Consider the following 57,671-nt stretch of genomic DNA (forward strand, 5'->3'; position numbering starts at 1 on the left):
CGGGTGCTGGACAGCCATCGCGTGCTGGCCCATGTGCGGTCGAGCAAGTCGCCCAAGCCCGGTTCGTCGATCTTGATCGACGGCGGCGGTGAGGCGCGGATGGTGGCGCGGCATGATGCGTTGTTCGAGCTGGAATTTGCCGAAGAGGTGTTGCCGCTGCTCGACCGTGTCGGGCACATGCCGTTGCCTCCTTATATAGACCGCCCGGACGAAGGTTCGGACCGCGAGCGGTATCAGACCGTGTACGCCGAGCGCCTGGGGGCGGTGGCGGCGCCGACGGCGGGGCTGCATTTTGATCAGCCGTTGCTGGAGGCGATTGCTGCCAAGGGCGTGGAGACCGCGTTCGTGACGCTGCACGTCGGCGCAGGCACGTTCCAGCCGGTGCGCGTGGAGCGCATCGAAGACCACCACATGCACAACGAATGGCTGGAAGTGAGCCAGGAAGTGGTCGATGCCGTGGCGGCCTGTCGCGCCCGCGCTGGGCGGGTGGTGGCGGTAGGGACCACCAGCGTGCGCTCCCTGGAAAGCGCCGCGCGCGATGGCGTGCTCAAGCCGTTCAGTGGCGACACCGATATCTTTATCTACCCGGGCCGGCCGTTTCATGTGGTCGATGCCCTGGTCACCAATTTTCATTTGCCCGAATCCACGCTGTTGATGCTGGTTTCGGCGTTCGCCGGTTATCCCGAAGCCATGGCCGCCTACAAGGCCGCCGTCGAGCATGGATACCGCTTTTTCAGCTACGGTGATGCGATGTTCATCACCCGTAACCCCGCGCCACGCGGACCCGAGGAAACAGTATGAGTCGCACCTGTCGCATGTCCTTCGAGTTGCTCGCCACCGATGGCAAGGCTCGTCGCGGTCGTCTGACCTTCCCCCGCGGTACCGTGGAAACCCCGGCGTTCATGCCGGTGGGCACCTATGGCACGGTCAAGGGCATGCTGCCGCGGGACATCGAGGCGATTGGCGCGGAAATCATCCTGGGCAATACCTTCCACCTGTGGCTGCGCCCGGGCATGGAAGTGATCAAGGCTCACGGCGACTTGCACGATTTCATGCAGTGGAAAGGCCCGATCCTGACCGACTCCGGCGGCTTCCAGGTGTTCAGCCTGGGCGCGATGCGCAAGATCAAGGAGGAGGGCGTGACCTTCGCTTCTCCGGTCGATGGCTCCAAGGTGTTCATGGGGCCGGAAGAGTCGATGCAGGTGCAACGCGACCTGGGCTCCGACATTGTGATGATCTTCGACGAATGCACGCCGTACCCGGCCGATGAGGACGTGGCGCGGGTGTCCATGGAGCTGTCGTTGCGCTGGGCCCAGCGGTCGAAGAACGCCCATGGCGACAACACCGCGGCGCTGTTCGGCATCGTTCAGGGCGGCATGCACCGTGACTTGCGCATGCGCTCGCTCGAAGGCCTGGACAAGATCGGCTTCGACGGCCTGGCCATTGGCGGCCTGTCGGTGGGCGAGCCCAAGCACGAGATGATCAAGGTGCTCGATTACCTGCCGGGCGAGATGCCGGCTGACAAACCTCGTTACCTTATGGGCGTTGGCAAACCGGAAGATCTGGTTGAGGGTGTGCGCCGCGGGGTGGACATGTTCGATTGCGTGATGCCAACCCGTAATGCCCGCAATGGGCATCTGTTCATCGACACCGGTGTGCTGAAGATCCGTAACGCGTTTCATCGCCATGATAATTCGCCGCTGGATCCGACGTGCGATTGCTACACCTGCCAGAACTTCTCCCGCGCTTATCTGCATCATTTGGACAAGTGCGGCGAAATGCTCGGCAGTATGCTCAATACCATCCACAATTTGCGCCATTATCAGGTGCTTATGGCTGGTTTGCGCGAGGCTATCCAACAGGGTACATTGGCCGCCTTTGTCGAGGCCTTCTATGCCAAGCGCGGGTTGCCTGTACCGCCTTTGGACTGAGTTTTCCGATCCCTAGATTCAATACTTGCAACTGGAGTGCTAAATGAGCTTTTTTATCTCTAATGCCATGGCTGACGCGGCTGCACCGGCTGCCGGCCCTATGGGCGGTGGTTTCGAGTGGATTTTCCTGGTCGGCTTCCTGGTCATCTTCTACCTGATGATCTGGCGTCCACAGGCCAAGCGCGCCAAAGAGCAGAAGAACCTGCTCAGCAGCCTGGCGAAGGGCGACGAAGTGGTCACCACCGGCGGCATCGCTGGCAAGATCACCAAAGTGGCTGACGACTTCGTGGTACTGGAAGTGTCCGACACTGTTGAAATGAAGTTCCAGAAGGGCGCTATCGCGGCCACGCTGCCAAAAGGCACGCTGAAAGCGATCTAAGTAACAACTTCTATTCAATCGACGGGGCGCGCAAGGCGCCCCGCGTCATAAGCGGGCGGCGTGATGCTGAACAAATACCCTCTGTGGAAATATGTACTGATCCTGGCGGTGCTGGCGGTCGGTCTGATTTATTCCGCTCCCAATCTTTACCCGGATGACCCGGCCATTCAGGTCAGTGGCGCAAGCACTGCGCTGCAGGTCACCCAGGCCGATCTGGACCGTGCGAGCGCTGCGCTCAAGGCGTCCAACATCGAGGTCAAGGCTGCGTCCATCGCCGAAAACGGCAAGGGCGGCCTGTTGCGCCTGGTCAAGGCTGAAGACCAGTTGCCAGCCAAGGATGTGGTGCGCAAGGCGTTGGGCGACGATTACGTCGTAGCCCTGAACCTGGCCCAAACCACGCCGCAATGGCTGCGCAATCTCGGCGCCCACCCAATGAAGCTGGGCCTGGACTTGTCCGGTGGTGTGCACTTCCTGCTGGAAGTGGACATGGACAAAGCCCTCGACGCGCGCCTGAAAGTCTATGAAGGCGACGTCAAGAGCTTGCTGCGCAAAGAGCGTGTGCGTTATCGCAGCCTGCCGCAAATCGATGGTGCCATTCAGCTGGGCTTCAGCGATGAAGATACCCGCGAAAAGGCCCGTGCGCTGGTCCGCAAGAACTTCAATGATTTCGACATTGTGCCGGCCGACCTCAATGGTCAGGCGGTGCTGCGTCTGGCGATGACCCCGGCCAAGCTGGCGGAAATCCGCGAATACTCCATCAAGCAGAACTTGACCACGGTACGTAACCGCGTCAACGAGCTGGGTGTGGCCGAGCCGATCGTGCAGCGCCAGGGCGCCAACCGCATCGTAGTTGAGCTGCCAGGCGTGCAGGACACCGCCGAAGCCAAGCGTATCCTCGGCAAGACCGCCAACCTGGAGTTCCGCCTGGCCGCTGAGCCGGGTGCTTCCAGGGCTACTTCCGAGAGCTTCGAGTTCCGTGAGGGCAATCGTCCGGCGGCGCAGATCGAGCGTGGCTTGATCATCACCGGTGACCAGGTAACCGACGCCCAGGCGGGCTTCGACGAGCAGGGCCGCCCCCAGGTGAACATTCGCCTGGACGGCCATGGCGGCGAACTGATGAACCGCGCCACGCGCAGCAACGTCGGTCGCAGCATGGCGGTGATCTTCATCGAGCAGAAGCCGACCACCACCTACACCAAGCAAGTGGTCAACGGCGTCGAGAAAGACGTACCGGTGCAGACCTTCAAGGAAGAGAAGAAGATCATCAGCCTGGCGACCATCCAGTCGCCGCTGGGCAGCCAGTTCCGCATCACCGGCCTGAATGGCCAGGGTGAATCCTCGGAGCTGGCCCTGCTGCTGCGTGCCGGTGGCCTGGCCGCGCCGATGTACTTCGCCGAAGAGCGCACCATTGGCCCGAGCCTGGGTGCCGACAACATCACCAAGGGTATCGATGCTTCGCTGTGGGGCATGTTGTTCGTGTCGCTGTTCATCATCGCCATCTACCGCTTCTTCGGCATCATCGCAACCGTCGCCCTGGGGGTGAACATGGTGTTGCTGCTGGCGCTGATGTCGATGCTGGGGGCCACGCTGACCCTGCCGGGTATCGCCGGTATCGTGCTGACCATGGGCATGGCGGTGGACGCCAACGTGCTGATCTTCTCGCGGATACGTGAAGAGATCGCCGCGGGCATGTCGGTCCAGCGGGCAATCAATGAAGGCTTCGGCCGGGCATTTACCGCGATTATCGATGCCAACCTGACCACGTTGCTGGTCGGCGGGATTCTCTTCGCCATGGGCACCGGCCCGGTCAAGGGCTTCGCAGTGACCATGTCCCTCGGGATCTTTACCTCGATGTTCACAGCCATTCTGGTGACCCGTGCAATGGTCAACCTGATTTATGGTGGCCGTGACTTCAAGAAGTTGTGGATTTAAGGGGCTGCCATGTTACGTACAATCAACTTCATGGGCGTTCGCAACGTTGCGTTCGGCGTCACATTGTTCCTTACCGTCCTGGCGTTGTTCAGCTGGGCCACCAAGGGCCTGAACTACGGCCTGGACTTCACCGGCGGTACGCTCATCGAGCTGACCTACGAGCGTCCGGCCGACGTCACCAAGGTGCGCGAGCAACTGGCGTCGTCGGGCTACAGCGATGCCATCGTGCAGAGCTTTGGTGCGACCACCGACCTGCTGGTGCGCATGCCGGGTGAAGACCCGCAGTTGGGCCACCAGGTGGCCGAAGCCTTGCAGAAGGCCGGCGGCGACAACCCGGCCCAGGTCAAGCGCGTCGAGTTCGTCGGCCCGCAAGTGGGTGAAGAGCTGCGCGACCAGGGCGGCCTCGGCATGCTGATGGCGCTGGGCGGCCTCCTGATCTACCTGGCCTTCCGCTTTCAGTGGAAGTTCGCGGTGGGCGCGATTGTCTCGCTGATCCACGACGTGATCGTGACCGTGGGCATCCTGTCGTTCTTCCAGGTCACCTTCGACCTGACGGTGCTGGCGGCGGTGCTGGCGATCATCGGTTACTCGCTCAACGACACCATCGTGGTGTTCGACCGGGTGCGTGAGAACTTCCGTGTGCTGCGCAAGGCGTCTTTGATCGAGAACATCAACATCTCGACCACCCAGACCCTGCTGCGGACCATGGCGACGTCGATCTCCACCTTGCTGGCGATTGCCGCGCTGCTGTTCTTTGGTGGCGACAACCTGTTCGGTTTCTCCATCGCGCTTTTCATCGGTGTGTTGGCGGGTACTTACTCGTCGATCTACATCGCCAACGTGGTGTTGATCTGGCTGAACCTGAGCACCGAGGACCTGATTCCTCCTGCGGCCACCGAAACGGAAGTGGACGACCGCCCGTAAGGCTCCGGTCTCCAACCGTCACCGCTGAAAAGGCGCGAGTTGAACTCGCGCCTTTTTTTGTGCTCCAAGGCTGGGAGAAGCGCGGATTAGTCCGCTTGTGATGGTCAGGAGGTTCAAGTGAATAAATCGATGCTGGTTGGTGCGGTATTGGGTGCTGTCGGTGTAACAGCCGGTGGTGCGGTCGCCACCTACAGCTTGGTAAAAAGTGGCCCTGAGTATGCGCAAGTTCTGGCCGTGGAGCCGGTCAAGACCCAAATCAAGACCCCGCGTGAAGTGTGCAAGGACGTCACCGTGACTCGGCAGAAGCCGGTCCAGGACCAACACCAGATCGCCGGTACCGTGCTGGGCGCCGTAGCCGGTGGCCTGCTGGGTAACCAGATCGGTGGTGGCACCGGCAAGAAAATCGCCACCGTGGCGGGTGCGGCCGGTGGTGGTTATGCCGGTAACAAGATCCAGGAAGGCATGCAGGAGCGCGACACCTACACCACCACCCAGACTCGCTGCAACACGGTCAATGACATCAGCGACAAGGTTGTAGGCTACGACGTTCGCTACATGCTCGACGGCAAAGAAGGCAAAGTCCGCATGGATCGCGACCCGGGCAACCAGATTCCGGTGAACAAGGAAGGCCAGCTGATCCTGGGGCAGAACGAACCGGCTCAGTGACCCAACCGCTATGAAAGAAGCACCCTTCGGGGTGCTTTTTTTCGCCCGCATTTTATGCCCGCAGGGGATCTGCGGTAGGCTTCGATTTCCCGGGTACACAAGTCTCCTCTGTGGGAGCAAGCTTTGCTCCCACAGGTTTTGCTCTTGCATGCTCTTGCATGCTCTTGCAAATAGTTGGAGGTATGTCGAAATCCGGGCATAAAAAAAGCACCCCTAAGGGTGCTTTTCTGTAGCCGGTTGCTTAGCGCTTCAGCGAAGCCGGCAAGTGTGGCTGGATGGCGGTAAGCACAGCCTTGAAGCATTTGGTGTTGCCGGCAACGATGTGGCCTTTTTCGAGGAAGTCGTGGCCGCCGGTGAAGTCGCTCACCAAGCCGCCGGCTTCCTGGATCAGCAGGGCGCCAGCAGCCATGTCCCATTCGGACAGGCCCGATTCCCAGAACGCATCGAAACGGCCTGCAGCCACATAAGCCAGGTCCAGGCTCGCAGCGCCGGCGCGGCGAATGCCGGCGGTCTGGCCGACCAGGGCGCGGAACATGCCCAGGTAGTTATCCAGGTTGTCCATCTGGTCGTCACGGAACGGGAAGCCGGTACCCAGCAGGGCGCCGTCCAGGCTGGTGCGGCCGCTGACGCGCAGGCGACGACCGTTCAGTTGGGCGCCACGACCACGGCTGGCGGTGAATTCTTCCTGGCGAACCGGGTCCAGCACAACGGCGTGTTCCAGGCGGCCACGGTATTTGCAGGCGATGCTGACAGCGAAGTGAGGAATGCCGCGCAAGAAGTTAGTAGTGCCGTCCAGCGGATCGATGATCCACAGGTACTCTTCGCCTTCGATGCCAGTACCGGCGTGCATGCCGGTCTCTTCACCGAGGATCGAGTGGTTCGGGTAAGCCTTGCGCAGGGCGTCGACGATTTTTTGCTCGGCGGCGCGATCAACCTCGGACACGTAGTCCTTGGCGTCTTTTTCATCGACCTTGATGGTATCCAGGCGCTCGATGGAGCGGAAGATCAGTTCACTGGCGCTGCGGGCGGCGCGCAGCGCGATATTCAGCATGGGCTGCATGGATGTGTCACCTAAGGTTGTTAAAGAAAGCCGCGCATTCTATCAGAAAGTTTTCCAAGGAGAAGGTTGGTGTTCGCTTTCATAGCTTAACGGTAGGTGCTTATGTAAGATTTGCTCCCTTTATCGTGTTCGAGAGCGCCTCCCTTGTTGCAGAACATTCGTGTCGTCCTGGTCAATACCAGCCATCCGGGTAACATCGGCGGAGCTGCGCGGGCCATGAAGAACATGGGCCTGTCGCGCCTGGTGCTGGTCGAGCCGCGCTTGTTTCCCCATCACGAAGCCGACGCCCGGGCTTCCGGTGCCGGCGACGTGCTGGCCAATGCCCAGGTCGTCGCCACACTGGAAGACGCCCTGGTGGGGTGCAACCTGGTGCTCGGCACCAGCGCCCGCGACCGGCGTATCCCCTGGCCGTTGCTCGACCCCCGCGAATGCGGCACCAAAGTGGTCGAGCAAGCCACGCAAGGCTTTGAGATTGCCCTGGTGTTCGGTCGTGAAGACTCCGGCCTGACCAACGACGAGCTGCAGCGATGTCACTTTCACGTGCATATCCCTTCCGACCCCGAATTCAGTTCCTTGAACCTGGGGGCGGCGGTGCAGGTGTTGAGTTATGAAGTGCGCATGGCTTGGCTGGCAGCCGAAGGCAAACCCAGCAAAGTCGAAAAAACCGAGGTCACGTCGCCGCGCAGTGAGACACTGGCGACCATGGACGAGCTGGAACGATTCTATGAGCACCTGGAGCAGAGCCTGGTGGACATCGAGTTTCTCGATCCGGAAAAGCCGCGACACTTGATGGCGCGCCTGCGTCGGTTGTACGGACGAAGCTCGGTCAGCCGGGCGGAGATGAATATATTGCGCGGCATCCTCACGGAAACCCAGAAGGCGGCCCGTGGCGAGCTGATTAAGCGGAAGAAATAAAATGTTCGAACGTTTGCGTGAAGATATCCAAAGTGTTTTCCATCGTGACCCAGCGGCGCGCAATGCCTTTGAAGTGCTGACCTGCTACCCGGGGATGCACGCGATCTGGATCCATCGCCTGTCCGGTGCTTTGTGGAACATGGGCTGGAAGTGGCTGGCGCGGCTGGTTTCGAACTTCGGGCGCTGGCTGACCGGGATCGAGATCCATCCGGGCGCCAAGGTTGGCCGTCGGTTCTTCATCGACCATGGCATGGGCATTGTCATCGGCGAAACCGCCGAGATCGGCGACGATGTGACGCTGTACCAAGGTGTGACTCTCGGCGGCACCAGTTGGAACAAGGGCAAGCGCCACCCAACCCTGGAAGACGGCGTGGTGGTGGGCGCCGGTGCCAAGGTGCTCGGGCCGTTCACGGTGGGGGCGGGGGCGAAAGTCGGCTCCAATGCCGTGGTGACCAAGGCCGTGCCGCCCGGCGCGACCGTGGTGGGTATTCCGGGGCGGATCATCGTCAAGTCCGATGACGAGCAGAGCGCGCGCCGCAAGGCCATGGCCGAGAAAATCGGCTTCGATGCCTACGGTGTCGGCGAAGACATGCCCGACCCGGTCGCCCGCGCCATCAACCAGTTGCTCGATCACCTGCAGGCCGTCGACGGACGCCTGGAGGGGATGTGCGGGGCTCTGAAGGAGCTGGGCAGTAATTACTGTGCCAAGGACCTGCCTGAACTGCGCGAAGAAGACTTTGCGTGTGTGAAGGACAAGGATGAGACTCAGGCCAGCTAAACCGAGGTGCCTGCATCGCGGGCAAGCCTTGCTCCCACAGGGGTTCTGGTTGTTACAGGGCCCCTGGTTTTACAGGCGTCCTGGTTTTTGAAAGAGCCCTCCGTGGGAATGGGGGGTCCTGTGGGAGCAAAGCTTGCTCGCGATAAACGATAACGCGGTATCACTGGTCGCCGCCGACCAGCCTTTGCTATCATGCGCGCGCTCTTTCGCGGGTAAACCTGAGTAAAGTACTAGGTCTTATACTTGACTTAAACACTCGGGAATTGCATACTCGCCCCCATTCCGAACTCCGTGGTAATTGTCCATGCGACTGACTACAAAAGGCCGATACGCCGTGACCGCAATGCTGGATCTGGCATTGCATGCGCAGCACGGGCCGGTGTCTCTGGCCGATATCTCCGAGCGCCAGGGCATTTCCTTGTCCTACCTTGAACAGCTGTTCGCCAAGCTGCGCCGTAGCAACCTGGTTTCCAGCGTTCGCGGCCCGGGCGGCGGCTACCAGTTGTCGCGCGACATGCAGGGCATCCAGGTCGCCCAGGTGATCGATGCGGTGAATGAATCGGTCGATGCGACCAAATGCCAGGGCCTTGGCGACTGCCATGGCGGCGATACTTGCCTGACCCACCACTTGTGGTGCGACCTCAGCCTGCAGATCCACGAATTTCTAAGCGGTATCAGCTTGGCTGACCTTGTAACTCGCCGTGAGGTGCAAGAAGTAGCCCAGCGTCAGGACCAGCGCCGTTGCAATGGCAAGGCGCCGCACCTGGACAAGATTGAAGCGTCCGCCGTCGAATGACCGCCGCAGAGCACGCGGAACGCCAGCCAGCCTGATTTAGGAGAGAGTCCATGAAATTGCCGATTTACCTTGATTACTCTGCGACCACCCCGGTTGATCCGCGTGTTGCGCAAAAAATGAGTGAATGCCTGCTGGTCGACGGAAACTTCGGTAACCCGGCGTCCCGTTCCCACGTGTTCGGCTGGAAGGCCGAAGAGTCGGTCGAAAACGCCCGCCGCCAGGTCGCGGACCTGGTCAACGCCGACCCGCGTGAAATCGTCTGGACTTCCGGTGCCACCGAGTCCGACAACCTGGCAATCAAGGGTGTCGCGCACTTCTATCACACCAAGGGCAAGCACCTGATCACCTCCAAGATCGAGCACAAGGCTGTCCTGGACACCATGCGCCAACTGGAGCGTGAAGGTTTCGAAGTCACCTACATCGAACCGGGTGAAGACGGCATCATCACGCCAGCCATGGTCGAAGCCGCCCTGCGCGACGACACCATCCTGGTTTCGATCATGCACGTGAACAACGAAATCGGCACCATCAACGACATCGCCGCCATCGGCGAGCTGACCCGTTCCAAGGGCATCCTGTTCCACGTCGACGCGGCCCAGTCAACCGGCAAGGTCGACATCGACCTGTCCAAGCTGAAAGTCGACCTGATGTCGTTCTCGGCCCACAAGACCTACGGCCCTAAAGGCATCGGCGCGCTGTACGTCAGCCGCAAGCCGCGTGTTCGCCTCGAAGCGACCATGCACGGCGGCGGTCACGAACGTGGCATGCGTTCCGGCACCCTGGCGACCCACCAGATCGTCGGCATGGGCGAAGCCTTCCGTGTAGCCAAGGAAGACATGGCTGCCGAGAACGTGCGTATCAAGGCCCTGAGCGACCGCTTCTTCAAGCAGGTCGAGCACCTGGAAGAGCTCTACGTCAACGGCAGCATGACCGCCCGCGTACCGCACAACCTGAACCTGAGCTTCAACTATGTTGAAGGCGAGTCGCTGATCATGGCGCTCAAGGATCTGGCCGTGTCGTCTGGTTCGGCCTGCACCTCGGCATCGCTGGAGCCTTCGTACGTCCTGCGCGCCCTGGGCCGCAACGACGAACTGGCCCACAGCTCGATCCGCTTCACCTTCGGCCGTTTCACCACCGAAGAAGAAATCGATTACGCCGCGCAGAAAGTTTGCGAGGCCGTTACCAAGCTGCGCGCTCTGTCGCCGCTGTGGGACATGTACAAAGACGGCGTCGACATTTCGAAAATCGAGTGGGCGGCGCACTGAAGAAGTCGCCACCAGAGCGACTCACTGATGAGGATTAAAGCAAATGGCATATAGCGAAAAGGTCATCGACCACTACGAGAACCCGCGCAACGTCGGCAAGATGGACGCGCAGGATCCTGATGTGGGCACCGGCATGGTCGGCGCCCCAGCATGCGGCGACGTGATGCGCCTGCAGATCAAGGTCAACGAGCAAGGCATCATCGAAGATGCCAAGTTCAAGACCTACGGCTGCGGTTCCGCTATCGCGTCCAGCTCCCTGGCCACCGAGTGGATGAAGGGCAAGACTCTCGACGAAGCCGAAACCATCAAGAACACCCAGCTGGCCGAAGAACTGGCCCTGCCGCCAGTGAAGATCCACTGCTCGGTACTCGCCGAAGACGCCATCAAGGCCGCCGTTCGCGATTACAAGCAGAAGAAAGGCTTGATCTGATCCGCGTTACGGTAAGGAGTTTTCCATGGCTATCCAGATGACAGAAGCGGCAGCTAAGCATGTGCAGCGCTCCCTTGCAGGGCGCGGCAAGGGCGAGGGTATCCGCCTGGGTGTTCGCACCACGGGCTGTTCCGGCCTCGCCTATGTACTGGAATTCGTCGACGAAGTCGGTGAAGACGACCAGGTGTTCGAGAGTCATGGTCAGAAAGTGATCATCGACCCGAAAAGCCTGACGTACCTGGACGGCACCGAACTGGATTTCGTCAAGGAAGGGTTGAACGAAGGCTTCAAGTTCAACAACCCCAACGTGCGCGGTGAATGTGGCTGCGGCGAAAGCTTCAACATCTGAGGCGGCTTGTGGGTACTCCTTGTCATTTTGCGTTGTTCCAGATGCAGCCCGCGTTCCAACTGGATCTCGATCAGTTGTCCGCGCGTTACCTTGAATTGGCCCGTGGCGTCCATCCCGACCGCTTTGCCGATGCTTCCGAGGCGGAGCAGCGGCGTGCGCTCGAGCAGTCGGCGAACCTCAACGAGGCGTACCAGACGCTCAAGAGTCCTGCCAAGCGCGCGCGTTATCTGCTCGCCATCAGCGGCCATGAGTTGCCGCTGGAGGTCACGGTCCACGATCCCGAGTTTCTTTTGCAGCAGATGCAATGGCGCGAAGAGCTCGAAGACCTGCAGGACAGCGCCGACCTGGCCGGTGTCGCGGTATTCAAGCGTCGCTTGAAAGACGCCCAGCTAGAACTGAACGAAAGCTTCGCAGCCTGCTGGAACGATGCCGCGCAACGCGAACAGGCCGAACGCCTGATGCGGCGCATGCAGTTCCTCGACAAGCTCACCTACGAAGTGCGCCAGCTCGAAGAGCGCCTCGACGATTAACCCAGTGCCGCTCCGGTCGCACGCCTGATTACAGATAAGTCCTGATTACGATGGCCCTACTGCAGATCGCCGAACCCGGCCAAAGTCCACAACCGCACCAGCGTCGCCTGGCTGTCGGGATCGACTTGGGTACCACCAATTCCCTGGTCGCTGCCTTGCGCAGCGGTCTTTCCGAACCGCTGGCCGACGAGCAGGGGCGGGTGATCCTGCCGTCCGCCGTACGCTATCACGCCGATCGCGTTGAAGTGGGCGAGTCGGCCAAGCTGGCCGCCGCCACCGACCCGTTGAACACCATCGTGTCGGTCAAGCGCTTGATGGGTCGTGGTCTGTCCGACGTCAAGCAATTGGGCGACCAACTGCCGTACCGCTTCGTCGGTGGCCAATCCCACATGCCGTTCATCGAAACCGTACAAGGCCCGAAAAGCCCGGTAGAGGTTTCCGCCGACATCCTCAAGGTGTTGCGCCAGCGCGCCGAAGCGGCGTTAGGTGGTGAATTGGTGGGCGCGGTCATCACCGTCCCGGCTTATTTCGATGACGCCCAGCGCCAAGCCACCAAGGATGCGGCCAAGCTCGCCGGCCTGAACGTGCTGCGCCTGCTCAACGAACCGACCGCCGCTGCGGTGGCGTATGGCCTGGACCAGCATGCCGAAGGCCTGGTCGCCATCTACGACCTGGGCGGCGGCACTTTCGATATCTCCATCCTGCGCCTGACTGGCGGTGTTTTCGAAGTCCTGGCCACCGGCGGCGACAGCGCCCTGGGCGGCGATGATTTCGACCACGCCATCGCGGGCTGGATCATCGAGCAAGCCGGCTTGTCCGCTGATCTCGACCCGGGTGCGCAGCGTCAGTTGCTGCAAACCGCCTGCGCCGCCAAGGAAGCCTTGACCAACGCCGCCACGGTTGAAGTCGCTTATGGCGACTGGAAAGCCGCGCTGACCCGCGAAGCCTTCGATGCCCTGATCGAGCCCATGGTCGCCCGCAGCCTCAAGGCCTGCCGCCGTGCCGTGCGTGATTCCGGTGTGGAGCTCGAAGACGTCAAGGCCGTGGTCATGGTCGGTGGTTCGACTCGCGTACCTCGGGTTCGCGAAGCCGTTGCCGAGGCCTTTGGCCGCCAGCCGCTGACTGAAATCGACCCGGACCAGGTGGTTGCCATCGGCGCCGCGATCCAGGCCGATACCCTGGCCGGCAACAAGCGCGATGGCGGCGAACTGCTGTTGCTCGACGTGATCCCGTTGTCCCTGGGGCTGGAAACCATGGGCGGCCTGATGGAGAAGGTGATTCCGCGTAACACCACCATCCCGGTCGCTCGTGCCCAGGACTTCACCACCTATAAAGACGGCCAGTCGGCCATGATGATCCACGTGCTGCAAGGCGAGCGTGAGCTGATCAGCGACTGCCGCTCCCTGGCCCGCTTCGAATTGCGCGGCATCCCGGCCATGGTCGCCGGTGCGGCGAAGATCCGGGTGACCTTCCAGGTCGATGCCGACGGCTTGCTCAACGTTTCCGCCCGCGAACTGGGTTCGGGCGTCGAGGCCAGCATCCAGGTCAAGCCGTCCTATGGCCTGACCGACGGCGAAATCGCCAAGATGCTCAAGGATTCCTTCCAGCACGCCAGCGACGACAAGGTCGCCCGCGTATTGCGCGAGCAACAGGTCGACGCCCAGCGCCTGATCGAAGCCGTGCAAGGTGCCCTGGAGGCTGATGGCGAGCGCTTGTTGGACGCTGAAGAGCGCATGGTCATCGAACTGCAAATGCAGGAACTGTCCGAATTGATCAAGGGCACCGATGGTTATGCCATCGAGCAACAGACCAAGCGTCTGTCGCACGTCACCGATGCCTTTGCTGCCCGCCGCCTGGACTCGACGGTGAAAGCCGCCCTGGCGGGGCGCAACCTGAATGAAATCGAGGAATAACTGATGCCGCAGGTGATTTTTCTGCCCCACGAGAAGTTCTGTCCGGAGGGCATGGTCGTGGAGGCTGAGCCCGGAATCTCGATTCTCGAGCTGGCCCATGAGCACCATATCGAGATGGAAAGTGCCTGTGGCGGCGTTTGTGCTTGCACGACGTGCCATTGCATCATTCGTGAAGGCTTCGATTCGCTGGAAGAGGCTGACGAGCTGGAAGAGGATTTTCTTGACCGTGCCTGGGGGCTTGAGCCGCAGTCGCGCCTGGGTTGCCAGGCCATCGTCGGCACCGAAGACCTGACCGTCGAGATCCCGAGATATTCGCTTAACCATGCGGCCGAAGCGCCGCACTGATGGTGACACTGTCATGAGCTATGGTTGGAATGATGTACAACGCATCGCAGAAGAACTGGCCGAAGCCAAGCCGGACGTGGATCCGCTGAAGGTCAATTTCGTCGATCTGCAGCACTGGATCATGGAGCTTCCCGGTTTCGACAGTACCTCTGGCCGTTGTGGCGAGAAGGTCTTGGAAGCGGTCCAGACGCTCTGGATCGAAGAAATCGACTGATCGACCCGGCAGGTTAGGCAATACCCCTGAACCCGCGTATAATTCGCGGGTTTAATTTTTCGCAAATTACCGTTTCTGGAGTTACACCATGGCTGTTCAACGTACTTTCTCCATCATCAAGCCTGACGCCGTTGCTAAAAACGTGATCGGCAAGATCGTTACCCGTTTCGAAGACGCTGGCCTGCGCGTTGTAGCTTCGAAAATGAAGCAACTGTCCAAAGCCGAAGCCGAAGGCTTCTACGCTGAGCACAGCGAGCGCGGTTTCTTCGGTGAGCTGGTTGCTTTCATGACTTCCGGTCCGGTTGTCGTTCAGGTGCTGGAAGGTGAAAACGCTATCGCTCGCAACCGTGAGCTGATGGGCGCTACCAACCCTAAAGAAGCCGCTGCCGGCACCATCCGTGCTGACTTCGCTGAGTCCATCGACGCCAACGCCGTTCACGGTTCGGACTCCGAAGCCGCTGCTGCTCGCGAAATCGCTTACTTTTTCTCCGCTACTGAAGTAACCACTCGCTAAGCCCAGGCTTTTGAGTGAAGGTGAATCCATGACTACATCGAACGGCAAAACCAACCTGTTGGGCCTGACCCAGCCGGAAATGGAGAAATTCTTCGACTCGATCGGGGAGAAGCGTTTCCGTGCCGGCCAGGTGATGAAATGGATTCACCACTTTGGCGTCGACGACTTCGACGCCATGACGAATGTCGGCAAGGCCCTGCGCGAAAAGCTCAAGGCTGTTGCCGAGATTCGTGGCCCCGAAGTGGTCAGCCAGGACATTTCCAGCGACGGCACCCGCAAGTGGGTGGTGCGCGTGGCGTCCGGCAGCTGCGTCGAGACCGTGTACATTCCCCAGGGCAAACGCGGCACCTTGTGCGTTTCGTCCCAGGCAGGCTGTGCCCTGGATTGCAGTTTCTGCTCCACCGGCAAGCAAGGCTTCAATAGCAACCTCACCGCCGCCGAAGTGATCGGCCAGGTGTGGATTGCCAACAAATCCTTTGGCAGCGTCCCGGCGACCGTCGACCGTGCCATCACCAACGTGGTGATGATGGGCATGGGTGAGCCGCTGCTGAACTTCGACAACGTCGTTTCCGCCATGCACCTGATGATGGACGACCTGGGCTACGGCATCTCCAAGCGCCGCGTGACCCTGTCCACCTCCGGCGTGGTGCCGATGATCGATGAGCTGGCCAAGCACATCGACGTCTCCCTGGCGTTGTCGCTGCACGCACCCAATGACGCATTGCGTAACCAATTGGTGCCGATCAACAAGAAGTATCCGCTTAAGATGCTGCTCGAGTCGTGCCAGCGCTACATGTCGTCCCTGGGCGAAAAGCGCGTGCTGACCATCGAGTACACACTGCTCAAGGATGTGAACGACAAGGTCGAGCACGCGGTCGAGATGATCGAGCTGCTCAAGAACATCCCGTGCAAGATCAACCTGATCCCGTTCAACCCGTTCCCGCATTCCGGTTACGAGCGTCCGAGCAACAACGCGATTCGTCGCTTCCAGGATCAGCTGCACCACGCCGGCTTCAACGTCACCGTGCGTACCACCCGCGGCGAAGACATCGACGCCGCCTGTGGCCAATTGGTAGGACAGGTGCTGGATCGCACCCGTCGCAGCGAGCGCTACATTGCCGTGCGTGAGTTGACCGCCGCGGACGATGCAGTGCAAAACGCTGCGAACAGTCACTAAGAGAGGAACTCTATGTCCCTGCGCTTCGCGCTCGTTTTGCTGTTGGCCGGCCTTTGTTCCGGTTGTGTCCTGTCGGGTGACTACAACCCCATGAGGACCAGCAAAGGGCGCGACGAGGCCCGTGTGGCCTACGTGCAGCTGGGCATCGGCTACCTGCAGCAGGGCATGACCGAGCGGGCCAAGGTGCCGCTCAAGAAAGCCCTGGAACTGGACGACTCCGACGCCGATGCCAATGCGGCCCTGGCCCTGGTGTTCCAGGCCGAGATGGAGCCGGGGCTGGCCGATGAGCATTTTCGCAAGGCGCTCTCGGCTCGCCCGCAAGACGCACGGATCCTGAACAACTACGGCAGCTTTCTTTTCGAGCAGAAACGCTACAAGGACGCCTACGAGCGCTTCGAGCAGGCTGCCGCCGACACCCTTTACCCTGAGCGTTCGCGGGTTTTCGAAAACCTCGGCATGACAGCCTCGCAGTTGGGCTGGCGTGACCTGGCCCGCCAGCATCTGGAAAAGGCGTTGCGGCTCAACCGCCAGCAGCCGCGGGCGCTGTTGGAAATGGCTGAGTTGTCTTACGAAGACAGGCATTATGTGCCCGCGCGCGACTACTACGAACGTTTTAGCCTGCTGAGCGAGCAAAATGCACGTAGTCTATTGCTCGGCGTTCGGCTGGCACATGTGTTTGAAGATCGCGACAAGGCTGCAAGTTACGCCTTGCAACTCAAAAGACTCTATCCCGGTACGCCGGAATATCAGCAATACCTGTCGGAGCAATGATGAAAGCGGCGCATCCCGAAGTTGTAGCAGCGACTCGCGTAAATCCCGGTGAGACCCTGCGTCAAGCCCGCGAAAACAATGGCTGGTCGCTGGCCGAAGTGGCCCTCAAGCTCAATCTCACCGTGGCTTCCTTGGGCAATCTGGAAGCGGGCGCGTTCGACAAGCTGCCTGGGCATACCTTTGCCCGGGGCTATATCCGCGCCTATGCCAAGTTGCTCGGCATGGACCAGACCTTGCTGGTCCAGCAATTCGATCAGTACACCGGTTCCGATGCCCAGGGCAGCAGCGTGCACAGCCTGGGACACATCGAGGAGCCGGTTCGTGTTTCCCACACCATTTTGCGAATCGTCAGCCTGTTGCTGCTGATCGCGGTGATTGGTGGCGGTTTTGTCTGGTGGCAGGAGCAGGCGTCCTTGCGCAACAAGGAGCCAGTCGTCATGAACCCTGAGCATGTTGAGGTCGAGGGTGCCGACGGCACTACGCAGATCCATCCGCTGGACGAGCCGGAAGACCAGGCTGTCGTCGAAGGGCAGGCCGCTGGCGAAACCACCCTGGCGTTGCCACAAAGCCAGGACGCCGCCGATGCCCAGGCGGGTGCCGAGCCACCTGTGCCAGCGCCAGACGCACCAACAACGCCGGCTGCACCGATCACCGGCAGTGCTCCGGTTGCCACGGCGCCAGCCGCACCGAGCGTACCAGCGCCAACCGTGGCTGCGCCTGCGGCCCACGCCGCTCCAGCCGTCCCGGCGGCGCCAGTGGCTCCGGCCGCTCCAGCCGCCCCGGTCTCGGGTGAAGGCCAGGTACAGATTCAATTTGTCGCCGACTGCTGGACGCAGATCACCGATGGTAACGGCAAGGTGCTGTTCAGTGGCCTCAAGCGCAAGGGCGACAGCACCTCCGTCAACGGCAAGCCACCCTTTGCCGTACGCCTGGGTTATGCCCGTGGCGCGCAGGTCAGCTACAACGGCCAGCCGGTCGACATCGCTCCGTTCACCAGTGGCGAGACCGCTCGCCTGAAGTTGGGTCAATAAGTCATGCACGGCGAATCTCCAATCAAGCGTCGCGAATCCCGAAAGATCTGGGTCGGCAACGTGCCCGTGGGCGGCGATGCGCCTATCGCTGTGCAGAGCATGACCAACAGCGACACCAATGACGTGGCCGCCACGGTCGCGCAAATCAACCGCCTGGAAGCCGCCGGTGTCGACATCGTGCGCGTATCCGTGCCGGACATGGACGCCGCCGAGGCGTTCGGCAAGATCAAGCAATTGGTCAAGGTCCCCTTGGTGGCCGACATCCACTTCGACTACCGCATCGCCTTGCGCGTGGCCGAGTTGGGCGTCGACTGCCTGCGCATCAACCCGGGCAACATCGGTCGCGAAGACCGGGTACGTGCCGTGGTGGATGCCGCCCGCGACCGGGGCATCCCGATCCGCATCGGCGTGAACGCCGGTTCCCTGGAAAAAGACCTGCAAAAGAAATACGGCGAACCGACCCCGGCGGCACTGGTGGAGTCGGCCCTGCGCCACGTCGAGCACCTCGAGCGCCTGAATTTCCAGGACTTCAAGGTCAGCGTGAAGGCCTCCGACGTGTTCATGGCCGTCGAAGCGTACCGTCTGCTGGCCAAGGAAATCGTCCAGCCGCTGCACCTGGGCATCACCGAAGCCGGTGGGTTGCGTTCGGGCACGGTGAAATCCGCCGTCGGCCTCGGTATGCTGCTCGCCGAAGGGATTGGCGATACCATCCGTATCTCGTTGGCGGCCGACCCGGTCGAGGAAGTGAAAGTCGGCTACGACATTCTCAAGTCCCTGCACCTGCGTTCCCGTGGCATCAACTTCATCGCCTGCCCGAGCTGCTCGCGGCAGAACTTCGATGTGGTCAAGACCATGAACGAGCTGGAAGGGCGCCTCGAAGACCTGCTGGTGCCGCTGGATGTCGCGGTCATCGGTTGCGTGGTCAACGGGCCGGGCGAAGCCAAGGAGGCCCACATCGGCCTGACTGGCGGTACACCGAACCTGATTTACATCGACGGCAAGCCGTCGCAGAAACTGACGAATGACAATCTGGTGGATGAGCTGGAACGGCTGATCCGCCAGAAAGCGGCCGAAAAGGTCGAAGCCGACGCAGCGGTCATCGCGCGCGGTTAAGTCGAAAGATTAAGGAATACACGTGAGCAAGTCCCTGCAAGCCATTCGTGGCATGAACGACATCCTGCCCGAGCAGACGCCCCTGTGGCGTTATTTCGAGGGCACCGTGGCGCGCCTGCTGGATAACTACGGCTACCGACAGATCCGCATGCCGATCGTCGAGTTCACCGAGCTGTTCAAGCGCTCCATCGGTGAAGTGACCGACATCGTCGAAAAAGAGATGTACACCTTCGACGACCGCAACGGCGACTCCCTGACCCTGCGCCCAGAAGGCACGGCGGCCTGCGTGCGTGCGGTGCTCGAACACGGCATCACCGGCGGCGGCCAGGTGCAGAAACTCTGGTACATCGGCCCGATGTTCCGTCACGAGCGCCCGCAGAAAGGCCGTTATCGCCAGTTCCACCAGATTGGTTGCGAGGTGTTCAACCTTGACGGTCCGGACATCGACGCCGAACTGATCGTGCTGACCTGGCGCCTGTGGGGCGAGCTGGGCATCCGTGATGCGGTCAAGCTTGAGCTCAACAGCCTGGGCACCAGCGAGTCCCGTGGCCGCTACCGTGAAGCCTTGGTGGAGTTTCTTAGCGCCCACCTGGACAAGCTGGACGAAGACAGCCAGCGTCGCTTGAAGACCAACCCTCTGCGGGTACTGGACACCAAGAACCCGGACACCCAGGCCGTACTGGTGGGTGCGCCAAAAATGGCCGACTACCTGGACGAAGAGTCCCGCGTGCATTTCGAGGGGCTCAAGGCCCGTCTGGACGCCGCCGGCATTCCCTATGTGATCAACCCGAAACTGGTCCGTGGCCTGGATTACTACAGCAAGACCGTATTCGAATGGGTCACCGACAAGCTCGGCGCCCAGGGCACCGTGTGTGCCGGTGGCCGTTACGACGGGCTGGTAGAACAGATGGGCGGCAAGCCGACGTCGGGCGTGGGCTTTGCCATGGGCATCGAGCGCCTGGTGCTGATGCTTGAGGCCCTGGACAAGGTGCCAGAGGAACTGGCCCGTCAGGTCGACGTTTACCTGTGCGCCTTCGGTGAAGCAGCCGAACTGGCGGCCCTGACGTTGAGCGAGCGGGTCCGCGACCAGTTGCCCAACCTGCGCCTGCAGATCAACGCCGGCGCCGGCAGCTTCAAGAGCCAGTTCAAGAAGGCCGACAAGAGCGGTGCGCTGTATGCACTGATCCTCGGTGACGACGAACTGGCCCAACAAGTGGTAGGTTTCAAACCCCTGCGTGGCCAGGGCGAACAACAAAGCATTGCCTGGGATGCGCTTGCTGCACACCTGGCCACCTGCGTCGTGCAGGGTTGAAGCTGTCAAACAGCCGATTTAGCGATTAAGGAGTATTGGGGTGTCGAGTACCGAAGATGAACAGCTGGCGGATTTGAAGGACTGGTGGACGCGCAACGGCAAGCCGCTGGTTACTGGCGGCCTGTTGGCGCTGGTCATCGTGTTCGGCTGGCAGGCCTACCAGAAATACCAGAGCAACCAGTCGCAAGGCGCCTCGGTGCTCTACCAGCAATTGCTGGAAACCACCCTGACCCCGGACGGCAAGCCTGATGCTGCCCGCGTGGTGGACCTGGCCGGCAAGCTGGACAAGGAATTCGGCGGCACCGCCTATGCGCAGTTCGGTCGCCTGTTCGTGGCCAAGGTAGCGGTGGACAGCGGCAAGCTGGACGACGCGGCCACCGAGCTCAAAGGTATCGTCGACAAACCGGCCAACCCGACCCTGGGCGAAGTGGCGCGTCAGCGCCTGGCGCAGGTGCTGGCGGCACAGAACAAGGCCGAAGACGCCTTGAAGCTGCTCGACGGTGATGCCGACAAGGCATTCCTGGCGACCCGCGAGGAACTCAAGGGCGACCTGCTGGTACAGCTGGGCCGTGCCGATGAGGCCCATGCGGCCTACCAAAAAGCCAAGGCTGCGCTGTCGGATGAAGCCGCAGTCGGTGGCCTGCAAATCAAGCTGGACGACCTGGCCAAAGGGGATGCGTGACGTGATCCGTTGGAAACATGCAGCATTGCTGGCTCTGGCCATTCTGGCCGCGGGTTGCAGCAGCAACAGCAAGAAAGAACTGCCTCCGGCCGAACTGACCGATTTCAAAGAAGAAGTCGTGCTGCAGAAGCAGTGGAGCCGTTCCATCGGCGATGGCCAGGGTGAAACCTACAACATGCTGGTGCCAGCCATTGATGGCGACACCCTCTATGCCGGCGACGTCACGGGCGTCGTCATGGCCATGGATCGCATGAACGGCGACGTCAAATGGAAGAAAGATCTTGAACTGCCTGTTTCCGGCGCCGTTGGCGTGGGTTATGGCCTGGTCATGATCGGCACGCTCAAGGGCGAGATCGTCGCCCTGGACGCGAGCAGCGGTGAAGAGAAATGGCGCGCCCGCGTCAGCAGTGAAGTGCTCGCACCGCCGGCCACCAATGGTGACGTGGTGGTGGTCCAGACCCAGGATGATCGCTTGATCGGCCTGGATGCTGCCACCGGCAACCAACGCTGGTTGTACGACAGCACCCCGGCGGTACTGACCCTGCGCGGCACCAGCGCGCCGATCGTCACCAACCGCCTGGCGGTGGCTGGCTTGTCGACCGGTAAAGTGGTGGCCCTGGATATCTCCAACGGCGTGCCGGTCTGGGAGCAGCGCGTAGCGATCCCGCAAGGTCGTTCGGAACTGGAGCGCGTGGTCGACATCGACGGCGGCCTGCTGCTGTCCGGCGGTACGTTGTACGTCGCCAGCTACCAGGGCCGCGTTGCAGCACTGGACCTGGAAAGCGGTCGTGCGCTGTGGCAGCGCGATGCGTCCAGCTACGCCGGTGTCGCCCAAGGTTTTGGCAGCGTCTACGTGAGCCTGTCCTCGGGCACCGTCGAAGGCGTCGACGAGCGTTCCACCACCGCATTGTGGAGCAACGACTCCCTGGCCCGTCGTCAACTGTCGGCCCCGGAAGTGTTCTCCAGCTACGTCGCAGTGGGTGACATGGAAGGTTACCTGCACCTGCTCAGCCAGGTGGACGGTCGTTTCGTCGGCCGTGAGCGCATCGACAGCGACGGCCTGCGTGCCCGTCCGCTGGTGGTGGGCGACATGATCTATGTGTATGGCAACAGCGGCAAACTGGAAGCCCTGACCATCAAGTAAGACTATGCTTGGGGCTAATCCCCCCAAGCGGCCTTGTTCACAAGGTTTGCAGGGCTTGCACAGACTGCCCCGAGCACCAGCCGCTGCCTCGCAGCGGCTTTTGTATTTTCTGAAATAACGAAGTGGAGAGCCGCATGGTTCCCGTAATCGCCCTGGTGGGCCGACCGAACGTCGGCAAGTCCACCTTGTTCAACCGCCTGACCAGGACTCGCGACGCCATTGTCGGCGACTTGTCCGGTCTGACCCGTGATCGCCAATACGGTGAGGCCAAGTGGCAAGGGCGTACCTATATTCTGGTCGACACCGGCGGCATCTCCGGTGATGAACACGGCATGGACGAAAAAATGGCCGAGCAGTCGCTGCTCGCCATTGAAGAAGCCGATGTGGTGCTGTTCCTGGTAGACGCCAAGGCCGGTTTTACAGCCGCCGACCAGATGATCGCCGAGCATTTGCGCAAGCGTAACAAGCGTTCCTACGTGGTCGCCAACAAGGTCGACAACATCGACCCGGACATGGCACGCGCCGAATTCGCACCGTTGGGCATGGGCCAGGCGATCCCGATCGCCGGCGCCCACGGTCGTGGCATCACCCAGATGCTGGAAATCGCCCTGGAGAGTTTCCCCAAGGACGACGAGGAAGAACCGGAAGAGGGCGAGGAAGAGATCGTTGCCGAAGGCGAGGAAGCCAAGCGCATTCCGGGCCCAAGCGAAAAAGACGGGATCAAGATCGCCATCATCGGCCGGCCGAACGTGGGCAAGTCGACGCTGGTCAACCGCATGCTCGGTGAAGACCGGGTCATCGTCTACGACCAGCCCGGCACCACCCGCGACAGCATCTACATTCCCTTCGAGCGTAACGAAGAGAAGTACACGCTGATCGACACCGCCGGTGTGCGCAAGCGCGGCAAGATCCATGAAGAAGTTGAAAAGTTCTCCGTGGTCAAGACCCTGCAGGCGATCAAAGACGCCAACGTGGTGATCTTCGTGATGGACGCCCGCGAAGGCGTGGTCGATCACGACCTGAACCTGCTGGGCTTTGCCCTGGAAGCCGGTCGTGCGTTGGTCATCGCGATCAACAAGTGGGACGGCATGACGCCGAGCGAACGGGATTTCGTCAAGGTCGAATTGCAGCGCCGCCTGTTCTTCGTCGACTTCGCCGACATCCACTTCATCTCGGCCTTGCACGGCACGGGCGTGGGCAACCTCTACGCTTCGGTGCAGAACTCGTTCAAGTCGGCGGTGACCCGCTGGCCGACCAACCGCCTCACCCAGATCCTCGAAGATGCGGTAGGCGAGCACGCGCCACCGATGGTCAACAACCGTCGGATCAAGCTGCGCTATGCCCACTTGGGCGGTGCCAACCCGCCGATTATCGTGATCCACGGTAACCAGATCGAGAAGGTGCCCAAGTCGTACGTTCGTTACCTGGAGAACACCTATCGTCGCGTCCTGAAGCTGGTCGGCACGCCGATCCGCATCGAGTTCAAGGGCGGCGAAAACCCGTACGAAGGCAACAAGAACACGCTCACCGACCGCCAGGTCAACAAGAAGCGCCGCTTGATGTCGCACCACAAGAAGGCCGACAAGAAGCGCCGCGACAAGCGCTGACCCAGGCTTCTCCCGGGACCGCTTTTGTGGCGAGGGAGCAAGCTCCCTCGCCACAGAGTTTTCCTGCGATTCGGTGACAAGAAAAGGGTGCCCTGGGTGGCACCCTTTTTCATGCCCTGCGATTGGGCTATCCTCGATCTCTCCCGCGCCGCACCTGAGCCGGGTGCAGAGCAGGGACCCTTCATGATCACCAGCAAGTTGCCGAATGTCGGCATCACGATTTTCACCCAGATGTCCCAGCTCGCCGCGCAGACGGGCGCGCTGAACCTGTCCCAGGGGTTTCCTGATTTCGATGGCCCGCAGGCCCTGCGCGATGCGGTCGGCCGGCACATTGCCCAAGGTCATAACCAATACTCACCCATGACCGGCCTGCCTGCGCTGCGCCAGCAGATCGCGGCGAAGATCGCCCGCTGCTACGGCGCCAGTGTCGATGCCGATCAGGAAGTCACCGTGACCCCCGGCGCGACCCAGGCGATTTTCTGTGCCATCGCGGCGGTGGTCCACAGCGGCGACGAAGTGATCGTCTTCGACCCCAGCTACGACAGCTACGAGCCTGCCGTGCAACTGGCCGGCGGGCATTGCGTGCACGTGCCATTGGGCCTGGATGACTTCGCCATCGACTTCGAGAAGCTCGGCCAAGCCCTGAGCCCGCATACGCGCATGATCATCCTCAATTCGCCGCACAACCCCAGTGGCGCCTTGATCAGTCACGCCGAGCTGGATCAATTGGCCACGCTGATTCGTGACCGTGATATCTACCTGGTCAGCGACGAGGTCTACGAGCACCTGGTGTTCGACGGCGTCGCCCACGCCAGTGTCCTGGCCCATGAAGAGCTGTACCGCCGCGCCTTCGTGGTCAGTTCGTTCGGCAAGACCTACCACGTCACCGGCTGGAAAACCGGCTACGTGGTGGCGCCAGCGGCCCTGACGGCGGAGCTGCGCAAGGTGCACCAGTACGTCAGCTTCTGCGGCGTGACGCCGTTGCAGTACGCCTTGGCTGACTATATGGCCGAGCATCCGGAACACGTCGATGAATTGCCGGACTTCTACCAGACCAAGCGCGACCTGTTCTGCGATCTGCTGGCGCCGTCGCGGTTCAGCTTCAAGCGCGTGACCGGCACTTATTTCCAGTTGGTGGACTATTCGCAGATTCGCCCGGACCTGAATGACGTCGAGATGGCGGTATGGATGACCCGTGAGCATGGCGTGGCGACGATTCCGATCTCGGTGTTTTACCAGCACCCACCACAAGGCCAGCGCCTGGTGCGCCTGTGCTTTGCCAAACGCGAGGAGACGCTGCGCGAAGCGGCGCAAAAGCTATGCGTGATTTGAGTACATTGCCAGACCTCGACATTGCCCTGGTCCAGACCACCCTGGCCTGGCACGACCGCCGGGCCAACCTGGAACATTTCCAAGCGCTGCTCGAGCAGGCGCGCGGGGTTGACCTGATCATCCTCCCAGAGATGTTCACCACTGGTTTCTCCATGGAGTCCGAGACCCTGGCGGAGCCGGAGAGCGGCCCGACGCGCCAATGGCTCAAGGCCCAGGCGGCGAAGCTGGACGCGGTGATCACTGGCAGTGTGATCATCCAGGCCGCTGACGGCAGCCATCGCAATCGCCTGCTTTGGGCGCGCCCGGACGGAGAAGTGCTGCATTACGACAAGCGCCACCTGTTTCGCATGGCGGGGGAGCACAACCACTACACCCCGGGTGAGCGACAAGTGCTGTTCGAGCTCAAGGGCTGGCGGATTCGTCCGCTGATTTGCTACGACCTGCGCTTTCCAGTCTGGAGCCGCGACGCCGAGGACACCGACCTGCTGCTGTACACCGCCAACTGGCCCGGAGCGCGGCGTCTGCACTGGAACCGGCTGTTGCCGGCCCGGGCGATCGAGAACCTGTGCTACGTGGCGGCGGTGAACCGAGTCGGTACTGACGGCAAGGGCTTTGCCTACACCGGTGACAGCCAGGTGCTGGATTTCCAGGGCGAAACCCTGCTCAGCACTGGCGAAGCGGATGGTGTGTTCAAGGTGTGTTTGAGCGCGACGGACCTGGCGGCCTACCGCACGCGGTTTCCGGCGAACCTGGATGCCGATCGGTTCGAATTCATCTGATTGAAACGATTCAGCCCTTCAGGAACGGGGTTGCGTGCCGATAACCGGTCAGCCAAGGAGAAGTCCCTATGACCAGTATCAGCGCAACCACCGTCAATCCTTATCCATCGTCAGCTCCCAAAGTCTCCATTCGCGGGGCTGAAGAAGAGAAAGCGGCCAGTCCAGTGGCATCGACTGATAGCAGTGAAGACAAAGACAAGAAACTGGAAGTCGACACCAGTGGCGCGAATATCGCAGGTGCGGGTGGCAGCAGCGGCAGCAGCGATGTCATCGAACAACTGAAGAAGCAGATCGAACAGACCGAGAAGTTGCTGGCCGAACAGCAAGCCCAGTTGGCACGGGTGCAAAAAAGCCGCGCCGATGAGGAGCAAAAAGCTCAGGAAACCATGGCGATCCAGACTCAGATCATGGCGACCCAAGCCACATTGCAGACCCTGCAGGCCGCGCTGTTGCAGGCGATGACTGTTTCGATTGATACCCATGCCTGACATCCCTGCCGTCTGGTAGGGCCGCTTCGCGAGCAAGCCCGCTCCCACAGTGGACCTGCGGCGGACACAAATTTTGTGCCCGGCAGGAAACGCCTGTGGGAGCGGGCTTGCTCGCGAAGGCGTCGGAACAGCCCGCCCAAAATCAAGCCAGACAAAAAGGCCCCGGGGTTCTCACCCCAGGGCCTTTTTGCATTTCAGCCGAACGATCAGGCCGCTTTGGCTTCCGGCTGGCTCAGGGAACGGTTCAGTGCACTGAACAGCGCCTTGAAGCTGGCAGTGGTGATGTTTTCATCGATGCCCACGCCGTGCACTGCACGCTCGCCGTTGACCCGCAGTTCGATGTACGCCGCCGCCTTGGCATTGGTGCCGGCGCCGATGGCGTGTTCGTTGTAGTCCATGATCTCCACCGGAATTGGCAGGCCGGCCACCAGCGCTTCCAGCGCGCCGTTGCCCTTGCCGCGCCAGTGCAGGTTGGTCTCGCCCTGACCCTTGCTCGCCACTTCCACTTCCACGGCGCTGTTGCCGTTTTCTTCCTGCAGGCGATGGCTGACAAGCGCGTACGGGGTGTTGGCTTGCAGGTATTCACGCTGCAGCAAGGCGTGGATCTGCTGGGCGGTCATTTCCAGGCCCAGGCGATCGGTTTCGCGCTGTACCACCTGGCTGAACTCGATCTGCATGCGACGCGGCAGGCTGATGCCGTATTCCTGTTCCAGCAGGTAGGCGATACCGCCCTTGCCCGACTGGCTGTTGACGCGAATCACCGCCTCGTAGCTGCGGCCGATGTCGGCCGGGTCGATCGGCAGGTACGGCACTTCCCACAGGGCGTCCGATTTCTGCTGGGCGAAGCCCTTGCGGATGGCATCCTGGTGCGAGCCGGAGAATGCAGTGTGGACCAGGTCGCCAACGTACGGATGACGCGGGTGCACCGGGATCTGGTTGCATTCCTCGACCACTTTGCGCACGCCGTCGATGTCGGAGAAGTCCAGCTCAGGGTTGATGCCCTGGGTGTAGAGGTTCAGCGCCACGGTCACCAGGTCGACGTTACCGGTGCGCTCGCCGTTGCCGAACAGGCAGCCTTCGACGCGGTCGGCACCGGCCATCAGGCCCAGTTCGGTAGCGGCCACGCCGGTGCCACGGTCGTTGTGGGTGTGCAGGCTGATGAGCACGCTGTCACGACGGGTAATGTTGCGGTGGAACCACTCGATCTGGTCGGCATAGATGTTCGGGGTGGCGACTTCCACGGTAGCGGGCAGGTTGAGGATCACCTTGCGCTCGGGCGTCGGGTTCCAGACTTCGATCACCGCATCACAGACTTCCTTGGCGAACTCAAGCTCAGTGGCGCTGAAAGTCTCTGGCGAGTACTCGAACTGCCACTGGGTTTCCGGCTGCTGTGCAGCATATTTGACGAACAGTTTGGCCGCGTTCACCGCGATTTCCTTCACGCCTTCCTTGTCCTGGTTGAACACGATGCGGCGGAACGACGGGCAGGTGGCGTTGTACAGGTGGACGATGGCCTTTTTGGCGCCGCGCAGGGATTCGAACGTGCGGGCGATCAGGTCTTCACGGGCCTGGGTCAGCACCTGGATGGTGGTGTCGTCCGGGATGTGGCCTTCTTCGATGAGGGTGCGCACGAAGTCGAAGTCGGTCTGCGAAGCGGCCGGGAACGATGCTTCGATTTCCTTCACGCCCACCGCGACGAGGGTTTTCCAGAAGCGCAGCTTCTTGACCGCGTCCATTGGCTCGATCAGCGACTGGTTGCCGTCGCGCAGGTCGGAGCTGCACCAGATCGGCGCGGCGGTGATGGTCTTCGACGGCCAGGTGCGATCCGGCAGGTTGATGGTCGGGAAGGCACGGTATTTGGAAGACGGGTCTTTGAGCATGCTCATGGGAAAGTCCTTTATTGTCGTGGCCGGAAAAAGGCGGCCTGCCGGTGGTTCGAATGGGGGTGGCTTCACAGCCGGGACGAGGTGCCGCGATTCAGCCCGGCAGTCGTGCGCTGACGAGGCACAGGCTGCGGTGCTGGCGAAGCTGAATGAGGGTGTGAGAGGTTTTCATGCCCTCAACCCTAACCGCGCGGAAGGCGGATCGCAAGCAGTCGGAAAAAATTGAGATAAGTTCTGTTTTTAGGCGGGTTTGCGAGATTTAATCGCGTGAATATGAGGTATTTGTAGTTTTATTGCGTCGATGCTTGTCACTCGGCAATCCATGACGACGAGTTGCGATGCCGCTGGCCCGTTCGCGAGCAAGCCCGCTCCCACAGGGGAATGTTGGCGATTTCAAAATCAACGCTGTACCTGTGGGAGCGGGCTTGCTCGCGAAGAGGCCAGTAGCCTCACCGCAAAAACTCAGGGCTGGAAAGCGCCGATAAAGATCGCCGGATCCACCCGCGCATCGTTCAGGCTGATGTTCCAGTGCATGTGCGGGCCGGTTGCGCGGCCGGTGGCACCGACCTTGCCCACCACGGTGCCCCGGGCCAGTTGCTGGCCGACCTTCACGTCGATCTTCGACATGTGGCAGAACATGCTGATGAAGCCTTGGCCATGGTCGACGAACACGGTGTTGCCATTGAAGAAGTAATTGCCGATGAGGATCACCTTGCCGGCGGCCGGGGTCTTGATCGGCGTGCCAGCGGGGACGGCGAAGTCCAGGCCGGCGTGGGGGTTGCGTTCTTCGCCGTTGAAGAAGCGTCGCACGCCGAACTTGCTCGACATCGGACCATTGACCGGTTTGTCCAGCAGCAGGTTGCTGGGGATGTTCGGACTGAAGCGGCGGTAGGCCTTCAGTTGCACCGCCAGTTCGGCGTTGATGCGTTTGAGGTCCGCCGGGTTCGGATTGACCTGGCGCTTGTTCTTCAGGGTGATGTGTTGCTCGGGGTACTTTTTATAGCCGACCACGAACGGATGGGTGCCGCCGCCGCTGCTGATCCGCTGGGTGCCGGGCTGGACCGTCAGCGGTATACCGACAATCGCCAGCCAGTTGTCCTGTTCCTTGACCACCAGCACTGGCTTGCCCTGGTAACTGGCTTTCGGTGCCTTGGCCGCGCTGCCCAGGTCCACCACGGCCACGCCACCGGGCACCGGCTTGTTCAGCAGGCGGGTGATGTAACTGTCGGCGTGGGCGTTGAAGGTCAGGCACAGCAAGAGCAAGGGGGCGAGATATCGCGGCATGAATCAATCCAGTAAAGAAAGGGTGACCGGCGTCAGGTGATTGTCTTCGACCCGTACCAGCAATTGGCCTTCGCCGAGCTTGGCGGTCAGGCGCTGGCCGGTCTGGGTTTGTCCGGCACTGCGGATCGCATGGCCGCGCTCGTCCAGCAAAATGCTGTAGCCCCGGCCGAGGGTCGCCAGGGGGCTGACGATGTGCAGCGTCTGCATCTGGTTGTGCAATTGCACGCGGCGTGTTTTCAGGCCTTCGCGCATGGCCCGGGGCAGGCGTTCGGCCAGGCTGTCCAGGCGCTGGCGCAGCAACGCCAATTGCCGGCCGGGGTGTTGTCCGGCCAAGCGGGTTTCCAGGCGGATCAGGCGTTCGCGGCGGGTATTGAGGCTGCGTTCGAACGCCCGGCGCATGCGCATATCCAGGTCGTCGAGGCGCTGGGCTTGCTGGCGCAGGCGTTCACCGGGGTGGCGCAGGCGCCGGGTGAGGCCTTCGAGGCGCAGTTGATCGCGCATCAGCCGGTCACGCATGCGCATCACCAGCCGCCGGTGCAGGCTTTCGACCCGGCGCACCAGATCACCGGCATCCGGTGCGAGCAGTTCGGCGGCGGCGGACGGGGTCGGGGCACGTACGTCAGCGACGAAATCGCTGATGGATACGTCGGTTTCATGGCCCACGGCGCTGACGATCGGCGTGACGCAGGCATCCACCGCCCGGGCCACGGCTTCTTCGTTGAAGCACCACAAGTCTTCCAGCGAACCGCCGCCCCGGGCCAGGATCAGCGCATCGAAACCACGGGCGTCGGCCAGCTTCAGGGCTCGGACGATTTGCGCGGTGGCTTCGCGGCCTTGCACGGCGGTGGGGATCAGCGTCAGGGCGATCTGCGGCGCGCGGCGGCGGAACACGCTGATGATGTCGCGGATCACCGCGCCCGTGGGTGAACTGATGATGCCGATGCGTTGTGGATGGGCCGGCAACGGCACCTTGCGCTCGGCACTGAACAGACCCTCGGCGCCGAGCTTTTCCTTCAAGGCATCGAAGGCCAGGCGCAGCGCACCATCGCCGGCCGGCTCGACGGTGTCGAGGATCAGTTGATAGTCGCCACGGCCTTCGAACAGCGAGACCTTGCCGCGCACTTTCACCGCCAGCCCGTCCTTCAAGGCCTGGCGCACCCGCGCGGCATTCTGCCGGAACAGCGCGCAACGCACCTGGGCGCCACTGTCCTTGAGGGTGAAGTACACATGGCCGGAGGCCGGACGGGCGAGGTTGGAGATTTCGCCCTCGACCCAGATGTTGCTGAACACGTCTTCGAGCAACACCCGCGCACGGCCGTTGAGCTGGCTGACAGTCAGGACCTCGCGGTCCAGGCCCAGTCGGGCAAAGGGATCTTTAATCATGGGCGGCATGATAAGGGTATTCGCCGCTCAATCTCCATGCTCACCGAAAAACCTTCCGAGAGCCGGCCCTGTACAATGCTCCATTCCCTTGGTTTCGATGTGGGCGCCGGCTTGCTCGTCGCCACCAATAGATTCACCGCAGGATGTTCCATGAACTCGCAAAGCATCATCGTCCCGAAAATTTCCACCCTGCCGGTCCACGAGCCTCGGGCCCGGGCGATTGTGCGCTGGCTGGTGCGCAAGAATATCGTCGAAGAACAACTGACCACCTGTGGGCGCACCGGCAATCGCATGGCCCACGCGATCGCTCCCGGTGCTCGCGAGGTGGTCTTGCACCCCGAAGCCTTGCCATTCGGTGAACCAGTCAATGGCCTGGAGATCATCACCAAGCGCTGCATCTATACGCCGGCCAAGGGCTTTCTCGAAGAAGCCGGTTGCGCTGAGTGCCGCAAGGAGGTCGGCGAAGCGCTGTTCGAAAGCCTGGAAGACTGGATGCCGGCGCGCACCGACAACTTCACCTGCCCCGAATGTGGCCATGAAGACGACATCAACGGCTTCCTGTTCCTGCAGCCCTGCGGCTTTTCCAACCTGGGGTTCATCTTCAACAACTGGCTGGAGGCGGGGTTCAAGCAGGACTTTCTCGATGAATTCGCCGATTGGCTCGATCAGCCGGTGAGTTGGGTGAAGGTGGAACTGTAGTCAAACGCCGATCGGTTTTCCGTAGGAGCTGGCGAAGCCTGCGATCTTTTGACTTTTAAGCGTTAATCAGGGCGCTGAAGATCAAAAGATCGCAGGCTTCGCCAGCTCCTACAGTAGGCACCAGATCTCCGAATATCAGTAATGCCAATATAGACAGATTTTTACATTGAGCCAGACGGGGTGCATGAGTATAATGGCGCGCTTCCATTTTCCCGCTCGGGAGCCCCCGCGATGCTGCGTATCAGCCAAGAAGCTCTGACCTTCGACGACATTCTCCTAGTGCCCGGTTATTCCGAAGTACTGCCTAACGAAGTCAGTCTCAAAACCCGTCTCACCCGTGGCATCGAACTGAATATCCCCCTGGTTTCCGCCGCCATGGACACCGTGACCGAAGCCCGTCTGGCCATTGCCATGGCCCAGGAAGGCGGTATCGGTATCATCCACAAGAACATGACCATCGAACAGCAGGCCGCCGAAGTGCGCAAGGTCAAGCGGTTCGAGGCTGGCGTGGTCAAGGATCCGATCACCATCGAGGCTGACGCCACGGTCCGGGATCTGTTCGAACTGACCCGCATGCACAACATCTCCGGCGTTCCGGTGCTGCACGATGGCGACCTGGTCGGCATCGTCACCTCCCGCGACGTGCGTTTCGAGAACCGTCTGGATGCCACCGTCCGCGAAGTGATGACGCCTAAAGAGCGCCTGGTCACGGTCAAGGAAGGCATTAACAAGGACGAAGTCCGCGAGTTGCTGCACAAGCACCGCATCGAGCGCGTGCTGATCGTCGACGACAAATTCGCCCTCAAGGGCATGATGACCGTCAACGACATCGAAAAAGCCAAGGCCTACCCGCTGGCCAGCAAGGACGACCAAGGTCGTCTGCGCGTCGGCGCTGCGGTCGGCACCGGCAAGGACACGGGTGATCGTGTAGCCGCCCTGGTCAATGCCGGCGTTGACGTGGTGGTGGTCGACACCGCCCACGGCCACTCCAAAGGCGTGATCGACCGCGTTCGCTGGGTCAAGCAGAACTTCCCTGACGTGCAGGTGATCGGCGGCAACATCGCCACCGGCGCTGCCGCCAAGGCCCTGGCCGAAGCCGGCGCCGATGCGGTCAAGGTCGGTATCGGCCCTGGCTCGATCTGCACCACCCGTATCGTCGCTGGCGTCGGCGTGCCGCAGATCAGCGCCATCGCCAACGTCGCCGCTGCCCTTGAAGGCACCGGCGTGCCGTTGATCGCCGACGGCGGCATCCGCTTCTCCGGTGACCTGTCAAAGGCCATCGTCGCCGGTGCCTACTGCGTGATGATGGGTTCGATGTTCGCCGGTACCGAAGAAGCACCGGGCGAGATCGAACTGTTCCAGGGCCGTAGCTACAAGGCCTATCGCGGCATGGGTTCGCTGGGCGCCATGTCCCAGGCCCAGGGCTCTTCCGACCGTTACTTCCAGGACTCCTCCGCGGGTGCCGAGAAGCTGGTGCCGGAAGGCATCGAAGGTCGCGTGCCGTACAAAGGCACCCTGAGCGCCATCATCCATCAACTGATGGGCGGCCTGCGTTCTTCCATGGGCTACACCGGCAGCGCCAACATCGAAGAGATGCGCACCAAGCCTGAATTCGTGCGTATCACCGGCGCTGGCATGGCCGAGTCCCATGTCCACGACGTGCAGATCACCAAGGAAGCGCCGAACTACCGCGTAGGTTAAGGCCTTCAGCAAAACGTTAATCACCGGGGCTGTTCATTCAGCCCCGAGTTGTTTCTGATTCACTACATGAGAATGAGTCATGGCCCTCGACATTCACGCTCACCGCATCCTGATCCTCGACTTCGGTTCCCAGTACACCCAGCTGATCGCCCGCCGCGTGCGTGAAATCGGTGTGTATTGCGAATTGCATCCGTTCGACATGGATGACGAAGCGATTCGCGAATTCGCGCCTAAAGGCGTCATCCTCGCCGGCGGCCCCGAGTCCGTGCACGAAGCCGACAGCCCGCGCTGCCCGCAAGCCGTATTCGACCTGGGCGTGCCCGTCTTCGGTATCTGCTACGGCATGCAGACCATGGCTGAGCAATTGGGCGGCAAGGTCGAAGGTTCGGACCTGCGTGAATTCGGTTATGCCCGCGTTGACGTAGTCGGCAAGAGCCGCCTGTTGGACGGCATCGAGGACCACGTCGACGCCGACGGCCTGTTCGGCCTGGACGTGTGGATGAGCCACGGTGACAAAGTCACCAAAATGCCGGAAGACTTCCACATCCTGGCCAGCACCCCGAGCTGCCCGATTGCCGGCATGTTCAACGATGATCGTCGCTACTACGGCGTGCAGTTCCACCCTGAAGTGACCCACACCAAGCAGGGCGGCCGCATCCTGTCGCGCTTCATCCTCGACATCTGCGAGTGTGAAGCCCTGTGGACCCCGTCGAAAATCGCTGAAGACGCCATCGCCCAAGTCCGCGCCCAGGTTGGCACCGACAACGTGCTGCTGGGCCTGTCTGGCGGTGTGGACTCCTCGGTGGTTGCCGCGCTGCTGCACAAGGCCATTGGCGACCAGCTGACCTGCGTCTTCGTCGACAACGGCTTGCTGCGTCTGCACGAAGGCGAGCAAGTGATGGCCATGTTCGCCGAGAACATGGGCGTGAAAGTGATCCGCGCCAACGCCGAAGAGCAGTTCCTGAACAACCTGGCCGGCGAGTCCGACCCGGAGAAGAAGCGCAAGATCATCGGCCGTACCTTCATCGACGTGTTCGATGCCGAATCCTGCAAGCTGGACAACATCAAGTACCTGGCCCAGGGCACCATCTACCCCGACGTGATCGAGTCGGCTGGCGCCAAGAGCGGCAAGGCCCACGTGATCAAGTCCCACCACAACGTCGGTGGCCTGCCGGAAGAGATGAACCTCAAGCTGGTCGAACCGCTGCGCGAGCTGTTCAAGGACGAGGTCCGTCGCCTCGGCCTGGAGCTAGGCCTGCCGTACGACATGGTCTACCGCCACCCATTCCCGGGCCCGGGCCTGGGCGTGCGGATCCTCGGTGAAGTGAAGAAGGAATACGCCGACCTGCTGCGTCGCGCCGACCACATCTTCATCGAAGAACTGCGCAAGGCTGACTGGTACCACAAGGTCAGCCAGGCGTTCGTGGTGTTCCAACCGGTGAAATCGGTGGGCGTGGTCGGCGATGGCCGTCGCTACGCCTGGGTCGTGGCCCTGCGTGCCGTGGAAACCATCGACTTCATGACCGCGCGCTGGGCGCACCTGCCGTATGAACTGCTCGAAACCGTTTCCGGGCGGATCATCAATGAGATCGAAGGTATTTCTCGCGTGACGTATGACGTGTCGAGCAAGCCGCCGGCGACGATTGAGTGGGAATGAGTCAGGCCTAAGTATTGATACCGCTGACGGCCGCTATTGGCTTCGGCGCCTGCCTTGAACAAAAGCCCTGTGGGTAACTTCCACAGGGCTTTTTCATTTTTACTGACCAATCCAGTCTTCCTCTGGCTTCCAACTGCAATGACAGACCGTAACGGTGTTGGGAGGGCAGTGCCGTCACCTCTCGCTACGATTACCCGCCTTAGCGTGCACCGGGAAACGCTTATCATCGGCTGCAGCCCATGGGCCGTCGGCCAAGTTAATTGAGGTTGCGCCTGATTTGGTTGGGCTGACCGACGTTGCTGAGATCGTCGGTGTGTCTCGGCAGAACATGCGCAAGCTGATGTTGGCCCATCCAAGCAGCTTCCCGACGCCGGTGCACGAGGGGAGTGCATCTATCTGGCATTTGGCGGACGTGCTGACCTGGCTGCAGGCCAAGGGCAGCTATTCGCTTACCAAGAATGTGTTGGATGTGGCCCAGGTGGCGTTGCAGGTCAACGTTGCGAAAGAAGGCCGACGGTTACTTGGTATGGCTTCCGAAGAGTTGGACGCTTTGGTTGGGTGACAGACATCTCAGCCTCTCCTCAGTTTGACGAGCCGGTTGTCAGGAGTAATCGTTTTTGTGCGCGGCTCTTGTTATCTAATCGTTTTTTTACAACCTTAACCGTTAGCTACAAGATCAGGTGCACGACATCATTTCTGGAATGCCCGTGCTGCAACAGGTCGGAGTATGAGCCGAAATCGTTGATGCCGTTTCGCGGGCGTTTGAGGAAGACGGCGGAGCGGGTGTTGCTGTGATCGATCGATATCGTCCGGGAAAACCTGTCGACCGCTGAAGTCCTTCAGACTTACGTATTAGAGAAACTGTGATCGAATCAAATCCGTGTGACCCATATCCACACGGATTTTTGTGTTCACCGCCGCGCCACATCCGAAAAATAAAACTTATCCAGCGTATGCCGCGATTCGGTGTACTCGAACTGTCGGCCGTCCTGGAGAAAGGTCTGGTTGCTGACCACGATCACATGGCTCTGGCCGTCGAGGTCCAGGTGCTGCTGATCGTCCTTGCCGCAGCGGACTGCTTCGATGGTGCGCTGGGCGTAGGCGATTTGCAGGTGCAGGGTCTGTTCGATGAAGGCGTAGATCGACTGCACGGCGATGTCGCGGGTCAGGCCGGGGATCACGTCGCTGACGAAGTGGTTGATGTCCAGGATCACGCGCTTGCCGTCGATTCGCCGGACCCGCTTGATGCGGGTGATCGGGCTTCCGGCGGGCGCCTTGATGTGCTCGAGCAGGGCGCCTTCCAAAGGTAGCTGGCTGAATTCGACCACTTCGGTGCTGACATCGTTGCCTAGGCGCGGGTAGGTCTCCTGGAAGCTGACGATGCCGCCGAGCTGGAATTCGATGGGCTGGGTCGACAGCACGAAGGTGCCCTTGCCATGGATCTTCTGGGCGAAGCCGCGCTCCTGGAGTTGTTCGATGGCTTTGCGCACCGTGCCACGGCTGGCCTGATAGCTGTCCATCAGTTCGGTTTCGGAGGGCAGGCGGGCGCCTCGCTCCAGGCGTTCGGTGGTAATGCTGGTCAGCAGATCGTTGTAGATCTGGTTGTATTTGCTCATGGGAAGGGCTCTGTACCGCGCTGTTCACCGGGGCGGAACCTTACGGGCCAAGTGGGGGAGTTGTCCATTCGGCTGTCATTATTGGACGACAGAAGCGTAGGACGTTTCCCGGTTTTTCGGGGGGGCATCATAAACAAAAACAAAACTCGTCTGTACGAGTTGTTGATTTAACTCGTACAGACGAGTACTTTGCCTTCCACGTGCTGTCGACTCTCAATAACAAGAATGACGCGGAAGAAAAAAGCATGAGCCACGATTACTCCAAAATCGCCAGCGAGCTGCTGCAAAGCTTGGGTGGCGTTGACAATATCGAGCAGGCGGCCCATTGCGTGACGCGCCTGCGCCTGTCACTCAAGGACGCGGCCCGGGTGGACAGTGCCACGCTGAACCAGATCGACCTGGTCAAGGGTTCGTTTTTTACCGGTGGCCTGTTCCAGGTGGTCATTGGCCCGGGCGAGGTGGAAAAGGTCTATGCCGCCCTGCGCGAGCTGACCGGCCTGGCTGCCGCGACCATTGCCGACGTCAAGCGCCAGGGGGCGCAGAAGGGCAACGGCATGCAGCGCCTGGTGCGGGTGCTGTCCGATGTGTTCATGCCCATCCTGCCTGCCCTGGTGATCGCCGGCCTGCTGATGGGCGTCAACAACCTGTTGGGCGCCAAGGGCATGTTCATTGCCGGGCAGACGTTGCTCGATGCCTATCCGAACCTGGATGGCGTCTGGAGCCTGATCAACCTCATGGCCAATACCTCCTTCGTCTTTCTCCCGGCCCTGGTGGGCTGGTCGGCGGCCAAGCGTTTCGGGGGCAGTGAGATCCTTGGCATCGTGCTGGGCCTGATGCTCGTCCACCCGGACCTGCTCAACGCCTGGAACTACGGCAAGGCCGTGGCGGGACTGGAAGGCCAGAGCTTGCCGTACTTCGACATCTTCGGCTGGTTCCGGATCGAGAAAGTCGGCTACCAGGGGCAGATCCTGCCGATCCTGCTGGCGGCCTATGTCATGAGCGTGATCGAGCGATGGTTGCGGGCCAGGGTGCCCAACGCCATCCAATTGCTCGTGATTCCCATCACCACCATCGTCATCACCGGCGTACTGGCCCTCGCCATCATCGGCCCGGTCACCCGGCACCTGGGCATCTTGATCACCGAAGGCATGGTGGCGCTGTTCGACCTGGCGCCAGTGATTGGCGGGGCGATTTTTGGCCTGCTCTATGCGCCGCTGGTGGTGACCGGCATGCACCACATGTTCCTGGCGGTGGACCTGCAATTGATCTCGACCCAGGGCGGCACCTTCATCTGGCCGATGATCGTCATGTCCAACCTGGCCCAGGGCAGCGCGGCGCTGGCGGTGTTCTACATGACGCGCAATGCGCGGGACAGGAGCATGGCGTCAACCTCGGCGATTTCCGCTTATTTCGGCATCACCGAACCGGCCATGTTCGGCGTCAACCTGCGCTACAAATTCCCCTTCTATTGCGCCCTGGCCGGCTCGGCCCTGGGCTGCATTTTCCTGTCGCTGAACAAGATCAAGGCCTCGGCGATTGGCGTCGGGGGGCTGCCGGGTTTTATTTCGATCGTGCCTGACTACATACCGATGTTCGTGATCGGCATGGTCATCGCCATGAGCGTCCCTTTTGCCCTGACCTGCGCGTTGAGCATGAGGATCGTCCGGCCGGGGTATCGCGTGGCCTGACACCTGTGGGCGCCGGGCTTGCCCGCGATGAGGCCCGCCAGGCCAGTACCAAACTGATTGAAGGAATCTCGCCATGCAAGACTGGCAACGCTCAGTGATCTACCAGATTTATCCGAAGAGTTTCTACAGCCATGGCGGCCAGGCTACTGGTGACTTGCGAGGGGTGGTGGACAAGCTCGACTACTTGCACTGGCTGGGTGTGGATTACCTGTGGCTGACGCCGTTCCTGCGTTCGCCGCAACGGGACAACGGCTACGACATCAGCGACTACTACGCCATCGATCCTAGCTACGGCACCATGGCCGATTGCGAATTATTGATTGCCGAAGCGAGCAAGCGCGGTATCAAGCTGATGCTCGACATCGTGGTCAATCACACGTCCATCGAGCATCCCTGGTTCCAGGCTGCCCGCAGCAGCCTCGATAACCCGTACCGCGATTTCTATATCTGGCGGGACCAGCCGAACAACTGGGAATCCAAGTTCGGCGGCTCGGCCTGGGAGTACGAAGCGCAGACCGGCCAGTATTACCTGCACCTGTTCGACCACACCCAGGCTGACCTGAATTGGGACAACCCCCAGGTGCGCGCCGAAGTGTTCAAGATGATGCGTTTCTGGCGGGACAAGGGCGTCGGCGGCTTTCGTCTCGATGTGATCAACCTGATCTCCAAGCCGACCGACTTCCCTGACGACCACACCGACGGCCGGCGTTTCTACACCGACGGCCCCAACGTACACCGCTACTTGCAGGAAATGCATCGGGAAGTGTTCGAGGGCTTCGACCTGATCAACGTCGGCGAGATGTCGTCCACCAGCCTAGAACACTGTGTTCGTTATTCGTGTCCGGCGTCCCGTGAACTGTCGATGACGTTCAATTTCCATCACTTGAAAGTGGATTACCCGAATCTGCAAAAGTGGGTGCGGGCCGACTTCGATTTTCTCGAACTCAAACGCATCCTGTCCGACTGGCAAGTCGGCATGCAGGCCGGTGACGGTTGGAATGCGTTGTTCTGGTGTAACCACGACCAGCCGCGGGTGGTGTCGCGATTCGGCGATGACGGTGAGTACCGCGAGCCTTCGGCGAAGATGCTTGCCACGGCGTTGCACTTTCTCCAGGGCACCCCGTTCGTGTATCAGGGCGAGGAGTTGGGGATGACCAATCCGGGCTTCGAGCACATCGAGCAGTATCGCGATGTGGAAACCCTGAACATCTATCGCCTCAAGCGCAACGCCGGGGTGCCGGAAGCCGAGGCCATGGCGCCGATCATGCAGAAGTCCCGTGACAACGGGCGCACGCCGATGCAATGGAATGCCGGGCCGAACGCAGGTTTCAGCCGGGCCGAACCCTGGATCGGCGTACCCGCCAACGCCGCATTCATCAACGTCGAGCAGCAACAGCAAGACTCGACCTCGGTGCTGCATTACTACCGTCAATTGATCGCCCTGCGTCGCAGCGAAGCCTTGATCCAGGACGGCGTCTACCGCCTGCTATTGCCCGAACATCCGCACGTATGGGCTTACCTGCGCGAAGGGCAGGGGGAGCGCCTGCTGGTGGTCAGCCATTTTTATGGAGGCGAGTGCGACGTGGAACTGCCCGAAGGGATTCTCACCCATGGCACGAAACAACGCTGGGTGATCGGCAACTACGAGGCCGGCGAGCACCGATGCCGACGGCTGCGCCTGCGGCCCTACGAGTCGTTTGTGTTGCACCTGAGCGACTGAATAAAGACTTCCCCTGACCCAGGCAATGCCTGACAGCGAACACGTTGCGCCAGACGCATCGTGAGCCCTTTGTCGCCAGCCAGATGGCGGCCAAGGGGGGAAGTCATGAAGCGAAAAACAATAAGAAATAATGGAGAGGCGTATGAAAACAATAATAAACCGTGGCCTTGCCGCGTCCTGTATCTGCCTGGCGCTGCCGTTCCCGGTCCAGGCGCTGGAGTTCTCCGGTTATCTGCGCAGCGGTGTCGGCAGTGCGACCAATGGCCGTTCCCAATCCTGCTTCCAGTTGCCTGGTGCGCAGACTAAATATCGGTTGGGCAATGAATGCGAGCAGTACGGGGAACTGGAACTGCGCCAGGATCTTTTCACCCTCGACGACGGCTCGGTGTTGAGCGTGGATGGCATGGCATCGCTGTACAACCGCTATGACCGCACGCCGACTTTCCAGGGCGAAAACGGCTCGGCCCGCATGCCGCAGATGTATGCCCAATGGTCGAACATGCCCAGCCTGAACGGCGGGTCGCTGTGGGCCGGTCGGCGTTACTACAAACGTAACGACATCCATATCTCGGATTTCTACTACTGGAACCAGAGTGCTACCGGTGGCGGGATCGAGGACGTGCTGATCGGCGGATTGAAATACAGCTACGCCTTCTCGCGCAAGGACAACCTGTACCAGAAAGACCCGGTCAACCGGCATGACTTCAACGTCGCCGGTTTCAAGACCAACCCCGGCGGCGAGCTGGAATTTGGCCTGAGCTTTATCGACCGGGCGGACCATCGCGACGCCCATCGTGGCTGGGCCCTGACCGCCCAGCATGTGCAGCAGGACTTCCTGGGTGGGAAGAATAAACTGGCCTTGCAATATGGCGAGGGCCCCGGCACCGGGCTGGGTTATACCGGCGACACTGGGCTGGACGACAGCAACAAGAGCTATCGTCTGGTGGAGTTCTTCGATTGGCAGGTCACGCCGCGTTTCGGCGGGCAGGTGCAGGCGGTGTACCAGAAGGACATCCGCCCCGATGGCGCCGACCAGGACTGGCTGTCGTTGGGGGTTCGCCCGGCGTACGCCATCACCGATCAATTCAAGCTGGTGGCCGAACTGGGCCATGACCAGGTACAGGCCAGCGATGGAACACGCAAGCTGAGCAAATTCACCTTTGCGCCCACCTGGTCGCCCAAGGGCCCGGAATTCTGGGCTCGCCCGGAAATACGCCTCTACTACACCTACGCCAGTTGGAACGAGGCGGCCAAGCGTGCAGCCAATGAACTGGCAGCCGGCTCGGCGCTGTCGGACACCGGTGTTTTTGGCGGTGCGCGACATGGTTCCAACGTGGGCCTGCAGGTCGAATACTGGTGGAAATGACCCGTGTAGCGCGGGTGGCTGATCGCTGCGTGCCCGCAATGCCAAAAAGAACAGACAGCAGCAGGTGAAGTCTCATGAACACAACGCAACCTTTGCAATTGCTCGCACCGCTGTCCGGTGTCCTGATGCCCTTGGACAGCGTGCCGGACCCAGTCTTTTCCAGCCGTGTGGTGGGGGATGGCATCTGCATCGATCCGACCTCGCAGACCCTTTGCGCGCCAATTTCCGGTGTCATCGGCACGCTTCAGGACAGCGCCCATGCGGTAAGTGTCACCGCTGACAACGGCGTCCAGGTGCTGATGCACATTGGCCTGGACACGGTCAATCTGGCGGGCAAGGGGTTCACCTCGCGGGTGACCATGGGGCAACGGGTCGAAGCCGGCCAGCCGCTGATCGATTTCGATGCCGACTACATCGCCTTGCACGCGCGCAGCCTGTTGACGCTGATGCTGGTGGTCAGCGGGGAACCTTTCAGCCTGCTTGGGGACGAGGCGAGCTGTATCGAGAGCGGTGCTCCGTTGTTGCGTGTGTGCCCGGCGGAACAAGGGCTCGTCGACGAGGCGCAGCAGGGCTCGGTGCTGTTTTCCAGGCCGCTGATCGTACCCAATGAAAGTGGCCTGCATGCCCGTCCTGCCGCGGTGTTCGCCCAGGCGGCCAAGGGGTTTGATGCCAAGATCCAACTGCATAAGCAGCAAGCCAGCGCCAACGCCAAATCACTGGTCGCGGTCATGGCGTTGCAGACGGCCAAGGGCGACAGCGTGCAGGTCAGCGCCGCTGGCCCTCAGGCCAGACAGGCCATCGAAGCGTTGGAGCAATTGCTGCTGTCCGGGTGTGGCGAGACAGTGCAAGCGCCCCTGACGTTGGCGCCGACCATCATCGTCGAGCCATCGATACCTGGCCGGCTGCGAGGTGTCTGCGCGTCGCCCGGTTCAGCGTTTGGTGAAGTGGTCCAGATCGCCTCCCAGGTGTTGGACATCGAGGAGGTGGGGGCCGGTATCGAGGCTGAACAGGAAGCCCTGGACCAAGCGCTGGAGCAAGCGACGCACGCCTTGAAGGCATTGCAGGACCAGGCGGCGGGCAGTGTCCAGGCGCAGATTTTTCGCGCCCATCAAGAGTTGCTGGAAGACCCCACTTTGCTCGATCAGGCCCAAGCCTTGATCGGCGAGGGCAAGAGCGCGGCGTTCGCCTGGAAAACCGCCACCGAGGCGAGCGCTGCGCTGTTCCAGCAATTGGGCAGTGCTTTGCTGGCCGAGCGTGCAGCGGACCTGGCCGATGTCGGGCAACGGGTGCTCAAGCTGATCCTGGGGGTACAAGACAACGCCTGGCACCTGCCTGAACAGGCGATCCTGGTGGCCGAGCAACTGACGCCGTCCCAGACCGCCAGCCTTGACACCTCTCGCATCGCCGGTTTCGTCACCGTGGGCGGTGGCGCCACCAGCCATGTCGCGATCCTCGCCCGGGCGCTGGGCCTGCCCTCGTTGTGTGGCGTGGCGCACCCCGTGCTGGCCCTGGATAACGGCACCCGGGTGTTGCTGGACGCCGACAATGGCGAATTGCACGTGAGTCCGGATCAGGCCCTGGTCGAGCAACTCCAGGCCACTCGCGACCGGCAGCGCCAGCGGCATCAGCGTGACCTCGAACAATCGGCCCAGGCGGCGCGTACGCTGGACGGTCATCGAGTCGAGGTCAGTGCCAATGTCGGGTCGCTGCGGGACGTGGAGCAGGCCATCAGCCTGGGCGGCGAAGGTGTCGGGCTGTTGCGCTCCGAGCTGCTTTACCTGGATCGCGCGCACCCACCTGGCCATGACGAGCAAGCGGCCCTGTACCGCGCCGTCGCCCAGGCCCTTGGCGCCGAGCGCAATCTGGTGGTACGTACCCTGGACGTGGGCGGGGACAAGCCGCTGGCCTATGTGCCGATGGCTCATGAGGCCAATCCATTCCTCGGTATGCGCGGTATTCGCCTGTGCCTGGAGCGCCCCCAGCTGCTGCGCGAGCAGTTCCGGGCCATTCTTGCCTGTTCGGGGCTGGCGCGGCTGCACATCATGCTGCCCATGGTCACGCAACTGGCGGAGCTGCGCCTGGCGCGGCAGATGCTGGACGAAGAGGTTCGCCACCAGGGACTCAAGCAGGCGCCGAAGCTGGGCATCATGATCGAAGTGCCGGCGGCGGCGTTGATGGCCGACCTGTTCGCCCCAGAAGTGGATTTCTTCTCCATCGGCACCAATGACCTGACCCAATACACCCTGGCCATGGACCGTGACCACCCACGCCTGGCCAGTCAGGCCGACGGCCTGCATCCGTCGGTGTTGCGCCTGATCGCCCGTACGACCGAAGCCGCTCACGCTCATGGCAAATGGGTCGGGGTGTGTGGCGCACTGGCATCGGAACCCCTGGCGGTACCGGTATTGTTGGGGTTGGGCGTGGATGAGTTATCGGTCAGTGTGCCGCTGATTCCGGCGATCAAGGCCTGCGTGCGTGAATGGAACCTGAGCCAATGCCGCACGCTGGCTCAACAGGCCTTGGGCCAGGAAAGCGCCGAGCAGGTGCGTGACCTCCTGCGTACTCACTCATCCACGGCCACTTCGGCCACCCTGGCCATGGAGCATTGAACATGTTCGACAGACTACAACAGGCGTTCTGGAAAGCCCTGACTCCGGACCTGATACCGGAAGAACCCACGCTGCCGGCCTCGGTGGAGGGGCCGGCGCCAGCCATCATCGCCGCGTTGGGCGGTGCGGATAACCTCAAGTCCCATCAGCCCGTGGCACTGACGCGGCTGCGGGTGGAACTGCGGGATATGGCGCGGATCGACCGGACGGGCCTGAGCGCCGCCGGCGTGACGGGGGTGATGATGCTGGACAACGGCGTGGTGCATCTGATCACCGGCCTGCAAGGCTGAACCGTCGTAACGGCGGTTCGGGGGTGCTGCATAGGAGCCGTAGGAACCGTAGGAACTGTAGGAACTGTAGGAACTGTAGGAACTGTAGGAACCGTAGGAGCTGTAGGAGCTGTAGGAGCTGTCGAGTGCAACGAGGCTGCGATCTTTCCCCTGACACTTGAATCTCAAGAGAAAGCTCAAGATCAAGATCAAAAGATCGCAGCCTTCGGCAGCTCCTACACGCAACCCAGCGGGAGCAAGCGCTAATGGAAAGTCCCTCCCGGATCTGGCCAGCCTAGTGCAACGTGGCGACGGACCGGCGGAACAGCATCAGGCTCATCGTGAGAAATGTCACCCCCATCACCATGACCGTCAGGAACTCTTTCCAGACGATATCCAGATTTGCCCCTCGAAACACGATCGCTTGCGTGAAAGCTACATAGTGTCGCGAAGGGAAAAACCACGTCACGTACTGGACCCACTGCGGCTGACTCTCGATCGGCGACATCCCCCCCGACAGCATCATCATCGGCATCACCGTCATGATCATCAAAAGGGCGAACTGCGCCATGGTGCGGGCGAGCGTGCCCAGGAAGATGCCGATCGCTGCCGTGGCGAAGACGTAGATGACCGTTCCAAGTACCAGCAGACTGCGTGAGCCGGCGATCGGCACATCGAGCAGATCCTCGATCACGAATAAAAGTGAGCAGATGAAGGCGATGACGATCACCAATCCATTCGCCCACACCTTGGCGAGGGCAATTTCGAAGGCCGTGAGCGGCATCACCAGCAAGTGCTCGATCGTGCCATGCTCGCGCTCGCGCAAGAGCGCCGCGCCGGTCAGGATAATGATCAGCATCGACAGGTGGTCGGCGAGGCTGACGACCGCACGGAACCAGGATTGCGTGCCGTTTGGATTGAAGGCGCGACGGATGACCAGATCGGAAGACAGGCCGCTGCTGCGCTTTATCGCCTGCCGATAGCGGTTGACCTCGTTGGTCACCATGCTCTGGATGTAGCCGGCGCCCAAGGACGCCTGCTGGACCGCAGTGGCGTCCACGTTAACCTGGACTTCCACATCGCGCCCCTTGCGCACGTCCGCTTCAAAGCCCGGAGCAATGACCACGACAAAGGTGTAGAGACCTTTGTCCATGGCGCGGTCGATATCGGCGGCGTCAATCATTTTGGGCGCTTGGAAATAAGGCGGATAGAACAACCCGGCAATCGATCGCGAGAGGCTGGAATGGTCTTCGTCAACGAACGCCAGGGCGGCGTTATTGACGGTCTCGCCGCCTCCGGTCGACTGCATATAGATACTGAAGCCGAAGGACCAGATGATGAACAGGATCATCATCATGTCTTTGGAAAGAATGCGCAGCTCCTTGGTGCCGAGCCAGAACAGGTTGGAGAGGCTGCGCACGTTATTTCTCCTGCTTGCGCAAGAACAGCGCGGACAGCCAGAGGAAGGCCGGACAAAACAGCGTCAGCGTCAGCAGGTCGGCCAGCATGTCACTCAAACCAAGGCCCTTGGTGAACGCGCCGACGCTCATATGCATGTAGTAGCTGGTGGGCCACAGCGAGCCCATCAGACGCGCACCGCCTTCCAGTGTCGAAACCGGCTGCATCATCCCGGAGAACTGCATGGTCGGCAGCAGCGACAGGATTGCGCCGGCGAACACGGCGGCGACCTGGCTCGAGGTGAAGGTCGAGATGAAAAGCCCGTAGCCGGTGGCCGCCGCTACGTAGAGAAACGCGCCGAGGACCAGGGCGAGCATGTCCCCCTTGATGGGGACCTTGAAGAGAAACAGCACGGTCGCCGTCATGATGAAAAAGTTGATCATGCCGACGCCGATGTAGGGCAGCTGTTTGCCGATGAGGAATTCCAGGCGCGTTGTAGGCGTGGCGTAGAAGTTCGTAATCGTGCCGATCTCCTTTTCGCGGGCGACGCTGACGGCCATCAGAATGGCGAGAAACATCATGAGCAGCATGGCCGGTACTGCCGGCCCGATTGCATAGATGCTCTCGGCTGTCGGGTTGTAGCGGTAGCGGACCTCGATGCTGGTGGTCGGTTCTGCACTCCGTGGCGCGCTGGACTCTCGGTCCCGCTGTTGGGTGAACAGATTGTGTGCCTGCTCGACATACCCCTCGATGGTGCCGGCGCGTGAGGTGTTGGCGCCGTCGATCCAGGCTGCGACCTGCCAATCCGAGCCGCGTTTTACCAGACGCCCGAAGTCCGGGGCAATCTCGATGGCCAGGGTGATGTCGTTTGACTTCAGGCGCTGTTGCATCTGCTCGGCGCTGTGGATGGGCGTCTTTTCGGTGAAGTACTGCGAACTCGAAAAATTGGCCAGATAGGCCCGGCTCTGCGGTGTGTTGTCATGGTCAAACGCCGCGTAGGTGAGGTTGGTCACGTCGCTGGAGACACCGAAACCGAAGATCAAGAGCATGATGAACGAGCCCAGGAACGCGAAGACGAGCCGCACCGGATCGCGCATCAGCGATAGCGTCTCGCATTTGGCGTAGGCGAGCAGGCGTCGCAGCGGCATGAAGACCGCGCGGCTGCGGGGCGACGTCACGACGGTCCTCAGGATCTGCCCCTGGATCGGCGCTGTTTCGGGCGCGCGGGAAGCACGCTCGGCGTCCTCGATATAGGCGATGAACGCCTCCTCCAGATCCTTCGCTCCTTTGTGGGCGATGACGTTCTGCGGTGTGTCGCAGACCAGGACCCGCCCCGCGTGCATCAAAGAGATGCGGTCGCAACGCGTCGCCTCGCTCATGAAATGCGTGGAGACGAAAATGGTGACATTGCGATTTCGCGAGAGATCGCCCAGCAGCCTCCAGAACTCGTCACGTGCCTGCGGGTCGACACCCGAGGTGGGTTCATCGAGGATCAGCAGCTCGGGATCGTGCACGATCGCCACGGCCAGAGAAAGACGTTGGCGCAACCCTAGCGGCAGCGAATGGGCGCTAGCATCGGCATAGTCGACAAGGCCGACGTCGACCAGGAGTTTAGCGATACGCGCCTTGGCGCGGTCGGCTGGCAGATGAAAAAGGCGGGCATGAAGCAGCAGGTTCTGCTGTACGGTGAGTTCGCCATAGAGTGAGAACGCTTGCGACATGAAGCCGACGCGCTGGCGGATCGACAGGTCATTGGCGTCGACCGGTTTTCCACATACCTGGGCCTGTCCCTCGCTCGGCGCCAGCAGCCCGGTCAGCATTTTCATGGTCGTGGTCTTGCCACAGCCGTTCGAACCGAGGAAGCCGAAGATTTCTCCGCGCTCGATGGAGAAGCTGACGTGATCGACGGCCGTGAAACTGCCGAAACGGCAAGTCAATTGGGTCGCGACAATGACCGGCGGCTCCGTGCTCGGTTGACGCGGCGAAATGACGAGCCGCCCAGAGGTCGATTTTCGCCCCGGTTGCAGGGCGACAAAGACGGATTCGAGGTCTTGTTCACCGGTCTTCTCGCGCAATTCATCGGCCGTGCCGCAGGCGAGCACTTTCGCGTGGTCCATCACGATGAGCCAATCGCAATAGCTCGCTTCATCCATATAAGCGGTGGAGACGATGACGCTCATCGTCGGCCGCTCGCGCCGCAAGTCTGCGATGAGATTCCAGAACTGCCGGCGTGACAGCGGATCGACCCCGGTGGTCGGCTCGTCGAGAATAAGAAGGTCGGGATCGTGAATGAGCGCGCAGCACAGGCCGAGCTTTTGCTTCATGCCGCCCGACAGTTTTGCGGCAGGTCGGTCAAGAAAGGGCAGCAGGCCGGTTGCGCTCGCCAGGCGCCGAGTACGCGCCTCGCATTCCGAGGCGCTCAGACCGAAAAGCGCGCCAAAGAAGGCCAGGTTCTCGCGGACGCTGATTTCCTGATAGAGGTTCTTGCCCAGTCCTTGCGGCATGTAGGCAATGCGCGTGCAGACGGCACGACGATGACGCGCATTGCCCATACTGCCGTCCAGGACCGTGACCGCTCCAGCCTGTAGCTTTCGCGCCCCGGCGATCAGCCCCAGCAGTGTGGATTTACCGGCACCATCAGGGCCGATGACACCGGTCATCCGAGCGCTTGGCACTTGGAGCGACACGTCGTCGAGCGCGCGGACCTTGCCATAGCCATGGGTTACGTCGCAGATATCGGCGATCAAGGGGCTGTACGCTGGCATCGTCAAGGCCCCGCATCAACCGGATCATCCTCGATGCGTTTTTGCAGGAAGGCCGGCCAATCGGGTGGATTGGGGTCGAGGCGTACATAGCCGACGCCACGGGCCCCGGTTTTCACCTGTTCGATGTGACGTTCGACGAGGCTTGTCGGGACGCGCAATTTGACCCGGAACATCAGCTTGTCGCGTTCGCTGCGGGTTTCGACTTGTTTGGGCGTGAACTGAGCTTCTGGCGATACGAAGCTCACTTGGGCCGGGACGGCGAAATCGGCGCCGTCGAACTGAATCCGCCCTTGCGAGCCGATTGGCACGCGCATGGCCTGCTCGGAGGGGAGATAGATTTCCATGTAGATCTGCGACAGATCGATGAGCGTCAGGACCTTGCCACCGGCCGAAAGGACTTCCCCTGGATTGGCCAGGCGATAAAGAACGCGGCCCCGCACCGGCGCTCGCAGGAGGGTATCGGCGATCTGGGCGTCGACCTGATCGACCAGTGCTTGCGCGGCAGCGACCGATCGTTCACGTGCCGTCACGGTCCTCTGCGCGGCTTCAAGGATCGCGCGGGCAGAGTCGTTTTCACTCTGTGCCTGGTCGCGGTCGTCCTGGCTGACTGCGCCGGTCTCGACGAGCTTGAGCACCCGGCCAAGCTTGGCTTTCTTGAGCACCAGTTCGGCCTGCCGTTGAGCGACAGTCGCCTTCGCCTCGAGCATCGAGGCTTGCTCTGAAGCCACGTCGGCGACGTATTTGGCGCGCTGGGCCTGCAACTCCGTGATATCGATGCGCGCCAGCACTTGTCCCGCGGTGACCAGGTCGCCCTCCCGGACGAGCACCTCCTGAATGCGCCCGGCCGACTTCGCGGCGATGTCGACCTGGTCGGATTCAATCCGTCCGTTGCCCGATACCAGCCCTTCCGGCAGCTTGCCCTGCTGGCCCTTCCACCAATACCAAGCGCCACCAGCGCCGCCTGCCAAGGCGATGGCAAGAACGAGAAGGACCTTTGCGGCAACACGCCGCCAAGCAGGTTTTGCGTCGTTACTCGGGGTGGTCGTCACGATCGGATCCCTGGCGTGAAGTGAGGAGCTCAAGCGTTTATCGTGCCGCGCACTTTGATCTACGGCGTCCTGTGAATACCCAAGTCAGTTTGTTCCCTTGGATGTTGCCCATTAACCGCCGGGCATGGCGTTGATCTTTATCAATCAATTGCGCGGGTGCTTACCTTGCCGATGGGCGCGGAGGAGGACCGTCCTGTGGATAACTTCCTTAGGTTTTTTTCATTTTTGCAGCCCTTACTGTTTCTCATCTGCGGGTGTATCGTATTCGCCTTTTGCGGGCCCAACGGTTCGCCGCGGATTCATAGGTGGTTGCATTCATGTCCTTTACCCGTCGCCAAATACTCGGTGGCCTGGCCGGTCTTGTTGTCGTTGGCGTGGGTGCAGGCGGCGCATCGCGGTACTGGCTGGGGAAGATGGCCGATGCCGAGGCCGGTCACGACTATGAATTGATCGCCGCACCGCTGGATGTCGAGCTGGTGGCCGGGCACAAGACCCAGGCCTGGGCCTTCGGTCCGTCGGCGCCGGGTACCGAATTGCGGGTGCGCCAGGGTGAATGGTTGCGGGTGCGCTTCATCAATCACCTGCCGGTCGCCACCACCATTCATTGGCACGGGATCCGTTTGCCGTTGGAGATGGACGGTGTGCCGTATGTCTCGCAATTGCCGGTGTTGCCGGGCGAGTATTTCGATTACAAATTCCGCGTGCCGGACGCCGGCAGCTATTGGTATCACCCTCACGTCAACAGCAGCGAAGAGCTCGGGCGTGGGCTGGTGGGGCCGTTGATCATCGAAGAACGTGAGCCCACCGGCTTCAAATACGAGCAGACCCTGAGCCTCAAGAACTGGCATGTGGATGAGCAGGGCGAGTTCGTCGCCTTCAGTATTCCCCGTGAAGCGGCCCGTGGTGGGACGGCCGGGCGTTTGTCGACCATTAATGGCGTGCCGCTGCCGGTGATTGATCTACCGGCCGGACAGATCACTCGGGTACGCTTGCTCAACCTGGACAATACCCTGACTTATCGCATCAACATTCCTGGCGTCGAGGCGCAGATCTACGCCCTGGATGGCAACCCCATCGAGCCGCGCCCGTTGGGCAAGGAATACTGGCTGGGCCCGGGCATGCGCATTTGCCTGGCGATCAAGGCACCGCCAGCCGGCGAAGAGTTGTCGTTGCGCAATGGTCCGGTGCGGCTGGGCACTTTGCGCTCCGTGCCCAACAATGATGCGCCGACCCAGTGGCCGCCCGCGCTGCCACCTAACCCGGTGGCCGAGCCGGACCTGGCCAATGCCGAAAAACTCAACTTCAATTTCGAATGGGTTGGTTCGGTGTCGGTCAATGTCGACAACGGCAAGCCGCCGAGCCTTTGGCAGATCAACGGCCAGGCTTGGGACATCACCGACAAGACCTGCGCCGATCGGCCGATTGCTACGCTGAAGAAAGGCCAGAGCTATATTTTCGAATTGAAGAACATGACTCAGTACCAGCACCCGATCCATTTGCATGGCATGAGCTTCAAGGTGATCGCGTCGAACCGGCACAAGGTCATCCCGTATTTCACCGACACTTACCTGCTGGGCAAGAACGAGCGGGCGCAGGTGGCGCTGGTGGCGGATAACCCCGGGGTATGGATGTTCCACTGCCATGTGATCGACCACATGGAAACCGGCCTGATGGCCGCCATCGAGGTGGCGTGATGCGCCAGATTCGCCCTGCCAGGATCATCGACCGCAGCCGTGACCAGGACTTCATGCGCCAAGCCCTGGCCCTCGCCGCACAAGGCGCAGCCCTGGGCGAAGTGCCGGTGGGCGCGGTGCTGGTGCAGGACGGCGAGATCATCGGACGCGGCTTCAACTGCCCGATCAGCGGCCATGACCCCAGCGCCCACGCGGAAATGGTTGCCATCCGCGCCGCCGCCCAGGCGGTGAACAACTATCGCCTGCCCGGCAGCACGCTGTATGTGACGCTGGAGCCGTGCAGCATGTGCGCCGGCCTCATCGTCCACTCGCGTATCGCCCGGGTCGTCTACGGCGCCCTGGAGCCCAAGGCCGGCATCGTGCAGAGCCAGGGGCAGTTCTTCAACCAGGGTTTCCTGAACCATCGGGTGATGTACGAGGGCGGGGTGTTGGCTGAGGAATGCAGCACCGTGCTGAGTGAGTTCTTCAAGGCCCGAAGAGCCAAATCCCAAGGTTGACCACATACCCTTGTGGCGAGGGAGCTTGCTCGCGCTGGGCTGCGTGTAGGAGCTGCCGAAGGCTGCGATCTTTTGATCTTGATCTTTCGCTCTGGACTCAATTGGCTGTGGAAAGATCGCAGCCTCGTTGCACTCGACAGCTCCTACACAGCTCCTACACAGCTCCTACACAGCTCCTACGGGCGCAGCCGAGCGGGAGCAAGCTCCCTTGCCACAATGATTGGCAGCCCTTAAGTGAGCAGGTTGCTCTGACACAGGCGGCTGGCGCGATTTATTTACGCGCCACAATCACCGCCCGCATCGGCGCCGGCAGTCCTTCGATGGTTTTGCTGTGGTCGGCGGGGTCGAGGAAGTCGCTCAGCGACTGATACTTCATCCACTCGGTGCTGCGCTGCTCCTGCACGGTGGTCAGGCTCACGTCCACGCAACGCACATCGCTGAACCCGGCGCGGCGCAGCCAGCGCTCCAGGGCCGGGACCGACGGCAGGAACCACACGTTGCGCATCTGCGCGTAGCGGTCCTCGGGTACCAGCACCTGGTGTTCGTCGCCCTCGATCACCAGGGTCTCCAGCACCAGTTCGCCGCCCTTGACCAGGCAGTCCTTCAAGGCCAGCAGATGCTCGATCGGCGAGCGCCGGTGGTAGAACACGCCCATGGAGAACACCGTGTCGAAACCTTCCAGCTCCGCTGGCAGGGCTTCGAAGGGGAATGGCAAATGCCAGGCGTTGGGCTGCGACAGGTAGCGTTGCACCGCCTGGAACTGACAGAAGAACAGCCAGTTGGGGTCGACGCCGATCACTGTGTCGGCCCCGGCGCCAAGCATGCGCCACATGTAGTAGCCGTTGCCACAGCCCACATCGAGGATGCGCTTGCCTTTGAGGTCCAGGTGCGGGGCCACCCGGGACCACTTCCAGTCCGAGCGCCATTCGGTGTCCACGTGCACGCCAAACAGGTCGAAAGGCCCTTTGCGCCATGGCGACAGGCCCATCAACGCGGTACGCATTTGCGCACGGGTTTCGTCGGAACAATCGGTGTCGAGCGTCAGACCGTTCTGCAGGTCGACCGTGGTGGGGTGCAAGGCCGGCAGCGCATCGAGCGCGCTTTGCCAACGCTCCAGATCGCCATGGCCCTTTTCCATCTTGCTATCGAGTTGCGCCTGCAGCGTCGCGGCCCAATCGGCCAGGGGCGTGCCGGCCAGATGGCGGGCGAGGGGGGACAGATCAATCATGGCAGGGCAATCAACGAGGCGAAGTTAAGACACTGGAACCACGGCACGACTTTCGAGAACCCGGCCGCCAGCAGGCGTTCGCGGTGTTCTTCGAGGCTGTCGGGCTTCATGACGTTTTCGATGGCGCTGCGCTTCTGGGCAATTTCCAGCTCGCTGTAGCCGTTGGCGCGCTTGAACGCCACGTGCAGGTCGGTGAGCAGGGCGTGTTCCTCGGCATCGTTGAAACGCAACTTTTCCGACAGGATCAGGGCGCCACCGGGCAGCAAGGACTGGCGGATGCGGCTCAACAGTGCGGTGCGCTGGTCCGGCGCGATGAATTGCAGAGTGAAGTTCAGTGCCACCACCGAGGCTGGCTGGAACGCCAGGGCGAGGATGTCGCCTTCGATCACTTCCACCGGCAGCAGCTCCTGGAACATCGAGTCCTGGCCGTTGAGGTATTGGCGGCAGCGTTCGACCATGGCCGCCGAGTTATCCACTGCGATCACCCGGCAACCGTCAGTGCGCACGTGGCGGCGCAGGGCCTGGGTCACGGCGCCCAGGGACGAGCCCAGGTCGTAGAGCACGCTATTGGGCTGGGCGAATTGCGCGGCGAGCACGCCGAGGTTTTCGACGATGGTCGGGTAACCCGGCACCGAACGCTTGATCATGTCCGGAAACACCCGCACCACGTCCTCGTTGAAGGCGAAGTCCGGCACTTGGGCCAGGGGTTGGGCGAATAGGCGATCGGGGTCTTTGCTCACGGCGGTTCCAGCGGCATGGGTGGTGAAAAGGCCGGCATTTTAACCAAAAAACCTGTGGGAGCGAGTTTTGTGGGAGTAAGGCTCTGTGGGAGCAAGGCTTGCTCCCACATTGATCTTTGTTCAGTGCCGCTTTTGGGTAAACGCCGACGCCGTAATCCCCCATTGGCCCAGCCAGTAACTGACGATGATCAGGTAAGGCGCAGCATGGAAGGGTTGCACGAACCGGTTGATGCCGATCAGGCTGTCGGAGAACACAAACGCCAGCGCCCCGGCGGCGGCCAGCCAGGCGGAGCGTTTCGGCACGCCGGTGCCCAACCGCGCCAACGCTCGCCAAAGCATGGCGCTGATGGCCAGGCCATAGACCATCACCGGCACTAGCAACGGCCCAAGGCCGTTCGACACCAGGATCCCCAACAGCACCGCACCGATGCCCAAGGCCAGGGCCAATGGCAGCAGTGCCGGGCGGCGGCAGTCGCTGAGGTAGGCTTTCAGGTAGGCCAGGTGCGCCAGCAGAAATGCGCCAAGGCCGAATACGAACAGATCCCCCGGCCAGGCCAGCAACACGTCACCCACCAGTGAAAAAATCAGCCCGAGGCTGATCCAGCGCCGATAGTCACTGGGCGGTGCATCGTGCAGCCAGCCAAGCAGGGCCAGCACCGGCATGGGCTTGACCAGCAGACACAAGAATGTGGCGTGCACGGTCAGGCCGTACAGGTAGGTGGCTGCGCCCATCAGGGCAAGGATCAGCCAGCCCACGGTCACTTCACCGAAATGGCGCAGTCGAAGGTTTCCACGGGCGGCACTTCCGGGGCCCAGGGCTGTTGGTAAGTCAGGCGCAAGCGTCCGGTGCCGGCGCTGAATGCCTGGAAGCGCCAGGTCGAGACACCCGCGGCGCCGACGATGCCAGCGTCTTCCGGGTTGCGATAAACCTCCGGTCCCAGGCCTTTCAACACGCCACCGGCCGAATCCTGGATCGCCCAGCGATAACCGGTGGTGGGGTTGCTGGGCAGGCTCAGGATCAGGTTTTGCCCATTATTGAGCCGCACCGGGCACTGGCTCAGTTTTTCCACGGTCACGTTGTGTTTCGGTTGCATGGCGCAGGCGCTCAGCAGGGCGAGACTGAAGGGGACGAGCAGGCGGGTGAGGGACATAAGGGCAACGGCTCCGGCATTTACGACGAACGGCGAGCATAACCGAAGATGCTACTAGGTGTGTCAGCTGGGCATAGGTTGTTGCTGATGCCGCCTTCGCGGGCAAGCCTTGCTCCCACAATGGATCTTTGTTGCCCACAAAGTGTGTGAGCGACATTTAACCCTGTGGGGCAAGGCTTGGTCCCACAATGGATCTTTGTTGCAGACAAAATCTGTGAGCGATATTAACCCTGTGGGAGCAAGGCTTGCTCGCAATGGATCTTTGTTGCCCACAAAATCTGTGAGCGACATTTAACCCTGTGGGCAAGGCTTGCTCCCACAATGGATCTTTGTTGCCCACAAAATCTGTGAGCGACATTTAACCCTGTGGGTCAAGGCTTGTTCCCACAATGGATCTTTGTTGCCCACAAAATCTGTGAGCGACATTTAACCCTGTGGGAGCAAGGCTTGCCCGCGATGGGGCCCGCACAAGCGCTAGAGGAGCATCAGAACAACACCTTCGCCACATCCGCAAACCGCTTGGCAAAGTGCACCGTGACGCCTTCCTTGAGGTAGTCCGGCAGCTCTTCGAAGTTGCCCCGGTTGGCTTCCGGCAGGATCAGCTCGTTGATTTTCTGCCGTCGCGCCGCGATGACCTTTTCGCGCACCCCGCCAATCGGCAGGACGTGCCCGGTGAGGGTCAATTCGCCAGTCATGGCCACGCCTTTTTTCGGCGGCTGGTTGCGGGCCAGGGATAGCAAGGCGCTGGCCATGGTGACGCCGGCGCTCGGGCCGTCCTTGGGCGTGGCGCCTTCGGGTACGTGCAGGTGAACGAAGGCCTCGTCGAAGAATTTCGGATCGCCGCCAAATTGCTTCAGGTGCGAACTGACGTAGCTGTGGGCGATTTCCGCCGACTCCTTCATCACGTCCCCCAGTTGCCCGGTCAGCTTGAAGCCGCGATTGAGGGTGTGGATGCGCGTCGCCTCGATCGGCAAGGTCGCGCCGCCCATGCTGGTCCAGGCCAGGCCGGTAATCACCCCGACGCCAGACAACACCTGCTCGTTGCGAAACACCGGTTTGCCCAGGGAGGCCTCGAGGTCCTTCGGCCCGAGCTTGATCACGGCCTTGGGGTCGTCGATCAGCTTCATTACCGCCTTGCGCACCAGTTTGCCCAGCTGTTTCTCCAGCTGTCGCACCCCGGCTTCACGGGCATAACCGTCGATCAGGGCCTTGAGGGCGCTGTCGTTGATACTCAGGCTGCCCTTGGACACGCCGGCCTTGGCCAGTTGCTTGGGCCACAGGTGGCGCTTGGCAATGGCGACTTTTTCTTCGGTGATGTAGCCCGACAGGCGGATCACTTCCATCCGGTCCAGCAATGGCCCGGGGATCGAGTCCAGGGTGTTGGCGGTGCAGATGAAGAGCACTTTCGACAGGTCCAGGCGCAGGTCCAGGTAGTGGTCGAGGAATTCGACGTTCTGCTCCGGGTCGAGGGTCTCCAGCAAGGCCGAGGCCGGGTCGCCCTGGTAGCTCTGGCCCATCTTGTCGATCTCGTCGAGCATGATCACCGGGTTCATCACTTCGACATCTTTCAGCGCCTGCACCAGCTTGCCCGGCTGGGCGCCGATGTAGGTACGCCGATGGCCCTTGATCTCGGCTTCGTCGCGCATGCCGCCGAGGCTGAAGCGGTAGAACGGCCGCCCCAGGGATTCGGCGATGGATTTGCCGACGCTGGTCTTGCCCACGCCCGGCGGGCCGACCAGCAGCACGATGGAACCGCTGATCTCGCCTTTGTAGGCGCCGACGGCGAGGAACTCCAGGATGCGGTCCTTGATGTCGTCCAGGCCGGCGTGGTGCTGGTCGAGCACCTTGCGCGCGTGCTTGAGGTCAAGCTTGTCCTGGCCGTACACGCCCCACGGCACCGAGGTCGCCCAATCCAGGTAGTTGCGAGTAACGGCATATTCCGGCGAACCGGTTTCCAGGATCGAGAGTTTGTTCATTTCCTCTTCGATGCGCTTCTGCGCCTGGGCCGGCAGCACCTTGCCTTCGAGCCGCTGCTCGAACTGTTCGATATCGGCGCTGCGGTCGTCCTTGGTCAGCCCCAGCTCCTGCTGGATGACCTTGAGCTGCTCCTTGAGAAAGAACTCGCGCTGATGTTCGCCGATCTTGTTGTTGACCTCGGCGGAAATCTCTTTCTGCAGCCGCGCCACTTCGACTTCCTTGCGCAGCATCGGCAGGACTTTTTCCATGCGCTTGAGCATGGGCACGCAGTCGAGCACTTCCTGCAGTTCACTGCCGGTGGCGGAGGTGAGCGCAGCGGCAAAATCGGTCAGCGGCGAAGGGTCGTTGGGACTGAAGCGGTTGAGGTAGTTCTTCAGCTCTTCGCTGTACAGCGGATTGAGCGGCAGCAGCTCCTTGATCGCATTGATCAGCGCCATGCCGTAGGCCTTGACCTCGTCGGTCGGTTCGCTCGGCTGGTGCGGGTATTCGACTTCCACCAGGTACGGTGGGCGATGGTGCTTGAGCCAGGTGCGGATACGCACACGGGTCAGGCCCTGGGCGACAAATTGCAGTTTGCCGCCTTCCCGGCTGGCGTGGTGCACCTTCACCAGCGTGCCGTACAGCGGCAGCTTCGAGGTGTCGAAATGGCGCGGGTCTTCCTGGGGCGAGTCCATGAAGAACAGCGCCAGGGAGTGATGGTCGGACTTGGCCACTAACTCCAGGGTCTCGGCCCACGGTTCTTCATTGACGATGACCGGCAACACTTGGGCCGGGAAGAAGGGACGATTGTGGATCGGGATGATGTAGACCTTGTCTGGCAAATTCTGGCCAGGCAGGGCCAGGCCGGTGCCGGAGGAGGTGTGTTCGATGTGTTCGGAGTCGGCGTAATCGTTCGTGGCTTCAGTAGAGTGCTGGTCGCT

At 61.4% G+C, this 57,671-nt stretch carries 51 protein-coding genes and 1 pseudogene (2 of these 52 only partly in view); 39 read left to right on the top strand and 13 right to left on the bottom strand.

Annotated features, from left to right (window positions below; genetic code table 11):
• The 6 genes from queA to GFU70_RS04885 all read left to right on the top strand — a co-directional run.
• Positions 1 to 801, top strand: the 3' portion of a protein-coding gene (gene queA / locus GFU70_RS04860; protein ID WP_116643123.1) for a tRNA preQ1(34) S-adenosylmethionine ribosyltransferase-isomerase QueA. The gene continues 249 nt to the left of window position 1, outside the view; the window shows 801 of its 1,050 coding nt (coding positions 250-1,050); the start codon falls outside the window, past its left edge; its stop codon occupies positions 799 to 801.
• 14 nt (positions 802 to 815) lie between these two features.
• Positions 816 to 1,931, top strand: coding sequence for a tRNA guanosine(34) transglycosylase Tgt (gene tgt / locus GFU70_RS04865; protein WP_161796642.1), 1,116 nt, complete (start codon positions 816 to 818; stop codon positions 1,929 to 1,931).
• 43 nt (positions 1,932 to 1,974) lie between these two features.
• Entirely contained in the window at positions 1,975 to 2,310 is a 336-nt protein-coding gene (gene yajC / locus GFU70_RS04870; RefSeq protein WP_058546903.1) for a preprotein translocase subunit YajC, read from the top strand.
• Positions 2,311 to 2,373: 63 nt separating this feature from the next.
• Positions 2,374 to 4,242 carry a protein translocase subunit SecD gene (gene secD / locus GFU70_RS04875; protein ID WP_116643122.1) on the top strand — a complete coding sequence of 623 codons (1,869 nt, stop codon included), beginning with the start codon at positions 2,374 to 2,376 and terminating at the stop codon, positions 4,240 to 4,242.
• Positions 4,243 to 4,251: 9 nt separating this feature from the next.
• Complete coding sequence (gene secF, locus GFU70_RS04880; protein ID WP_153387687.1) at positions 4,252 to 5,166, top strand: protein translocase subunit SecF; 915 nt, start codon at positions 4,252 to 4,254, stop codon at positions 5,164 to 5,166.
• Between the two features lie 117 nt (positions 5,167 to 5,283).
• On the top strand, positions 5,284 to 5,832 hold the full coding sequence (locus GFU70_RS04885; protein WP_003197986.1) for a glycine zipper 2TM domain-containing protein: 549 nt from the start codon (positions 5,284 to 5,286) through the stop codon (positions 5,830 to 5,832).
• A 241-nt stretch (positions 5,833 to 6,073) separates the two neighbouring features.
• Here the strand turns inward: GFU70_RS04885 and suhB are convergent, their stop codons facing one another.
• Entirely contained in the window at positions 6,074 to 6,892 is an 819-nt protein-coding gene (suhB, locus tag GFU70_RS04890; protein ID WP_003185165.1) for an inositol-phosphate phosphatase, read from the bottom strand.
• 144 nt (positions 6,893 to 7,036) lie between these two features.
• Between suhB and trmJ the strand changes: the two genes are divergently transcribed.
• The 22 genes from trmJ (at position 7,037) to GFU70_RS05000 (ending at position 26,377) form a co-directional block, all read left to right on the top strand.
• Positions 7,037 to 7,807, top strand: a complete 771-nt coding sequence (gene trmJ, locus GFU70_RS04895) for a tRNA (cytosine(32)/uridine(32)-2'-O)-methyltransferase TrmJ (RefSeq protein ID WP_058546906.1) — start codon at positions 7,037 to 7,039, stop codon at positions 7,805 to 7,807.
• Position 7,808: 1 nt separating this feature from the next.
• The gene (gene cysE, locus GFU70_RS04900) at positions 7,809 to 8,585 is read left to right on the top strand and encodes a serine O-acetyltransferase (protein ID WP_064107081.1); all 777 of its coding nucleotides are present in this window, start codon (positions 7,809 to 7,811) and stop codon (positions 8,583 to 8,585) included.
• Positions 8,586 to 8,889: 304 nt separating this feature from the next.
• Complete coding sequence (gene iscR / locus GFU70_RS04905; RefSeq protein WP_024777044.1) at positions 8,890 to 9,381, top strand: Fe-S cluster assembly transcriptional regulator IscR; 492 nt, start codon at positions 8,890 to 8,892, stop codon at positions 9,379 to 9,381.
• A gap of 50 nt (positions 9,382 to 9,431) precedes the next feature.
• The gene (locus GFU70_RS04910; protein ID WP_153387688.1) at positions 9,432 to 10,646 is read left to right on the top strand and encodes an IscS subfamily cysteine desulfurase; all 1,215 of its coding nucleotides are present in this window, start codon (positions 9,432 to 9,434) and stop codon (positions 10,644 to 10,646) included.
• Between the two features lie 43 nt (positions 10,647 to 10,689).
• Positions 10,690 to 11,076 (top strand): Fe-S cluster assembly scaffold IscU, encoded by a 387-nt coding sequence (iscU, locus tag GFU70_RS04915; protein ID WP_003185157.1) that lies wholly within the window; start codon positions 10,690 to 10,692, stop codon positions 11,074 to 11,076.
• Positions 11,077 to 11,101: 25 nt separating this feature from the next.
• Positions 11,102 to 11,425, top strand: a complete 324-nt coding sequence (iscA, locus tag GFU70_RS04920; protein WP_030139597.1) for an iron-sulfur cluster assembly protein IscA — start codon at positions 11,102 to 11,104, stop codon at positions 11,423 to 11,425.
• Positions 11,426 to 11,433: 8 nt separating this feature from the next.
• Complete coding sequence (gene hscB / locus GFU70_RS04925; protein ID WP_116643121.1) at positions 11,434 to 11,955, top strand: co-chaperone HscB; 522 nt, start codon at positions 11,434 to 11,436, stop codon at positions 11,953 to 11,955.
• A gap of 50 nt (positions 11,956 to 12,005) precedes the next feature.
• Positions 12,006 to 13,868, top strand: a complete 1,863-nt coding sequence (gene hscA, locus GFU70_RS04930) for a Fe-S protein assembly chaperone HscA (RefSeq protein WP_116643120.1) — start codon at positions 12,006 to 12,008, stop codon at positions 13,866 to 13,868.
• Between the two features lie 3 nt (positions 13,869 to 13,871).
• Positions 13,872 to 14,213: an ISC system 2Fe-2S type ferredoxin gene (fdx, locus tag GFU70_RS04935; protein ID WP_058542527.1), complete on the top strand. Its 342-nt coding sequence runs from the start codon at positions 13,872 to 13,874 to the stop codon at positions 14,211 to 14,213.
• A 13-nt stretch (positions 14,214 to 14,226) separates the two neighbouring features.
• On the top strand, positions 14,227 to 14,427 hold the full coding sequence (iscX, locus tag GFU70_RS04940; RefSeq protein WP_058542528.1) for a Fe-S cluster assembly protein IscX: 201 nt from the start codon (positions 14,227 to 14,229) through the stop codon (positions 14,425 to 14,427).
• 88 nt (positions 14,428 to 14,515) lie between these two features.
• Complete coding sequence (gene ndk, locus GFU70_RS04945) at positions 14,516 to 14,941, top strand: nucleoside-diphosphate kinase (RefSeq protein WP_042727994.1); 426 nt, start codon at positions 14,516 to 14,518, stop codon at positions 14,939 to 14,941.
• Positions 14,942 to 14,969: 28 nt separating this feature from the next.
• Positions 14,970 to 16,118 carry a 23S rRNA (adenine(2503)-C(2))-methyltransferase RlmN gene (rlmN, locus tag GFU70_RS04950; RefSeq protein WP_153387689.1) on the top strand — a complete coding sequence of 383 codons (1,149 nt, stop codon included), beginning with the start codon at positions 14,970 to 14,972 and terminating at the stop codon, positions 16,116 to 16,118.
• Positions 16,119 to 16,130: 12 nt separating this feature from the next.
• Positions 16,131 to 16,889, top strand: a complete 759-nt coding sequence (gene pilW / locus GFU70_RS04955) for a type IV pilus biogenesis/stability protein PilW (protein ID WP_116643119.1) — start codon at positions 16,131 to 16,133, stop codon at positions 16,887 to 16,889.
• A complete protein-coding gene (locus GFU70_RS04960) occupies positions 16,889 to 17,920 on the top strand; it encodes a helix-turn-helix domain-containing protein (RefSeq protein WP_058542530.1) in 1,032 nt (343 codons plus the stop codon). The genes pilW and GFU70_RS04960 overlap by 1 nt, the downstream gene beginning before the upstream one ends.
• A gap of 3 nt (positions 17,921 to 17,923) precedes the next feature.
• Positions 17,924 to 19,033: a flavodoxin-dependent (E)-4-hydroxy-3-methylbut-2-enyl-diphosphate synthase gene (gene ispG / locus GFU70_RS04965; RefSeq protein WP_003185136.1), complete on the top strand. Its 1,110-nt coding sequence runs from the start codon at positions 17,924 to 17,926 to the stop codon at positions 19,031 to 19,033.
• 22 nt (positions 19,034 to 19,055) lie between these two features.
• Complete coding sequence (hisS, locus tag GFU70_RS04970; RefSeq protein ID WP_058542531.1) at positions 19,056 to 20,345, top strand: histidine--tRNA ligase; 1,290 nt, start codon at positions 19,056 to 19,058, stop codon at positions 20,343 to 20,345.
• 40 nt (positions 20,346 to 20,385) lie between these two features.
• Positions 20,386 to 21,027 carry a YfgM family protein gene (locus GFU70_RS04975; RefSeq protein ID WP_116643118.1) on the top strand — a complete coding sequence of 214 codons (642 nt, stop codon included), beginning with the start codon at positions 20,386 to 20,388 and terminating at the stop codon, positions 21,025 to 21,027.
• Entirely contained in the window at positions 21,020 to 22,171 is a 1,152-nt protein-coding gene (gene bamB, locus GFU70_RS04980; protein WP_058542533.1) for an outer membrane protein assembly factor BamB, read from the top strand. The genes GFU70_RS04975 and bamB overlap by 8 nt, the downstream gene beginning before the upstream one ends.
• Before the next feature lie 134 nt (positions 22,172 to 22,305).
• On the top strand, positions 22,306 to 23,778 hold the full coding sequence (gene der, locus GFU70_RS04985) for a ribosome biogenesis GTPase Der (protein ID WP_058542534.1): 1,473 nt from the start codon (positions 22,306 to 22,308) through the stop codon (positions 23,776 to 23,778).
• 183 nt (positions 23,779 to 23,961) lie between these two features.
• Positions 23,962 to 25,110 carry a pyridoxal phosphate-dependent aminotransferase gene (locus GFU70_RS04990; protein WP_153387690.1) on the top strand — a complete coding sequence of 383 codons (1,149 nt, stop codon included), beginning with the start codon at positions 23,962 to 23,964 and terminating at the stop codon, positions 25,108 to 25,110.
• On the top strand, positions 25,098 to 25,889 hold the full coding sequence (locus tag GFU70_RS04995) for an amidohydrolase (protein WP_153387691.1): 792 nt from the start codon (positions 25,098 to 25,100) through the stop codon (positions 25,887 to 25,889). The genes GFU70_RS04990 and GFU70_RS04995 overlap by 13 nt, the downstream gene beginning before the upstream one ends.
• A gap of 68 nt (positions 25,890 to 25,957) precedes the next feature.
• Entirely contained in the window at positions 25,958 to 26,377 is a 420-nt protein-coding gene (locus tag GFU70_RS05000; protein ID WP_058542536.1) for a hypothetical protein, read from the top strand.
• A gap of 206 nt (positions 26,378 to 26,583) precedes the next feature.
• Here the strand turns inward: GFU70_RS05000 and leuA are convergent, their stop codons facing one another.
• The 3 genes from leuA to xseA form a co-directional block, all read right to left on the bottom strand.
• The gene (gene leuA, locus GFU70_RS05005) at positions 26,584 to 28,263 is read right to left on the bottom strand and encodes a 2-isopropylmalate synthase (protein WP_153387692.1); all 1,680 of its coding nucleotides are present in this window, start codon (positions 28,261 to 28,263) and stop codon (positions 26,584 to 26,586) included.
• 459 nt (positions 28,264 to 28,722) lie between these two features.
• Positions 28,723 to 29,544 carry a peptidoglycan DD-metalloendopeptidase family protein gene (locus GFU70_RS05010; RefSeq protein WP_058542538.1) on the bottom strand — a complete coding sequence of 274 codons (822 nt, stop codon included), beginning with the start codon at positions 29,542 to 29,544 and terminating at the stop codon, positions 28,723 to 28,725.
• 3 nt (positions 29,545 to 29,547) lie between these two features.
• On the bottom strand, positions 29,548 to 30,927 hold the full coding sequence (gene xseA / locus GFU70_RS05015) for an exodeoxyribonuclease VII large subunit (protein ID WP_116643116.1): 1,380 nt from the start codon (positions 30,925 to 30,927) through the stop codon (positions 29,548 to 29,550).
• A 150-nt stretch (positions 30,928 to 31,077) separates the two neighbouring features.
• Here xseA and GFU70_RS05020 point away from each other — a divergent pair, with 150 nt between their 5' ends.
• From GFU70_RS05020 to GFU70_RS05035, 4 genes and pseudogenes are all read left to right on the top strand, one after another.
• Positions 31,078 to 31,626 carry a hypothetical protein gene (locus tag GFU70_RS05020; protein ID WP_058542540.1) on the top strand — a complete coding sequence of 183 codons (549 nt, stop codon included), beginning with the start codon at positions 31,078 to 31,080 and terminating at the stop codon, positions 31,624 to 31,626.
• Positions 31,627 to 31,857: 231 nt separating this feature from the next.
• Positions 31,858 to 33,327, top strand: a complete 1,470-nt coding sequence (guaB, locus tag GFU70_RS05025; protein WP_058542541.1) for an IMP dehydrogenase — start codon at positions 31,858 to 31,860, stop codon at positions 33,325 to 33,327.
• 79 nt (positions 33,328 to 33,406) lie between these two features.
• Entirely contained in the window at positions 33,407 to 34,984 is a 1,578-nt protein-coding gene (guaA, locus tag GFU70_RS05030) for a glutamine-hydrolyzing GMP synthase (RefSeq protein ID WP_058542542.1), read from the top strand.
• Between the two features lie 244 nt (positions 34,985 to 35,228).
• Positions 35,229 to 35,546 (top strand): annotated as a pseudogene (locus GFU70_RS05035) (helix-turn-helix transcriptional regulator); the annotation flags it as partial.
• Positions 35,547 to 35,895: 349 nt separating this feature from the next.
• Here the strand turns inward: GFU70_RS05035 and treR are convergent.
• Positions 35,896 to 36,600 (bottom strand): trehalose operon repressor, encoded by a 705-nt coding sequence (treR, locus tag GFU70_RS05040; protein ID WP_057448412.1) that lies wholly within the window; start codon positions 36,598 to 36,600, stop codon positions 35,896 to 35,898.
• Between the two features lie 245 nt (positions 36,601 to 36,845).
• Here treR and treP point away from each other — a divergent pair, with 245 nt between their 5' ends.
• The 5 genes from treP to GFU70_RS05065 all read left to right on the top strand — a co-directional run bounded on the left by treP (position 36,846) and on the right by GFU70_RS05065 (position 44,273).
• Positions 36,846 to 38,288, top strand: coding sequence for a PTS system trehalose-specific EIIBC component (treP, locus tag GFU70_RS05045; RefSeq protein WP_153387693.1), 1,443 nt, complete (start codon positions 36,846 to 36,848; stop codon positions 38,286 to 38,288).
• 73 nt (positions 38,289 to 38,361) lie between these two features.
• Positions 38,362 to 40,008: an alpha,alpha-phosphotrehalase gene (treC, locus tag GFU70_RS05050; RefSeq protein ID WP_153387694.1), complete on the top strand. Its 1,647-nt coding sequence runs from the start codon at positions 38,362 to 38,364 to the stop codon at positions 40,006 to 40,008.
• 142 nt (positions 40,009 to 40,150) lie between these two features.
• Positions 40,151 to 41,374: a maltoporin gene (locus GFU70_RS05055; protein WP_153387695.1), complete on the top strand. Its 1,224-nt coding sequence runs from the start codon at positions 40,151 to 40,153 to the stop codon at positions 41,372 to 41,374.
• Positions 41,375 to 41,448: 74 nt separating this feature from the next.
• Positions 41,449 to 43,983: a phosphoenolpyruvate--protein phosphotransferase gene (ptsP, locus tag GFU70_RS05060; RefSeq protein ID WP_153387696.1), complete on the top strand. Its 2,535-nt coding sequence runs from the start codon at positions 41,449 to 41,451 to the stop codon at positions 43,981 to 43,983.
• Positions 43,984 to 43,985: 2 nt separating this feature from the next.
• A complete protein-coding gene (locus GFU70_RS05065) occupies positions 43,986 to 44,273 on the top strand; it encodes a PTS transporter subunit EIIB (RefSeq protein ID WP_116643113.1) in 288 nt (95 codons plus the stop codon).
• A gap of 274 nt (positions 44,274 to 44,547) precedes the next feature.
• Here GFU70_RS05065 and GFU70_RS05070 read toward each other — a convergent pair whose 3' ends face one another.
• The 3 genes from GFU70_RS05070 to GFU70_RS05080 are packed head-to-tail and all read right to left on the bottom strand — an operon-like array spanning position 44,548 to position 49,464.
• On the bottom strand, positions 44,548 to 45,672 hold the full coding sequence (locus tag GFU70_RS05070) for an ABC transporter permease (protein ID WP_153387697.1): 1,125 nt from the start codon (positions 45,670 to 45,672) through the stop codon (positions 44,548 to 44,550).
• Position 45,673: 1 nt separating this feature from the next.
• Positions 45,674 to 48,415, bottom strand: a complete 2,742-nt coding sequence (gene rbbA / locus GFU70_RS05075; protein ID WP_153387698.1) for a ribosome-associated ATPase/putative transporter RbbA — start codon at positions 48,413 to 48,415, stop codon at positions 45,674 to 45,676.
• Positions 48,416 to 48,417: 2 nt separating this feature from the next.
• Complete coding sequence (locus tag GFU70_RS05080) at positions 48,418 to 49,464, bottom strand: HlyD family secretion protein (protein ID WP_058546170.1); 1,047 nt, start codon at positions 49,462 to 49,464, stop codon at positions 48,418 to 48,420.
• Positions 49,465 to 49,781: 317 nt separating this feature from the next.
• Here GFU70_RS05080 and GFU70_RS05085 point away from each other — a divergent pair, with 317 nt between their 5' ends.
• Positions 49,782 to 51,158 (top strand): multicopper oxidase family protein, encoded by a 1,377-nt coding sequence (locus GFU70_RS05085; RefSeq protein WP_058546169.1) that lies wholly within the window; start codon positions 49,782 to 49,784, stop codon positions 51,156 to 51,158.
• The gene (tadA, locus tag GFU70_RS05090; RefSeq protein ID WP_058546168.1) at positions 51,158 to 51,655 is read left to right on the top strand and encodes a tRNA adenosine(34) deaminase TadA; all 498 of its coding nucleotides are present in this window, start codon (positions 51,158 to 51,160) and stop codon (positions 51,653 to 51,655) included. Before GFU70_RS05085 ends, tadA begins: the two co-directional genes overlap by 1 nt.
• Before the next feature lie 271 nt (positions 51,656 to 51,926).
• Here the strand turns inward: tadA and cmoB are convergent, their stop codons facing one another.
• From cmoB to lon, 5 genes are all read right to left on the bottom strand, one after another.
• The gene (gene cmoB, locus GFU70_RS05095) at positions 51,927 to 52,883 is read right to left on the bottom strand and encodes a tRNA 5-methoxyuridine(34)/uridine 5-oxyacetic acid(34) synthase CmoB (protein WP_116643111.1); all 957 of its coding nucleotides are present in this window, start codon (positions 52,881 to 52,883) and stop codon (positions 51,927 to 51,929) included.
• On the bottom strand, positions 52,880 to 53,623 hold the full coding sequence (gene cmoA / locus GFU70_RS05100; RefSeq protein ID WP_116643110.1) for a carboxy-S-adenosyl-L-methionine synthase CmoA: 744 nt from the start codon (positions 53,621 to 53,623) through the stop codon (positions 52,880 to 52,882). The genes cmoB and cmoA overlap by 4 nt, the downstream gene beginning before the upstream one ends.
• A gap of 120 nt (positions 53,624 to 53,743) precedes the next feature.
• Positions 53,744 to 54,379 carry a lysoplasmalogenase gene (locus GFU70_RS05105; protein ID WP_153387699.1) on the bottom strand — a complete coding sequence of 212 codons (636 nt, stop codon included), beginning with the start codon at positions 54,377 to 54,379 and terminating at the stop codon, positions 53,744 to 53,746.
• A 2-nt stretch (positions 54,380 to 54,381) separates the two neighbouring features.
• The gene (locus GFU70_RS05110) at positions 54,382 to 54,774 is read right to left on the bottom strand and encodes a protease inhibitor I42 family protein (protein ID WP_058546165.1); all 393 of its coding nucleotides are present in this window, start codon (positions 54,772 to 54,774) and stop codon (positions 54,382 to 54,384) included.
• Positions 54,775 to 55,259: 485 nt separating this feature from the next.
• Positions 55,260 to 57,671: the 3' portion of an endopeptidase La gene (gene lon, locus GFU70_RS05115; protein WP_058542690.1), read on the bottom strand. It continues 3 nt past the right edge of the window; only the last 2,412 of its 2,415 coding nucleotides appear in the window; its start codon lies off the right edge, out of view; its stop codon occupies positions 55,260 to 55,262.

Origin of the sequence: Pseudomonas brassicacearum, assembly GCF_009601685.2 — a bacterium.
GTDB lineage: Bacteria > Pseudomonadota > Gammaproteobacteria > Pseudomonadales > Pseudomonadaceae > Aquipseudomonas > Aquipseudomonas kilonensis_B.

Excerpts from the sequence above, each read along its gene's own strand:
- tgt (WP_161796642.1), top strand. The coding sequence starts at position 816 with ATGTCCTTCGAGTTGCTCGCCACCGATGGCAAGGCTCGTCGCGGTCGT.
- yajC (WP_058546903.1), top strand. The coding sequence starts at position 1,975 with ATGAGCTTTTTTATCTCTAATGCCATGGCTGACGCGGCTGCACCGGCT.
- secD (WP_116643122.1), top strand. The coding sequence starts at position 2,374 with ATGCTGAACAAATACCCTCTGTGGAAATATGTACTGATCCTGGCGGTG.
- secF (WP_153387687.1), top strand. The coding sequence starts at position 4,252 with ATGTTACGTACAATCAACTTCATGGGCGTTCGCAACGTTGCGTTCGGC.
- suhB (WP_003185165.1), bottom strand. The coding sequence starts at position 6,892 with ATGCAGCCCATGCTGAATATCGCGCTGCGCGCCGCCCGCAGCGCCAGT.
- cysE (WP_064107081.1), top strand. The coding sequence starts at position 7,809 with ATGTTCGAACGTTTGCGTGAAGATATCCAAAGTGTTTTCCATCGTGAC.
- iscR (WP_024777044.1), top strand. The coding sequence starts at position 8,890 with ATGCGACTGACTACAAAAGGCCGATACGCCGTGACCGCAATGCTGGAT.
- GFU70_RS04910 (WP_153387688.1), top strand. The coding sequence starts at position 9,432 with ATGAAATTGCCGATTTACCTTGATTACTCTGCGACCACCCCGGTTGAT.
- iscU (WP_003185157.1), top strand. The coding sequence starts at position 10,690 with ATGGCATATAGCGAAAAGGTCATCGACCACTACGAGAACCCGCGCAAC.
- iscA (WP_030139597.1), top strand. The coding sequence starts at position 11,102 with ATGGCTATCCAGATGACAGAAGCGGCAGCTAAGCATGTGCAGCGCTCC.
- hscA (WP_116643120.1), top strand. The coding sequence starts at position 12,006 with ATGGCCCTACTGCAGATCGCCGAACCCGGCCAAAGTCCACAACCGCAC.
- fdx (WP_058542527.1), top strand. The coding sequence starts at position 13,872 with ATGCCGCAGGTGATTTTTCTGCCCCACGAGAAGTTCTGTCCGGAGGGC.
- iscX (WP_058542528.1), top strand. The coding sequence starts at position 14,227 with ATGAGCTATGGTTGGAATGATGTACAACGCATCGCAGAAGAACTGGCC.
- ndk (WP_042727994.1), top strand. The coding sequence starts at position 14,516 with ATGGCTGTTCAACGTACTTTCTCCATCATCAAGCCTGACGCCGTTGCT.
- rlmN (WP_153387689.1), top strand. The coding sequence starts at position 14,970 with ATGACTACATCGAACGGCAAAACCAACCTGTTGGGCCTGACCCAGCCG.
- pilW (WP_116643119.1), top strand. The coding sequence starts at position 16,131 with ATGTCCCTGCGCTTCGCGCTCGTTTTGCTGTTGGCCGGCCTTTGTTCC.
- GFU70_RS04960 (WP_058542530.1), top strand. The coding sequence starts at position 16,889 with ATGAAAGCGGCGCATCCCGAAGTTGTAGCAGCGACTCGCGTAAATCCC.
- ispG (WP_003185136.1), top strand. The coding sequence starts at position 17,924 with ATGCACGGCGAATCTCCAATCAAGCGTCGCGAATCCCGAAAGATCTGG.
- bamB (WP_058542533.1), top strand. The coding sequence starts at position 21,020 with ATGCGTGACGTGATCCGTTGGAAACATGCAGCATTGCTGGCTCTGGCC.
- der (WP_058542534.1), top strand. The coding sequence starts at position 22,306 with ATGGTTCCCGTAATCGCCCTGGTGGGCCGACCGAACGTCGGCAAGTCC.
- GFU70_RS04990 (WP_153387690.1), top strand. The coding sequence starts at position 23,962 with ATGATCACCAGCAAGTTGCCGAATGTCGGCATCACGATTTTCACCCAG.
- GFU70_RS04995 (WP_153387691.1), top strand. The coding sequence starts at position 25,098 with ATGCGTGATTTGAGTACATTGCCAGACCTCGACATTGCCCTGGTCCAG.
- GFU70_RS05000 (WP_058542536.1), top strand. The coding sequence starts at position 25,958 with ATGACCAGTATCAGCGCAACCACCGTCAATCCTTATCCATCGTCAGCT.
- leuA (WP_153387692.1), bottom strand. The coding sequence starts at position 28,263 with ATGAGCATGCTCAAAGACCCGTCTTCCAAATACCGTGCCTTCCCGACC.
- GFU70_RS05010 (WP_058542538.1), bottom strand. The coding sequence starts at position 29,544 with ATGCCGCGATATCTCGCCCCCTTGCTCTTGCTGTGCCTGACCTTCAAC.
- xseA (WP_116643116.1), bottom strand. The coding sequence starts at position 30,927 with ATGATTAAAGATCCCTTTGCCCGACTGGGCCTGGACCGCGAGGTCCTG.
- GFU70_RS05020 (WP_058542540.1), top strand. The coding sequence starts at position 31,078 with ATGAACTCGCAAAGCATCATCGTCCCGAAAATTTCCACCCTGCCGGTC.
- guaB (WP_058542541.1), top strand. The coding sequence starts at position 31,858 with ATGCTGCGTATCAGCCAAGAAGCTCTGACCTTCGACGACATTCTCCTA.
- guaA (WP_058542542.1), top strand. The coding sequence starts at position 33,407 with ATGGCCCTCGACATTCACGCTCACCGCATCCTGATCCTCGACTTCGGT.
- treR (WP_057448412.1), bottom strand. The coding sequence starts at position 36,600 with ATGAGCAAATACAACCAGATCTACAACGATCTGCTGACCAGCATTACC.
- treP (WP_153387693.1), top strand. The coding sequence starts at position 36,846 with ATGAGCCACGATTACTCCAAAATCGCCAGCGAGCTGCTGCAAAGCTTG.
- treC (WP_153387694.1), top strand. The coding sequence starts at position 38,362 with ATGCAAGACTGGCAACGCTCAGTGATCTACCAGATTTATCCGAAGAGT.
- GFU70_RS05055 (WP_153387695.1), top strand. The coding sequence starts at position 40,151 with ATGAAAACAATAATAAACCGTGGCCTTGCCGCGTCCTGTATCTGCCTG.
- ptsP (WP_153387696.1), top strand. The coding sequence starts at position 41,449 with ATGAACACAACGCAACCTTTGCAATTGCTCGCACCGCTGTCCGGTGTC.
- GFU70_RS05065 (WP_116643113.1), top strand. The coding sequence starts at position 43,986 with ATGTTCGACAGACTACAACAGGCGTTCTGGAAAGCCCTGACTCCGGAC.
- rbbA (WP_153387698.1), bottom strand. The coding sequence starts at position 48,415 with ATGCCAGCGTACAGCCCCTTGATCGCCGATATCTGCGACGTAACCCAT.
- GFU70_RS05085 (WP_058546169.1), top strand. The coding sequence starts at position 49,782 with ATGTCCTTTACCCGTCGCCAAATACTCGGTGGCCTGGCCGGTCTTGTT.
- tadA (WP_058546168.1), top strand. The coding sequence starts at position 51,158 with ATGCGCCAGATTCGCCCTGCCAGGATCATCGACCGCAGCCGTGACCAG.
- cmoB (WP_116643111.1), bottom strand. The coding sequence starts at position 52,883 with ATGATTGATCTGTCCCCCCTCGCCCGCCATCTGGCCGGCACGCCCCTG.
- GFU70_RS05110 (WP_058546165.1), bottom strand. The coding sequence starts at position 54,774 with ATGTCCCTCACCCGCCTGCTCGTCCCCTTCAGTCTCGCCCTGCTGAGC.